Source organism: Thioreductor micantisoli (genome assembly GCF_055392745.1).
In genome coordinates, this window is the sequence record NZ_AP043760.1 from 1,441,786 (window position 1) to 1,499,456 (window position 57,671).

The 57,671-nt window shown below is 29.0% G+C and carries 57 protein-coding genes, 6 tRNA genes, 3 rRNA genes and 1 pseudogene (2 of these 67 only partly in view); 20 read left to right on the top strand and 47 right to left on the bottom strand.

The genetic code is table 11. The features are described from left to right. The 3 genes from ACZ5OA_RS07685 to ACZ5OA_RS07695 form a co-directional block, all read right to left on the bottom strand. Window positions 1-381, bottom strand: partial view of an alanine/ornithine racemase family PLP-dependent enzyme gene (locus tag ACZ5OA_RS07685; protein ID WP_464907282.1) — the start only. Its footprint begins 687 nt before the window's first position; only the first 381 of its 1,068 coding nucleotides appear in the window; the start codon lies at window positions 379-381; the stop codon falls past the left edge of the window. After that, complete coding sequence (locus tag ACZ5OA_RS07690) at window positions 378-1,457, bottom strand: DUF1611 domain-containing protein (protein ID WP_464907283.1); 1,080 nt, start codon at window positions 1,455-1,457, stop codon at window positions 378-380. Before ACZ5OA_RS07690 ends, ACZ5OA_RS07685 begins: the two co-directional genes overlap by 4 nt. A gap of 165 nt (window positions 1,458-1,622) precedes the next feature. After that, the gene (locus tag ACZ5OA_RS07695; protein ID WP_464907284.1) at window positions 1,623-2,819 is read right to left on the bottom strand and encodes a M20/M25/M40 family metallo-hydrolase; all 1,197 of its coding nucleotides are present in this window, start codon (window positions 2,817-2,819) and stop codon (window positions 1,623-1,625) included. Between the two features lie 56 nt (window positions 2,820-2,875). Between ACZ5OA_RS07695 and ACZ5OA_RS07700 the strand changes: the two genes are divergently transcribed. The 5 genes from ACZ5OA_RS07700 (at window position 2,876) to ACZ5OA_RS07720 (ending at window position 6,283) form a co-directional block, all read left to right on the top strand. Continuing rightward, on the top strand, window positions 2,876-3,124 hold the full coding sequence (locus tag ACZ5OA_RS07700) for a hypothetical protein (protein ID WP_464907285.1): 249 nt from the start codon (window positions 2,876-2,878) through the stop codon (window positions 3,122-3,124). Further along, window positions 3,115-3,999 carry a tRNA 5-methoxyuridine(34)/uridine 5-oxyacetic acid(34) synthase CmoB gene (cmoB, locus tag ACZ5OA_RS07705; protein ID WP_464908337.1) on the top strand — a complete coding sequence of 295 codons (885 nt, stop codon included), beginning with the start codon at window positions 3,115-3,117 and terminating at the stop codon, window positions 3,997-3,999. The genes ACZ5OA_RS07700 and cmoB overlap by 10 nt, the downstream gene beginning before the upstream one ends. Window positions 4,000-4,151: 152 nt before the next feature. Then, entirely contained in the window at window positions 4,152-5,030 is an 879-nt protein-coding gene (locus tag ACZ5OA_RS07710; protein WP_464907286.1) for an aspartate carbamoyltransferase catalytic subunit, read from the top strand. Then, a complete protein-coding gene (locus ACZ5OA_RS07715) occupies window positions 5,027-5,929 on the top strand; it encodes an aminodeoxychorismate synthase component I (protein ID WP_464907287.1) in 903 nt (300 codons plus the stop codon). The genes ACZ5OA_RS07710 and ACZ5OA_RS07715 overlap by 4 nt, the downstream gene beginning before the upstream one ends. A 9-nt stretch (window positions 5,930-5,938) precedes the next feature. After that, the gene (locus ACZ5OA_RS07720) at window positions 5,939-6,283 is read left to right on the top strand and encodes an arsenate reductase family protein (protein ID WP_464907288.1); all 345 of its coding nucleotides are present in this window, start codon (window positions 5,939-5,941) and stop codon (window positions 6,281-6,283) included. Between the two features lies 1 nt (window position 6,284). Here the strand turns inward: ACZ5OA_RS07720 and ACZ5OA_RS07725 are convergent, their stop codons facing one another. From ACZ5OA_RS07725 to argB, 6 genes are all read right to left on the bottom strand, one after another. Then, the gene (locus tag ACZ5OA_RS07725; protein ID WP_464907289.1) at window positions 6,285-6,845 is read right to left on the bottom strand and encodes a Cap15 family cyclic dinucleotide receptor domain-containing protein; all 561 of its coding nucleotides are present in this window, start codon (window positions 6,843-6,845) and stop codon (window positions 6,285-6,287) included. After that, entirely contained in the window at window positions 6,842-7,564 is a 723-nt protein-coding gene (locus ACZ5OA_RS07730; protein ID WP_464907290.1) for an adenylate/guanylate cyclase domain-containing protein, read from the bottom strand. Before ACZ5OA_RS07730 ends, ACZ5OA_RS07725 begins: the two co-directional genes overlap by 4 nt. A 47-nt stretch (window positions 7,565-7,611) precedes the next feature. Then, on the bottom strand, window positions 7,612-8,013 hold the full coding sequence (locus ACZ5OA_RS07735) for an arsenate reductase ArsC (RefSeq protein WP_464907291.1): 402 nt from the start codon (window positions 8,011-8,013) through the stop codon (window positions 7,612-7,614). Between the two features lie 9 nt (window positions 8,014-8,022). Beyond that, entirely contained in the window at window positions 8,023-10,035 is a 2,013-nt protein-coding gene (locus ACZ5OA_RS07740; RefSeq protein ID WP_464907292.1) for an ATP-dependent helicase, read from the bottom strand. 74 nt (window positions 10,036-10,109) lie between these two features. Beyond that, complete coding sequence (gene fliW, locus ACZ5OA_RS07745; protein WP_464907293.1) at window positions 10,110-10,490, bottom strand: flagellar assembly protein FliW; 381 nt, start codon at window positions 10,488-10,490, stop codon at window positions 10,110-10,112. A 74-nt stretch (window positions 10,491-10,564) separates the two neighbouring features. Further along, window positions 10,565-11,416 (bottom strand): acetylglutamate kinase, encoded by an 852-nt coding sequence (argB, locus tag ACZ5OA_RS07750; protein ID WP_464907294.1) that lies wholly within the window; start codon window positions 11,414-11,416, stop codon window positions 10,565-10,567. Between the two features lie 47 nt (window positions 11,417-11,463). Here argB and rpiB point away from each other — a divergent pair, with 47 nt between their 5' ends. Both rpiB and ACZ5OA_RS07760 read left to right on the top strand, forming a co-directional pair. Continuing rightward, window positions 11,464-11,892, top strand: a complete 429-nt coding sequence (gene rpiB / locus ACZ5OA_RS07755; protein ID WP_464907295.1) for a ribose 5-phosphate isomerase B — start codon at window positions 11,464-11,466, stop codon at window positions 11,890-11,892. After that, the gene (locus ACZ5OA_RS07760; protein ID WP_464907296.1) at window positions 11,889-12,224 is read left to right on the top strand and encodes a hypothetical protein; all 336 of its coding nucleotides are present in this window, start codon (window positions 11,889-11,891) and stop codon (window positions 12,222-12,224) included. Before rpiB ends, ACZ5OA_RS07760 begins: the two co-directional genes overlap by 4 nt. 1 nt (window position 12,225) lies before the next feature. Here the strand turns inward: ACZ5OA_RS07760 and infC are convergent, their stop codons facing one another. Genes infC through ACZ5OA_RS07775 form a run of 3 tightly spaced genes read right to left on the bottom strand, consistent with a single transcriptional unit; the run spans window position 12,226 to window position 15,324 of the window. Further along, complete coding sequence (infC, locus tag ACZ5OA_RS07765; protein ID WP_464907297.1) at window positions 12,226-12,750, bottom strand: translation initiation factor IF-3; 525 nt, start codon at window positions 12,748-12,750, stop codon at window positions 12,226-12,228. Continuing rightward, complete coding sequence (gene thrS / locus ACZ5OA_RS07770) at window positions 12,747-14,570, bottom strand: threonine--tRNA ligase (protein ID WP_464907298.1); 1,824 nt, start codon at window positions 14,568-14,570, stop codon at window positions 12,747-12,749. The genes infC and thrS overlap by 4 nt, the downstream gene beginning before the upstream one ends. 43 nt (window positions 14,571-14,613) lie before the next feature. After that, window positions 14,614-15,324: a tRNA (5-methylaminomethyl-2-thiouridine)(34)-methyltransferase MnmD gene (locus ACZ5OA_RS07775; protein ID WP_464907299.1), complete on the bottom strand. Its 711-nt coding sequence runs from the start codon at window positions 15,322-15,324 to the stop codon at window positions 14,614-14,616. 266 nt (window positions 15,325-15,590) lie between these two features. On the opposite strand from ACZ5OA_RS07775, the gene serS reads away from it, so the two are divergent. The 8 genes from serS to recJ all read left to right on the top strand — a co-directional run bounded on the left by serS (window position 15,591) and on the right by recJ (window position 23,139). Then, complete coding sequence (gene serS, locus ACZ5OA_RS07780; protein ID WP_464907300.1) at window positions 15,591-16,841, top strand: serine--tRNA ligase; 1,251 nt, start codon at window positions 15,591-15,593, stop codon at window positions 16,839-16,841. Window positions 16,842-16,849: 8 nt separating this feature from the next. Next, window positions 16,850-19,126 carry a tetratricopeptide repeat protein gene (locus ACZ5OA_RS07785; protein WP_464907301.1) on the top strand — a complete coding sequence of 759 codons (2,277 nt, stop codon included), beginning with the start codon at window positions 16,850-16,852 and terminating at the stop codon, window positions 19,124-19,126. Window positions 19,127-19,133: 7 nt separating this feature from the next. Then, a complete protein-coding gene (locus ACZ5OA_RS07790; protein WP_464907302.1) occupies window positions 19,134-20,954 on the top strand; it encodes a motility associated factor glycosyltransferase family protein in 1,821 nt (606 codons plus the stop codon). A gap of 46 nt (window positions 20,955-21,000) precedes the next feature. Further along, a tRNA-Gly gene (locus ACZ5OA_RS07795) sits at window positions 21,001-21,077 on the top strand. Between the two features lie 57 nt (window positions 21,078-21,134). Continuing rightward, window positions 21,135-21,209, top strand: a tRNA-Cys gene (locus ACZ5OA_RS07800). Between the two features lie 82 nt (window positions 21,210-21,291). Further along, window positions 21,292-21,378 (top strand) — tRNA-Leu (locus tag ACZ5OA_RS07805). Window positions 21,379-21,440: 62 nt separating this feature from the next. Then, window positions 21,441-21,528 (top strand) — tRNA-Ser (locus ACZ5OA_RS07810). A gap of 75 nt (window positions 21,529-21,603) precedes the next feature. After that, window positions 21,604-23,139 carry a single-stranded-DNA-specific exonuclease RecJ gene (gene recJ / locus ACZ5OA_RS07815; protein ID WP_464907303.1) on the top strand — a complete coding sequence of 512 codons (1,536 nt, stop codon included), beginning with the start codon at window positions 21,604-21,606 and terminating at the stop codon, window positions 23,137-23,139. A 12-nt stretch (window positions 23,140-23,151) separates the two neighbouring features. Here recJ and ACZ5OA_RS07820 read toward each other — a convergent pair whose 3' ends face one another. The 3 genes from ACZ5OA_RS07820 to ACZ5OA_RS07830 are packed head-to-tail and all read right to left on the bottom strand — an operon-like array spanning window position 23,152 to window position 28,126. Further along, a complete protein-coding gene (locus ACZ5OA_RS07820; RefSeq protein ID WP_464907304.1) occupies window positions 23,152-24,027 on the bottom strand; it encodes an exonuclease domain-containing protein in 876 nt (291 codons plus the stop codon). Beyond that, a complete protein-coding gene (locus ACZ5OA_RS07825) occupies window positions 24,024-25,667 on the bottom strand; it encodes a GGDEF domain-containing protein (RefSeq protein WP_464907305.1) in 1,644 nt (547 codons plus the stop codon). The genes ACZ5OA_RS07820 and ACZ5OA_RS07825 overlap by 4 nt, the downstream gene beginning before the upstream one ends. Next, entirely contained in the window at window positions 25,664-28,126 is a 2,463-nt protein-coding gene (locus ACZ5OA_RS07830; RefSeq protein ID WP_464907306.1) for a [protein-PII] uridylyltransferase family protein, read from the bottom strand. The genes ACZ5OA_RS07825 and ACZ5OA_RS07830 overlap by 4 nt, the downstream gene beginning before the upstream one ends. A gap of 44 nt (window positions 28,127-28,170) precedes the next feature. Between ACZ5OA_RS07830 and mqnE the strand changes: the two genes are divergently transcribed. After that, window positions 28,171-29,235: an aminofutalosine synthase MqnE gene (gene mqnE, locus ACZ5OA_RS07835; RefSeq protein ID WP_464907307.1), complete on the top strand. Its 1,065-nt coding sequence runs from the start codon at window positions 28,171-28,173 to the stop codon at window positions 29,233-29,235. Here mqnE and ACZ5OA_RS07840 read toward each other — a convergent pair. From ACZ5OA_RS07840 to bcp, 3 genes are read right to left on the bottom strand one after another with little or no spacing between them, the layout of a single operon-like run. Beyond that, entirely contained in the window at window positions 29,211-30,086 is an 876-nt protein-coding gene (locus tag ACZ5OA_RS07840) for an RluA family pseudouridine synthase (RefSeq protein WP_464907308.1), read from the bottom strand. The genes mqnE and ACZ5OA_RS07840 overlap by 25 nt on opposite strands. Beyond that, on the bottom strand, window positions 30,086-30,610 hold the full coding sequence (locus ACZ5OA_RS07845; protein ID WP_464907309.1) for a M48 family metallopeptidase: 525 nt from the start codon (window positions 30,608-30,610) through the stop codon (window positions 30,086-30,088). The genes ACZ5OA_RS07840 and ACZ5OA_RS07845 overlap by 1 nt, the downstream gene beginning before the upstream one ends. Beyond that, window positions 30,594-31,067: a thioredoxin-dependent thiol peroxidase gene (bcp, locus tag ACZ5OA_RS07850; RefSeq protein ID WP_464907310.1), complete on the bottom strand. Its 474-nt coding sequence runs from the start codon at window positions 31,065-31,067 to the stop codon at window positions 30,594-30,596. The genes ACZ5OA_RS07845 and bcp overlap by 17 nt, the downstream gene beginning before the upstream one ends. Window positions 31,068-31,141: 74 nt before the next feature. Here bcp and thrC point away from each other — a divergent pair, with 74 nt between their 5' ends. Both thrC and ACZ5OA_RS07860 read left to right on the top strand, forming a co-directional pair. Further along, window positions 31,142-32,587, top strand: a complete 1,446-nt coding sequence (thrC, locus tag ACZ5OA_RS07855; RefSeq protein ID WP_464907311.1) for a threonine synthase — start codon at window positions 31,142-31,144, stop codon at window positions 32,585-32,587. Next, entirely contained in the window at window positions 32,584-33,459 is an 876-nt protein-coding gene (locus ACZ5OA_RS07860) for an AEC family transporter (RefSeq protein ID WP_464907312.1), read from the top strand. Before thrC ends, ACZ5OA_RS07860 begins: the two co-directional genes overlap by 4 nt. A 14-nt stretch (window positions 33,460-33,473) precedes the next feature. Here ACZ5OA_RS07860 and typA read toward each other — a convergent pair whose 3' ends face one another. Next, complete coding sequence (typA, locus tag ACZ5OA_RS07865; RefSeq protein WP_464907313.1) at window positions 33,474-35,282, bottom strand: translational GTPase TypA; 1,809 nt, start codon at window positions 35,280-35,282, stop codon at window positions 33,474-33,476. 76 nt (window positions 35,283-35,358) lie between these two features. Between typA and ACZ5OA_RS07870 the strand changes: the two genes are divergently transcribed. Continuing rightward, the gene (locus ACZ5OA_RS07870) at window positions 35,359-37,365 is read left to right on the top strand and encodes a TIGR03545 family protein (RefSeq protein ID WP_464907314.1); all 2,007 of its coding nucleotides are present in this window, start codon (window positions 35,359-35,361) and stop codon (window positions 37,363-37,365) included. A gap of 17 nt (window positions 37,366-37,382) precedes the next feature. Here ACZ5OA_RS07870 and ACZ5OA_RS07875 read toward each other — a convergent pair whose 3' ends face one another. Further along, window positions 37,383-38,549: an ammonium transporter gene (locus ACZ5OA_RS07875; protein ID WP_464907315.1), complete on the bottom strand. Its 1,167-nt coding sequence runs from the start codon at window positions 38,547-38,549 to the stop codon at window positions 37,383-37,385. Between the two features lie 137 nt (window positions 38,550-38,686). On the opposite strand from ACZ5OA_RS07875, the gene ACZ5OA_RS07880 reads away from it, so the two are divergent. Then, window positions 38,687-39,025: a P-II family nitrogen regulator gene (locus ACZ5OA_RS07880; protein ID WP_464907316.1), complete on the top strand. Its 339-nt coding sequence runs from the start codon at window positions 38,687-38,689 to the stop codon at window positions 39,023-39,025. Here the strand turns inward: ACZ5OA_RS07880 and ACZ5OA_RS07885 are convergent. The 27 genes and pseudogenes from ACZ5OA_RS07885 to ACZ5OA_RS08015 form a co-directional block, all read right to left on the bottom strand. Then, window positions 39,022-39,630, bottom strand: coding sequence for a fumarylacetoacetate hydrolase family protein (locus ACZ5OA_RS07885; protein WP_464907317.1), 609 nt, complete (start codon window positions 39,628-39,630; stop codon window positions 39,022-39,024). The genes ACZ5OA_RS07880 and ACZ5OA_RS07885 overlap by 4 nt on opposite strands. Beyond that, complete coding sequence (locus tag ACZ5OA_RS07890; protein WP_464907318.1) at window positions 39,623-40,783, bottom strand: UDP-N-acetylmuramoyl-L-alanyl-D-glutamate--2,6-diaminopimelate ligase; 1,161 nt, start codon at window positions 40,781-40,783, stop codon at window positions 39,623-39,625. Before ACZ5OA_RS07890 ends, ACZ5OA_RS07885 begins: the two co-directional genes overlap by 8 nt. After that, window positions 40,764-41,039 carry a hypothetical protein gene (locus ACZ5OA_RS07895; RefSeq protein WP_464907319.1) on the bottom strand — a complete coding sequence of 92 codons (276 nt, stop codon included), beginning with the start codon at window positions 41,037-41,039 and terminating at the stop codon, window positions 40,764-40,766. The genes ACZ5OA_RS07890 and ACZ5OA_RS07895 overlap by 20 nt, the downstream gene beginning before the upstream one ends. Before the next feature lies 1 nt (window position 41,040). Beyond that, window positions 41,041-41,337, bottom strand: coding sequence for a NifU family protein (locus ACZ5OA_RS07900; RefSeq protein ID WP_464907320.1), 297 nt, complete (start codon window positions 41,335-41,337; stop codon window positions 41,041-41,043). Between the two features lie 112 nt (window positions 41,338-41,449). Further along, on the bottom strand, window positions 41,450-41,803 hold the full coding sequence (rplQ, locus tag ACZ5OA_RS07905; RefSeq protein ID WP_464907321.1) for a 50S ribosomal protein L17: 354 nt from the start codon (window positions 41,801-41,803) through the stop codon (window positions 41,450-41,452). After that, a complete protein-coding gene (locus ACZ5OA_RS07910; RefSeq protein ID WP_464907322.1) occupies window positions 41,800-42,801 on the bottom strand; it encodes a DNA-directed RNA polymerase subunit alpha in 1,002 nt (333 codons plus the stop codon). Before ACZ5OA_RS07910 ends, rplQ begins: the two co-directional genes overlap by 4 nt. 9 nt (window positions 42,802-42,810) lie before the next feature. Next, the gene (gene rpsD, locus ACZ5OA_RS07915) at window positions 42,811-43,437 is read right to left on the bottom strand and encodes a 30S ribosomal protein S4 (protein ID WP_464907323.1); all 627 of its coding nucleotides are present in this window, start codon (window positions 43,435-43,437) and stop codon (window positions 42,811-42,813) included. A gap of 2 nt (window positions 43,438-43,439) precedes the next feature. After that, complete coding sequence (gene rpsK, locus ACZ5OA_RS07920) at window positions 43,440-43,832, bottom strand: 30S ribosomal protein S11 (RefSeq protein WP_464907324.1); 393 nt, start codon at window positions 43,830-43,832, stop codon at window positions 43,440-43,442. 14 nt (window positions 43,833-43,846) lie between these two features. Further along, window positions 43,847-44,212, bottom strand: coding sequence for a 30S ribosomal protein S13 (gene rpsM / locus ACZ5OA_RS07925; RefSeq protein ID WP_464907325.1), 366 nt, complete (start codon window positions 44,210-44,212; stop codon window positions 43,847-43,849). A gap of 3 nt (window positions 44,213-44,215) precedes the next feature. After that, the gene (rpmJ, locus tag ACZ5OA_RS07930; RefSeq protein WP_024787455.1) at window positions 44,216-44,329 is read right to left on the bottom strand and encodes a 50S ribosomal protein L36; all 114 of its coding nucleotides are present in this window, start codon (window positions 44,327-44,329) and stop codon (window positions 44,216-44,218) included. A 173-nt stretch (window positions 44,330-44,502) separates the two neighbouring features. Further along, window positions 44,503-45,180, bottom strand: a complete 678-nt coding sequence (locus ACZ5OA_RS07935) for an anaerobic ribonucleoside-triphosphate reductase activating protein (RefSeq protein WP_464907326.1) — start codon at window positions 45,178-45,180, stop codon at window positions 44,503-44,505. Next, window positions 45,174-45,341 carry an anaerobic ribonucleoside-triphosphate reductase gene (gene nrdD / locus ACZ5OA_RS07940; RefSeq protein WP_464907327.1) on the bottom strand — a complete coding sequence of 56 codons (168 nt, stop codon included), beginning with the start codon at window positions 45,339-45,341 and terminating at the stop codon, window positions 45,174-45,176. The genes ACZ5OA_RS07935 and nrdD overlap by 7 nt, the downstream gene beginning before the upstream one ends. Window positions 45,342-45,352: 11 nt before the next feature. Next, on the bottom strand, window positions 45,353-47,185 hold the full coding sequence (locus ACZ5OA_RS07945; protein WP_464907328.1) for a ribonucleoside triphosphate reductase: 1,833 nt from the start codon (window positions 47,183-47,185) through the stop codon (window positions 45,353-45,355). A gap of 115 nt (window positions 47,186-47,300) precedes the next feature. Beyond that, entirely contained in the window at window positions 47,301-48,128 is an 828-nt protein-coding gene (modD, locus tag ACZ5OA_RS07950) for a ModD protein (RefSeq protein ID WP_464907329.1), read from the bottom strand. 67 nt (window positions 48,129-48,195) lie between these two features. After that, window positions 48,196-50,277, bottom strand: coding sequence for an elongation factor G (gene fusA, locus ACZ5OA_RS07955; RefSeq protein ID WP_464907330.1), 2,082 nt, complete (start codon window positions 50,275-50,277; stop codon window positions 48,196-48,198). A gap of 98 nt (window positions 50,278-50,375) precedes the next feature. Further along, window positions 50,376-50,849 carry a 30S ribosomal protein S7 gene (gene rpsG, locus ACZ5OA_RS07960; protein WP_464907331.1) on the bottom strand — a complete coding sequence of 158 codons (474 nt, stop codon included), beginning with the start codon at window positions 50,847-50,849 and terminating at the stop codon, window positions 50,376-50,378. 132 nt (window positions 50,850-50,981) lie between these two features. After that, window positions 50,982-51,362: a 30S ribosomal protein S12 gene (gene rpsL / locus ACZ5OA_RS07965; RefSeq protein ID WP_464907332.1), complete on the bottom strand. Its 381-nt coding sequence runs from the start codon at window positions 51,360-51,362 to the stop codon at window positions 50,982-50,984. 83 nt (window positions 51,363-51,445) lie between these two features. Further along, window positions 51,446-51,688: pseudogene (locus ACZ5OA_RS07970) on the bottom strand (site-specific DNA-methyltransferase); the annotation flags it as partial. A 1-nt stretch (window position 51,689) separates the two neighbouring features. Continuing rightward, entirely contained in the window at window positions 51,690-52,004 is a 315-nt protein-coding gene (locus ACZ5OA_RS07975; RefSeq protein ID WP_464907333.1) for a DpnD/PcfM family protein, read from the bottom strand. A gap of 12 nt (window positions 52,005-52,016) precedes the next feature. Continuing rightward, complete coding sequence (locus ACZ5OA_RS07980) at window positions 52,017-52,784, bottom strand: DpnI domain-containing protein (RefSeq protein ID WP_464908338.1); 768 nt, start codon at window positions 52,782-52,784, stop codon at window positions 52,017-52,019. 54 nt (window positions 52,785-52,838) lie between these two features. Then, complete coding sequence (locus ACZ5OA_RS07985) at window positions 52,839-53,021, bottom strand: DNA adenine methylase (RefSeq protein WP_464908339.1); 183 nt, start codon at window positions 53,019-53,021, stop codon at window positions 52,839-52,841. Continuing rightward, on the bottom strand, window positions 52,997-53,218 hold the full coding sequence (locus ACZ5OA_RS07990) for a DNA adenine methylase (RefSeq protein ID WP_464907334.1): 222 nt from the start codon (window positions 53,216-53,218) through the stop codon (window positions 52,997-52,999). Before ACZ5OA_RS07990 ends, ACZ5OA_RS07985 begins: the two co-directional genes overlap by 25 nt. Before the next feature lie 146 nt (window positions 53,219-53,364). Further along, window positions 53,365-53,480 (bottom strand): 5S ribosomal RNA (gene rrf / locus ACZ5OA_RS07995). 68 nt (window positions 53,481-53,548) lie between these two features. Next, window positions 53,549-56,420: ribosomal RNA gene (locus tag ACZ5OA_RS08000) — 23S ribosomal RNA — on the bottom strand. A gap of 99 nt (window positions 56,421-56,519) precedes the next feature. After that, a tRNA-Ala gene (locus ACZ5OA_RS08005) sits at window positions 56,520-56,595 on the bottom strand. 4 nt (window positions 56,596-56,599) lie between these two features. Next, a tRNA-Ile gene (locus ACZ5OA_RS08010) sits at window positions 56,600-56,676 on the bottom strand. Window positions 56,677-56,827: 151 nt separating this feature from the next. Further along, window positions 56,828-57,671, bottom strand: a 16S ribosomal RNA gene (locus ACZ5OA_RS08015); it runs 651 nt beyond the window's last position. Together the 16S, 23S and 5S rRNA genes with 2 tRNA genes alongside form the textbook arrangement of a ribosomal RNA operon.

The following is a 57,671-nucleotide window of genomic DNA, read 5'->3' on the forward strand; positions in this document are numbered from 1 at the left end:
CATTTCTATCATCAAAATAATTTTATGTCGTTTTTTTTGCTTTTTTGCCTCTTTGTCAAGTGCTTCAATAATTGTAAGCTCAGTATTTAAAGAAATATCTGCATACTTTACAACTCTTTTAATATCTGAAAGAAAAGGGGTACGAATAAGACAAAATGTCGCTTTTATACCCGCTTTTTTCATACGAATAATATCATCTATGCGAGAATCCCCTAACTTAGAGATTCCTGCATCAACGAATGTTTGAGCAATATGTTCATCACCCAAACTAACTTTAACGACACCCATTATCTCTACACCTACTTTATTCCATATTTCCTTTACTTTACACGCATTATCATAAATTTTAGCAAGGTCTATTTCAATATAAGGTGTTCTCATCCATTTCCATTTTTTGAAAGAGCTGGAAAATGTTTCTCTATAGCATTAATTATAGAATCAGTTTCTCTTGCCAATACATCTGTTACAACTCTATTATATTTCTTTTTATACTCTTTTATAGTTTTATCAATCATTATATCATCCATATTTTCATGATTAATTGTAATTGCTATTACAGGAGAATTTGTAAACATTTCATTTAATTTAATTGCATTTTCAAGAGTTGGCATAGGAAATTCAGGAAAATCTCCCAATCTTTTACGCATAGGTGCATGCTGGAGAATTACACCATTTGCTTGAGAACCTCTACTAATCGCACAAGAACTTAAATAAGCAGGATGTGTCAAAGCTCCTTGTCCTTCAACTATAAAAATATCAGGTTTTTCATCTTCCCACGCTCTAAGTATTTCGCCCTCTATTGTTCCCGCAGCAAAATGTCCTTGCACAGCATCCATTGGTGCCCCATATTTTGCACCTTGCATAAGTCCAGTTTGACCAGTGGAAATCATAACTGCTTTATATCCAGCTTTTTTTAACGCTTGTGTAATAATAGTAGCGGTAGTTCGCTTACCTATTGCACCATCAGTTCCTAAAACCGCAATTCTTGGTGCTGTTACTTTCAAAATATCACCAGTAAATATACGATGCAAATTTTTACCTTCATATTTTCGAATATCTGTTACTTTTACTCCATATTTTTCTGCTTTTTCCATAAAAGATTTTTCATCAGTCAAAAAATGATGCATTCCACTTACAATATCCATACCATTCGCCATTGCTTTTTCCATCAAAACAATATCACCATCTGAAAAATCACCTGAAAGAGGTGCAATTCCATAAATAAAAACTTTTGGTTTAGTATTAGCTTTTTGTAAAACTTCATCAAAATCTTTATAAATAGGAATGCCATTTGGCTTATTATCAAGAACTTCTCCAGCATCTTTTCCAGCATATCGGCTATCAATAACACCAACAATTTCATAAATATCACTATAACGAACTAATCCGTTAGCAGTTTTACCATCCATATCGGTAAAAAATCCCTCACTATATACAATTGAGGGTAATTTGAGCATATTTTCTCCTTGTGAAAAAATCTTATTAAAACAAATATTGTGTGATAGATGTTTATATTAGGCAATATTCTAACACTTATTTCAAGTGTAGTATTGTAAATATAGTGTTTTTAAAAGAATAATTAAAAATTTGTGTAAATATAGAAGTAAAAATTATTTTTCAATCTATTTCAAAAACTCTTCTATCTCTTTATAAAGTTTATAAATAGAATCTATTTCTACTCTTTCTCTAAGTGAATGAGGTTCGTAAATATTTGGACCAACAGATATCATTTCATCAAAATATTTCCCTAAAACAGCAGTTTCAAGTCCTGCATGAATAACTTTCAAGTTTTTATTACTAATTTTTTGATAAATATCTGCTAATTCACTTTTTACAGGTTTCCACGCTGGATATTCATCTTCTATTTTCACTTCACAATCCACAAAACTAAATAACGATTTTAGTTCCATTTTTAGCTCATCCATAAGTTCTTTTGAATTTGCTCTTGCTGATAAGATTACTTTTTCATTTGTAACTATTGCTAAATTAAGGCTTTTATTTACTACATCAAATTCTTTGTCTATTCCTAAAACCCCATTTGGCAAAGCTTTTAAAAATCTAATCAATTCATTTGAATTTAAAATTATTTTACCTTTATTTTCAATTTTTGGATATTTTAATTTAGATTCAGTAATTACTAACGCTTCGCACTCTCTTGGAATTGAATTTCTTCTCTCTCCACCTTTGATTGAAAGTAAAGTCCAATTATCTTTTAGTTGTTTTACTATTTCTTTTATAGCATTTGGATGATTTTTGTCTATATCTACCCCACTATGCCCTCCAGGAAGATTATCTATTTTGATTTGATAAACTTCTCCAAAATAAGGTTTTTTCTTAGTTTTAATATTGACCTCAACATCAAATCCACCAGCACATCCAATATAAAGATTTTCATCTTCACTATCTAAATTAATAAGTTTTTTTGCTTTTGGTTTTATTTCTAAATTACTAGCCCCAATAAGCCCTATTTCTTCATCATTTGTAAATAAAAATTCTAACTGTTTCTTTTTTGTCATCAAATCCATCATAATGGCAATTCCAATTCCATTATCTGCACCCAAAGTTGAATTTTTCGCTTTTAAAAATCCATCTTCTTCTATAATCTCTATATTTTTATAGTCCCCTATACAAACCATATCATAATGCGCTTGAAAACATACTTTTGGATTCTCACTTGTAGCTAAGATATTTCCATATTTATCTGTTTTTACTTTGTATCCACTTTTTTTAGCAAATTCAACTAAAAACTCTTGCATTTTCTCAGTATTACCACTACATCTTGGTATTTTTGTTATTTGTTTGAAATATTTTAATATCATTTTTTCTCACTTTTTTTAAATTTATAGTAAAATTGTATCAAAAAAAGATACTGACTATGAAAAAAATTTATTTATTTATTTTATTAATATTTTTAACAGGTTGTGCAGACAAAACTGGATTTACTTTGCATTACTATTCTGGTTGTCATGGAGAGTATGATTATTATGGAGTTTATCATGAAGTATGTCCTCACAATTTAATTGACTACAAAACAATTAAAGCAATTCCACAAAAACTAAAAGAACAAGTAGCAAAAGATAAAGAAGTAACAAAGGATGATGGTCAATGCTTGCAATGCAACTAAATGAAATAAGAAAAGAAAAAGAGAGACAATTCACTTTTAAAAACATAGCTCCTCTAAAAAAAATGATAGATAATTTACCTAAATTTAAAGTAAATAGCGTTGAATTTAATAATACTATTGAAATTGATGGAGAGTTTGATGAAGAATTAATTTATCAAACTGCAAGAAATCTAATGCCTTGGAGAAAAGGTCCTTTTAGAATAGGTAAAACTTTTATTGATAGTGAATGGCAAAGTTTCATCAAATATAATCTACTTGAAAAACATATTAATTTAGAAAACAAAATAGTTGCTGATGTTGGATGTAATAACGGATATTATATGTTTAGAATGCTTTCTCAAAATCCCCAAAAAGTAGTGGGTTTTGACCCAATGGTTCTATTTAAATTGCAATTTGACTTTATAAATCATTTCGTAGAAAGTGAAAAGCTACATTATGAACTTCTTGGAGTTGAACATTTACCACTTTATGAACATAAATTTGATACTATCTTTTGCTTGGGAGTTTTATACCATAGGAGTGACCCTGTAACTATGCTAAAACAACTAAAAGCTTCTCTAACTGAAGGTGGCGAAGCAATAATAGATACTTTTATAATCGAAAGTGATGAGGAAATAGCTTTATGTCCAAACAGATATGCAAAAATGAGGAATGTCTATTTCATACCTTCAATTCCTACACTTAAAAATTGGGCTGAGATTGCTAAATTTAAAGAGTTTGAAGTTTTAGAAATAAAACCAACAGACTTAAATGAACAAAGAAAAACTGATTGGATTGAAGGTGAAAGCTTAAATAACTTCCTAAATGAAGATGGCTCAAAAACTATCGAAGGATATCCTCCTCCAATTCGAGCTTATATAAAATTAAAAACTTAACCTTCTTTAACTGATTTACCTAAAAAATAAAATGCTTCTACAAGCCACCAACCTAAAAGTATAAAAGATACCCATAACACTAAACCATTTTCCATAATATCTCCTTTTTTTGTTATAATTTTACTATAAATTTTTCAAAAAGTGAGTAAAAAATGAAGAAACATCTAACAAACACAAAAGATTTGAGTAAAAATGAAATTATTTCTCTATTTAAACGAGCTGAAATTTTTTTAGATGAGCAAAAAAGAAACATTTTAAATGGAAAATTAATTATAAACATATTTTTTGAAAACTCTACAAGAACAAGAAGTAGTTTTGAAATAGCTTCTAAAAGACTTGGAGCTGATGTAGTTAATTTAGATGTAAGTAGAAGTTCAACTAGCAAAGGCGAAACTCTATATGATACAGCTATGAATTTGGATGCTATGGCACCAAATGCTATCGTAGTTCGTCATAAAAATGCAGGAGTACCTAAAATTCTAAGTAAATATACAAATGCCTCAATCGTAAATGCAGGAGATGGCGCTCACCAACATCCAAGTCAAGGATTGTTAGACTTATTCACAATTACAAAACACTTCAATACTTACGATTTAACTGGTAAAACAATTGCTCTTGTAGGAGATATCAAAAATTCAAGAGTAGCAAATTCTGATATTGAACTTCTTTCAAGATTTGGTGCACGTATAATTTTAGTTACACCTCCACATTTCCTACCTAATAAATCATTCAATTATACTCACGATATAAGAGAAGTTATTGACGCGCTTGATGTAATCATATCGCTTAGAACCCAAACAGAAAGACACTCAGACCCTACATATGCCAGCTTAACTGATTATGGACACAACTTTCAAATAACAAAGGAACTCATTGAAGGAAAAGATTTAATTGTAATGCACCCAGGTCCTGTACACAGAAATATAGATTTGAGTGATGAAGTAATGAGTGATAAAAGATGTAAAGTTTTAGAACAAGTTAAAAATGGAGTAGCTATCAGAATGGCTATATTAGAATATTTACTCACATGAAATTTTTTCTAATTGATTTTGAAAAAAATCATTTTATTATAGAAGATATTAAAAATAAAAATATTCTTTTTAAATGTGATAATTTAAAAAATTATACTCCAAAAGAAGTAAAAAAAAAGACTATTTTAGAAAAAACTCCTATAACATTTGACAAATATAAAATAGCTTTTGATAAAGTTATAGAAGAGATTAAAAACGGAAATACATATCTTTTGAATCTCACATTTCCTACACCAATTCAAACAAATCTTAGTTTAGAAGAGATATTTCATAAAACAGATGCTAAATTTAAACTAAAATACAGAGATAATTTCGTCTGTTTTTCACCGGAGAGATTTATAAAAATAGAAAATAACAAAATTTATACCTATCCTATGAAAGGCACAATTGATGCAAATATTAAGGATGCAAAAGAAAAAATTCTAAACAATCAAAAAGAACTTGCTGAACACACAATGGTTGTCGATTTACTTAGAAATGATTTAGGAATGGTAGCTAATAACGTAAAAGTAACAAAATTTAGATATATTGATAAAATATATGCAGGAAAAAAAGAATTACTTCAAGTAAGTAGTGAAATAGTTGCTGATATGCCAAAAAACTGGACAACTTATTGGAGACAAATTTTGATGAAACTTTTACCTGCTGGAAGTATTTCAGGAACTCCTAAAAAAAAGACTCTTGAAATAATTAAAGATGCAGAAAATTATAATAGAGGATTTTATACAGGAATTTTTGGTATTATTGATGAAGAAAATGGATTTTTGGATAGTGGAGTAATTATTAGATATATAGAAAATCAAAATGGAAAATTTGTGTATAAAAGTGGCGGTGGAATTACACTTGATAGCAAGTTAGAAAGTGAATATCAAGAATTAATTGATAAGGTTTATATATAAGGAATAAAAATGATAAAAATGTATGGAATTCCAACTTGTGGAAGTATAAGAAAAGCAAAAAAATATTTTAACGATAATGGAACAGAATTTGAATTTATTGATTTCAAAAAATCACCAGTAGAATGCAAAAAAATAGATGAATGGCTTAAGCAAGTTTCAATAGATAAACTTTTTAATAATCGTGGAACAAAATATAGAACTCTAAAACTAAAAGAACTTAATTTAGATGATGCCGGAAAAAGAGAATGGCTTTGCAAAGAAAATCTACTTATTAAAAGACCAGTAATTGAATATGATGGAAAAGTTATCGTAGCCTTTGATGAAGAAGAATACGATAAGATTTTTAAAAGTTAATTTAACTTTCTTTTTTCCCTTTAAAACTTCCTGATGTACATTTTCTACCATCAATATTACTATTTGTAAAATAGTACCCATCTAAAGTTTTTTCATTTAAAATTGTCACTATTGTTGTTCCATCAAATAAAACACCATTAAAAGAAGCATTCCATACAAAATACAATTTCCAACTATAATTAATTTTGATAAGTTCAGATAATATGGTTGTTGAATTGCCTCTTTCAACTTCAGTTATCACATTTATATTAAGCCAAGTTTGTTCGATTATAATATCTGCTTTTTGTTTTTTTCCATCTTTTGTATTAATAATTATTCCTTCCCATTTACCATTAAGATTTGGTATAGAACCAAAAAATGAGGAAATCCATTTAATTTTCCATAAATAATTATTTACTAAATAAAATGTTAAAGTTGATACTATACTTAATGTTCCTAATAATTTTAAAAGATCTATTGGTTTATTTGGACATCCAAAGCAATACAAATAAATAACAATGAAAATTATACTTATAAAAATAGTTACCCAGCTAAATTTTTTAAGTTTTTCTTCTTTTGTCATTTACAATTTTCCTCTACCCATTCTTCCATATCACTCCGGATAATATTCCCCCCATAACAATCTTCATAAGAAATTTCATTTAATAAATTTTTATTATGATCATTTAAATTATTATACACAACTTCAGATACTAAAAGTCTATAATCATATTTTTTATTTGCTTTTTTACAAAGTTTAGCTGCTTTATTAAGTACATTTCCCATCCAAGCAACTTCATTAAGTCCACTTCCTGAAAATCCTGCTTTTATCAATAATAATCTTCCATAATCCATCCCAATACCAATTTCGATTTTGATAATATTTTTCTTTTTTAATTTACAGTTTAATATATCAATTAATGAACTTATTTTAGCAGCATTATTAAAAACTGAACCTATATCTTTCTCATAAGGTGTCTCATACACTCCACTTACACAATCTCCATCAATATTTATAAATTTACAATTTTTATTCCCATTCATAATAGCAATAACTTCAGAAATAAAACTTCTATATATTTTTGCTAAAGTTGGTCTGTTATGATTTTCAATAAGATTAGAAGAATCACGAATATCCACAAATAAAGCTGTTGCATTTACATAATATCCATTTGTAAAAGTAAGTGTATCAATTGAAGGAAAGCTATCAACTTTTGGAAATGAAGAATCTTGTTCATTTAAAATTTTGTCTATTCTTTCGATACTTTTATGGTAATCATAAAAAATATAATTTGTTTGCATTTATTTTCCTAATATTTTATTCAAAATTATTATATCTAAATTAACCTTCAATATTTAAAAAACTCTTCTATTTTAGAAAGAAGCTTTTCTTCTATTTCTTTATAAGTTTTTTCAAATTCTTCATATTCTTTTCCATCTGGGTCCTCAAATCCTACGTGAATTTTTGGAATTGTTTTTGGAAAAATAGGACAAGTCTCTTTTGCATTATCACAAACAGTTACTACTAAATCAAAATCCTCATCAATAACCTCATCTAAATGTTTAGAATAATACTCGTCCTTCCATATTTTATTTTCTCTCAAAATTTTTTTAGCATTTGGATTTACCTTTCCTGAAGGATTAACTCCAGCACTTTTAGCTTCAATCCCATCAAGTTTTGCATTAACTAATGCCTCACCTATAATACTTCTACAACTATTTCCCGTACACATAATTAAAACTTTTTTCATTTTATTCCTTTAAATCTTAAACCCTGCTTCATTCAAAAATTGACTTGGTTCAAATTCTAATTTTTTAATCAAATCTCTTTTTGCCATAGATAAATATAAAATATCTTTTGCTCTTGTAACGGCTACATAAAAAAGTCTTCTCTCTTCCTCTACTCCACCAGCACTGCTTGCAAGTTTTGTATTTGGAAATCTTCCTTGCATCAAATCCACAATATAAACTTCTTTAAATTCAAGACCTTTACTTGCGTGAACGCTTAATAGATTAACACCCTCTCCTTCTGTAAATTCACTACTTCCAAGCACCATTGCATTTAAAAATCTATCTAATGAATTGTAATTTTTTAGTAAATTTCTAAGAAGTTTTACTCTATTTAAAATTTTAGTTTTTACTTGTTCAAATTTATCTTTATCCACTTTTCCAGTTTTGTCTTTTGCACGATAAATTGCAAGATTATCTACAATATGTATAAATATTTTACTATTTAAAGTCTCTTCAAAAATTGAACTTGGATTTTTGAAATTAGAAATATGTTTAAGATATTTATAAAAGTTATATAGAAATTCTCCACCCTCTTTTGTAAGTTTTGGATGTTTTAAAATTGGATTTTTGAGAAAATTTTCTTCAAAGCCCAACTCTTTAAATTTCAAAACACTTCCTAAAATCATAAAGTCATCAAAAAGCCCTAATTGAACTGATTTTTTATTTTTAGTAAATACTTTTTGAGTAGTATCTGGATTCATAAACCCTTTTTTAGCATCTGAATGACCCAAAATTTTCAATGCTTCATAAATTTCATTTGCAATAGCACTTCCCACACCTTTGGCATATTCAAATATGTGAATAAAACTCATTATATCCTTTGGATTATATAAAAATGTAAGGATATCAAGTGTTACTTTGACCTCTTTTGTATCAAAAAACCCAACTCCACCTTTTCTTTTGCTTGGAATATTTAATTCTCTTAGATAAATTTCTATTCCGTCGGCACTTGAGTTGTTTCTAAACAAAACTGCTATTTCATCTTTTTTAGTTGAAGACATTGAAATCTTATTCGCAATATCTTTATATTGTTTGATAGTATCTTCATAAACTAACAGTTTTGGATTAATTCCGCTTGAACCACGGAAAACCTCAAGTTGTTTAGGATAAATTCTCGGATTATATTTGATAACTCTATTTGCCAAATTCAAAATTTCAGAATAACTTCTATAATTTTTTGTAAGTGTAAAAACATTCGCATCAGGATATCTGTTGTCAAAGCTAGAAATAATAGAAATATCAGCCCCATTAAAAGCATAAATAGACTGGTCATAATCTCCTACACAAAAAAGGCTTCCATTCTCAACTGCCTTTATAAACTCATTTTGAAGAGGATTAGTATCTTGATATTCATCTACTAAAACTTCTTTGAAATTATTTTCACATCCATTTTTAAGCTCATCTATCATCATAATAAGTAGTGAATTAAAATCCACTAAATTATAATCCTTTTTCATCTGCTCATACTCTTCAAAAATGCCTTCATAAATCATACAAAAATCCTCTTGTGCTGGATTTTTAACACTCATCCATTCTGTGAAATCTGAAGCATTTGCATTCAAAAAAAGTGAATAAATATCAAACAAATAGCTACTTTGATATGGGTCGCCTTCAATCTGATGAAAACTTCTTTTATCATAAATTGATTTAAAAAGAATTTTTAAGTCTCTTGTGGATTTTAAAGTAATATTTTTATTTAATTTTTTAAGCCATCTGTAACTTACCGCGTGAAAAGTTCCAGCTTCTATTTTATTTGCATCTTTAAAAAAGTTACTAACACGAGTTTTCATCTCCAAAGAAGCTTTATTTGTAAAAGTAAGTAGTAAAATCTCTTCTGGTTTTATTCCAGATTCAAGTAAATAAGCTATTCTTCCAACAATTGTAGAGGTTTTTCCTGTTCCGGCTGATGCTATAATAAGATTATAGCCCATATCTGCAGTTGCTGATTTTAATTGATTTTCATTTAAAGAAGTAAGAGGCAAATATTTCCTTTTTTGGGGCAATTATACCAATTTATTCAAAAAAATTCTAATAATAGACTATTTTTTTCATTTTACTATTTATTGTTTCTATTTTCTAAACACTCACCTATTGTAAAATAATCTTCATCATCTAATATAAATTGAGCCATAGTAGCATTATCTTTATTAAATATAAGAGGTGCTTTAAAATTAATAATAGATTTAGTAATTGGATTATACAATACAACAATATTATAAACTAAAATGTTTGAATCTTCTTTTATATCAAGTAATATTTGAACATCTTTTGGAATATCAAAAGAATATTCTCTCATAGTATATGGATTAATTAATGTAAAATTTGGAATAGTTTTGGTTTCTTCTTCAAGAGTAGCAAAAAGTTTATCAACTTCTTCTAATTTTACTTTTGATACATTTTCAAATCCTAAAATCGGTTTTTTTACTTCAAAAATCATTTTTCACACCTTTTTTAGAATTATTAAGCAAATACTATTCCATCATATTTACATTATCAATTATAAATTATCAATTATTTTTTAATTTCTGTTCCTATACCTTCACTTGTAAGAAGTTCAAGCAAAATAGAATGTTCTATTCTTCCATCAATTATATGGGCTTTCTCTACTCCTCTATCAACTGCGTAAAGTGCAGCTTCAACTTTCGGAATCATTCCGCCTGCAATTGTTCCATTTTCAATAAATTCCTTTACTTCTTCTTTTTTTAATGAATGAAGTAAATTTTTACCTTTATCTAATACACCTTGTGTATCCGTAAGAAATAGAATCCTTCTTGCATTTATTGCGGCTGCAACTTCACAAGCCGCCGTATCTGCATTTATATTAAATCCTGGATGATTTGCCCCTTCTCCACTTGCAATTGGAGCAATTACTGGTACAAATTTTTCAGAAATTAGATTATTTACAACCCCTGCTTTTACTTCTGTAATTTCTCCAGTAAATCCAAATTCTCCATTATCTTTGGCTTTCGCCTTTAAAAATTCTCCATCTTTTCCACTAATTCCTATAGCTTTTGCACCATGAAAATTTAGCATATTCACAATCTCTTTATTTATATCACCACTTAAAACCATTTCAGCTATTTTAATAGCATCTTCATTTGTAACCCTCACTCCATTTTTAAATTCTGTTTTTATATTTAATTTTCCTAAAAGCTCTGTTATTTTTTTACCACCACCATGAATAATAACTGGTTTTATTCCAACCATATACATCATCAAAATATCAATTGCAAATGATTCTTTTAGTTCAGGATTTATTTGAGCACTACCACCATATTTAATTACTATAGTTTCTCCAGTAAATTTTTTTATAAATGGTAATGAATCTAATAAAGTTTTAACCTTATCCATTTTTTTTTTCAAAAGAGCATCCTTTTTTTGTTATAATTGTATCAAAAAAAGGCATAACGATGAAATATTTTATCGGAACTGATCATGCTGGAATAAATATAAAACCATTCGTGATTGAATTACTTGAAAAAAAAGGTTATGAAGTAGAAGATTTAGGTTGCTATTCAAACGATAGAGTTGATTATCCTGATTATGCACACAAAGTTGCCAAGGCTGTTTTAGCAAACTCAGGAAGCAAAGGAATTTTAATTTGTGGAAGTGGAATTGGTATGAGTGTAACTGCAAATAAACATGCAGGAATCAGAGCAGCACTTTGTCAAGAACACTATACTGCAAAAATGGCAAGATTACATAATGATGCAAATGTTTTATGTTTTGGTGAAAGGATTGTAGGAAAAGGAATGATTGAAGATTTACTTGAAGCCTGGTGCGAAACTGAATTTGAAGGTGGAAGACATATTCAAAGAGTGGAAAAAATAAATATATGAATTTTTTAAATTGGATAGTTTTAACAACTTTTTTATTAATTATAGGAACTTTACTTTTTAAAATGTATTATTATAAAAATTTATATGAAAAAGAAGCTGAATATAAAACAATATTAAAAGCAACACTTGAAGAAGCTGAAATATTAATCAAAAAATACCAAATTCAACTCCAAAGATCTCTTGGAAACTTAGATATTTTAAATGATGAAATGAATAAACTTAAAAATGATATAAAAGCAGTTAAAGCTAGAAACTCTCAATATAAAATCGAAAATGAACAGTTGAAGAGAAAAATCCAAGAGCTTGACAATAAAATCGAAGCTCTTTTATAAATTAATTTTTCTTTTTAGGATATACAAGCATATTGATGTGATTACCCTCTAATTTAGGATTTGCATCTCTATCAGCATAATCTTTTACCATATCCCAAACTCTATTGATTACTTCAAATCCAGCTTGTGGAGTAGGAATTTCTCTACCTCTTAGAAAGATTCTAAATTTGACATGTTTTCCTTTACTTAAAAATTCAAGAGCATGTTTTACTTTATAATCAACATCGTGTTGGTCAATTTTTGATGTAAATTTAATCTCTTTTACATCTATTTTAGCTTGTTTTTTTCTCGCTTCTTTTTGTTTCTTTTCTTGTTGGTATTTGTATTTACCATAATCCATAATTTTAGTAACAGGCGGTTTAGCATTTGCTGCTACCACTACCAAATCCAATCCTGCATTGTATGCTTTTTCAAGTGCATCACTAGTAGAAATAATTCCAAGCTCACCTTCAGGTGCAACACATCTAACATCTCTACTCAATCTTAATACATCATCATTCATTATTACTTTATCTTTTTTACTCATAATCTAACCTCATTTTCTTCCTTAATTTTTGTTATAAATTCATCTCTAGGGATGTCATATTTTTCTTTTCTTCTTCTATCTCTTATTGCAAGTGAATTATTTGTCATCTCTTCAACACCCACGATAATTACATATGGAACTCTTTGTTTTTCAGCATTTCTAATTCTTTTATTTAATGAATCATTGCTGTCATAAACTTCTGTTTTAATATCGTCAAAAAGCAATTCTTTTTGAAGCTTTTTACAATATTCTACATTATTTTCACTAATTGGAACTATTATAGCTTTTATTGGTGCTATAAATACAGGGAATTCTCCCGCATAATGTTCTGTTAAAATAGCTGTAAATCTTTCGAAACTTCCTAAAATTGCTCTATGAAGCATTACAGGTCTTTGTTTTTCATTATTTTCATCAACATAGTGAATATCAAATCTCTCAGGTAAATTAAAGTCAACTTGAATAGTTCCACATTGCCATTTTCTACCAATTGCATCTGTAATTTTGATATCAATTTTTGGACCATAAAAAGCACCACCACCTTCGTCTTCTCCATAATCTTTACCTAAATTATTAAGAGCATTTCTAAGTGAAACAGTTGCTATTTCCCAAATTTTATCATCACCAATTGCTTTATCTGGTTTTGTAGAAATTTCCATTTCATAATCAAATCCAAAAGTTTTCATAATTTTATCTACAAAATCTAAAACTTCAATCACTTGTTCTTCGATTTGAGAAGGCATACAGAAAATATGAGCATCATCTTGTGTAAATTCTCTAACTCTTAGAAGTCCGTGTAAAACTCCACTTTTTTCATGTCTATGAACTGTTCCAAATTCAAAAAATTTAAGTGGAAGTTCTTTGTAACTTCTAACTTTATGGTCAAATATTTTTACATGACTTAAACAATTCATTGGTTTAATACCATATTCTGCATTATTGTCATCTTCGATAGTTGTAAAATACATATTTTCTTTATAGTTTTGATAATGACCTGAGATTTTCCACATATCACTTTTTAAAATTTCAGGACCTTTAACTGGTTCATATTCTCTTACTAAATGAGCTTTAAATAGAAGTTTTTCTAAATTTGCTCTTAAAGTTGCACCTTTTGGCAACCATATTGGTAGCCCTGGTCCCACTTTTTCATCGAAAAACCATAAATCCATCTCATTTCCAAGTTTTCTATGGTCTCTTTTTTCTGCTTCTTTTAGCATATCAAGATGCTTTTTAAGTGATTCTTTATCAGCAAATGCAGTTCCATAAATTCTTGTAAGCATTTCTCTATCACTATCTCCACCGAGATATGCACCTGCAACTCTTTGAAGTTTAAAAGCCTTAATTAATCCTTGATGTGGTAAATGTGGCCCTCTACATAAATCTTCGAAATCACCTTGTTTATAAATAGAAACAGTTTCATCAGGAATTCTTTTCATAACTTCAAGTTTTAAATCATCATTTTTAAATTTTTCTAAAGCCTCAGCTTTTGAAATTTCATATCTTTCAATTGGAGTTTTTTTCTTAGCAATTTGTTGCATTTTTTTCTCAACTTGTCTTAAGTTTTTATCACTAAAATCTCCATTGATTCTCATATCATAATAAAATCCACCTTCAACTACTGGTCCTACAAAAAATTTAGTCCCAGGAAAAAGTTCTTGCATAGCTTGTGCCATAAGATGTGCAGTTGAATGTCTTAAAACTTCTAATGCATCTTCACTATTCCCATAATAAATAGGCTCACCACCTTCAATATTTTCAGTCTCGGCAGTTTGTAAGTCAATTAATTGACCATTTTTTTTCAGTGCAATTTGAATTTGCTCCACTTCCATCCTTTTTTTAGTTGTATTTTACCATAAATTTATAAAATTATAAATTTTTATCTTCGTAATAAAAAGGATTTTTCACTCTTGTTAATTTTTCATCAAATTTCGCACTTGGGAAATTCAGTTTTTCTTTGCTTGCAAGTGTTCCTTTTCGAATATTGTCATAAGGATGAGTATAAAGGTTATATCCTAAATTGTGCATTGCAAAACGAATGGCTGTTGAAACTGTATAAGTAGTTATGATAGTAGGCTTTAGTTTTTCAATATCCTTAAAATATTCAATTGTCCAAAGCTCACGATTTACTTTTGGAGAAAAAGCATCTTGAAAAACAATATCAACCTCATCTAAAGTTTTAATATATTCTCTTGCATCACCGATGAAAACTTCCACTTCTACCCACTCATCTTTATAATATAGATTTTCTGAGATAAAATTAATTATATGTTTTATTTTTTCAAACTCTTTTGGATAATTAAAATTTTTAAGACTTTTAACTAACTCTCCATCAAATTCAGGAGAATAAATCTTTAGTTTAGAATTAATTGGTCTATTTAAAATTGCTACAAAAGTGTTATATCCAAGTCCAAAACAAATATCCAAAATTTTTATCTCTTTTTTATCAACAACACTAAAAGCTGGATAAATATGTTTATATAAAGTTTCTGTAACTGCACCCTCAGTTGAATGATAACATTCATTATATTTATCATTTTTTAGGGTTATTGTTCCATCATCTGTAATAACTTCTCTCAAATATTTCCTTTTTTGATATAATTTTATCATAAAATTAAGTGGGTATTTAATACTATAAAATAGAGGTACTGACTAAATAAACAAAACAACTACAAATTTTAACGAAAAAAAAGCGTTAAAAAAAGTGTGCTTCAAACCCGAAGGGCGCTTGCGTTGACACTTTTTAGCTTTTTGTAGTGGCAAAAATTTGTTTTATTGTTGAGTGTTTTAGGTCAGTGCCTAAAAATAGAAACTAAATAATAGCCCTCAAAAAAAGGACATATTTTATGATTGATTTAAAATTACTTGAAAACAGTTATGAAGAAACAAAAGAAAAATTACTAAAAAAAGGGGTAAATGAAGATTTACTAGAAACAGCAAAATCACTGTTTGAAAAACAAAAACCATTAAAACAACAAATTGAACCATTACAAGCCCAAAGAAATAGCCTTTCAAAAGAGATTGGTAAATTTATGAAAAACAAAGAAATAGATAAAGCAAATGAAGTAAAAAAAGAAGTTGAAGAAATAAAAAATAAAATGCTTAAATTAGAAAAAGAATTAAATAAAATAAATGAGGAATTAAGTCTAAAAGCCTTATCTATTCCAAATATTCCAGATAATGATGTTCCAGTTGGTAAGGACGAAAATGATAATGTGGAACTTAAAAAAGTTTTAACTCCTAGAAAATTTGATTTTGAGCCTAAACCTCACGATGAATTAGGCGTCAATCTTGATTGGCTTGATTTTGAAAAGGGAGTGAAACTTGCCAAAAGTAGATTTACAGTATTCAAAAAAGATGCAGCAAGACTTGAGCGAGCTTTGATTAATTATATGTTAGATTTCAATAGGCAAAGAGGTTATGAAGAAGCTTATGTACCTTTTATGGTAAATAGAGAAACAATGACAGCTACAGGGCAACTTCCAAAATTTGAAGAAGATTTATTCAAAATTGAAGGAGAAGAACTATTTTTAATCCCAACTGCTGAAGTGCCACTTACAAATCTATTCAGAGATGAAATTATTAAAGATTTAAATGAGCCAATTAAAATGACGGCTTATACTCCTTGTTTTAGAAAAGAAGCAGGAAGTTATGGAAGAGATACAAAAGGAATAATCAGACAACATCAATTTGATAAAGTTGAATTAGTATGTATCACAAAACCAGAAGATAGTGATAAAATATTTGAAGAAATGGTCCAAACTGCAAGTGATTTATTAACTTCACTAAATTTACCTCATAGATTACTTAATTTATGCACAGGTGACTTGGGATTTAGCGCGGCTAAAACTATTGACCTTGAAGTATGGATTCCTTCACAAAATCAATATAGAGAAATAAGCTCAGTTTCAAATGTAAGAGAATTTCAAGCAAGAAGAGCAAAAATAAGATATAAAGATGGTAAAAAAAATAGATTAGCAAACACTCTAAATGGAAGTAGTTTAGCAGTAGGTAGAACACTAGTTGCTATTATGGAAAATTTCCAAACAAAAGATGGACAAATAGAAATTCCAGAAGTTTTACATAAATATTTATAAGGTAAAAAATGGCTGAAGAAGAAAAACAAGAAAATGAAGATGTAATTGTTATCGAAGAAGATAAAAAAAAAGAAACTATAGAAAATAATGAAAAACCCAATAATGAAGACGAAAAAAAGAAAAAAAAGAAACTTTTTTTAATTCTAATCGCTGTTTTAATAACTATTATTATTTTTTTACTTGTTTTACTTCTTGTAGTAGTTCTCAAAAAGAAAAAAGAAAATAACAATATTCCTAAAAATGAAATAGAAAAAATCACAAAAAAACTAAAACAAAAACATATTCAAAAAACCACAATTGACGAATTTGTAAAAAAAGCAAATATACTTTTTGCAAAAGGACAACATCAAAAAGCTCTAAATTTATTAAATAAACTATCTGTTTTTTCTGAATCCTTGTCAAACTACAATCTTGGAGTAATCCAAATAAAAGAAAAAAATTATAAAAAAGCTATTGAATATTTTAATAATGCTATTGCTAATAAAGATAACAGATGTATAGCTGCTATTAATGCTGCATATTGTTCATTAAAATTAAAAGATAAAAAACGATTTGTTTACTATTCACATCTTGCTGAATTATATTTACCTCAAACAACTAATTTAAAAGGATATCCATATTATTATGCATTAGTTCATTATTATTTGGGTGAAGAATTTGAAGCGTTGGCTGGACTTGACAAATCAAAATCATATCCTAAAATAACAAACAGATTAAAGACAGCTATTTATAGTCTTTATGATGATCCTTATCACGCTATTGATTCTACAAAAGATGATTTTATTTTAGGTATTTCATATGCAAGAATTAGAGAATATGCTCTAGCTAAACCTCATTTACAAAAAGCAACTTTCACCTATCCATTAAAAGCAGGTGTAGCTTTGGCTTTGGTAGAATTAAAGCTAAAAGAGTATAAAAGTGCTGCTAATCATTTAAAAACTGCTGAAAAACAAGATAATGTAATTTACCCTATAAAAGTGAGTTTAAAACCAGAAATATTCGATATACAAATAGCTCAACAAAAATTCAAAAACGAACCATTTAGTAAAAATGATTGGATAAATATAATTTTTTATTACGCTCCTTATAAAGTATTTAATATTTCTCAAACTATCCAATTTTTACAAAAAGGAAGTTTTGGAATTGCACTTGATGATATAAGTGGCGCTAATAAATATTTAACAAAATCATCAACAATATCAAATCTAAATTTAAAAATGAGTGAAGGAATAAAAGAGGCTCTTAGTTACCATATTGTAATAGCAAATAAAATTTTTGCTAAACTCGCTAAAAAACATAAATATCACTCTATTTTACAATATGATTTAGCCTTAACTTATGCAAATTTAAAAAACTATTCAAAAGCATATTTACACTTTTTAAGAGCTTATCATTTAGATAGTCATAACTATTTAGCTGGTATATTTACAATAATTACAGGAGAAAAAATAGGTATAAAACAAAAATATTTAAATATTATTAGCTCACAACTAAATGCAGATATAAACTTTTCAAATCCCAAAAATAAAAAATATTCAGCTTTAATGAGTTTTATAATAAACAATTATTCTAACTCTTTAAGCTTTGTTCAGAGTAATCCTAAAAATACAAAATTTAATCTTGCAATTGAGCTTGCAACGCTGTATGAATTAGATGAAAAAAACTATTTTATCCAAAAAGCTACTACCCTTAAAACAGTGGCACCAAAAGATGTGATAGCTAATTTAATCTATTTTTATGCAACACATAAAGTAAATAAAATCAAAGAATTTGCCCTTGACTTTCAACAAGTATTTATCAATTCTTTAAATAATTGGGATTTAAACAGTGTTTATTATGGTCCTTTAATTGCTGGTGAAATGTATATAAAATTTGCTAAACTTTCTGGTCAATTAGCAAAACTTAGAGATAAACTACAAAATGAAGTATTATCTACAAACAGTGATCTAACTCCCCTTCTTAAAAATTTAGCATTTATTGAACTTTTTAGTGGTAACACGGAAGAAAGTTATTCACTATTTAATGATTTGATAGATAACAAACATCAAGATGATTCTAAAACACTTTTTTATGGAGCTGTTGCTTCAATAGCTGCTAATCATCATGCAAATGCCATAGCATTATTAACTCTAGCAAAAGCAAAAAATAAAAAAAATTATGAAGCAAGGTATGGACTTGGACTTTTATATCATGAAGCACGAAATCTTCGAGGTGCCACTATCCAATATTTAAAAATTCCAACAGATTTTAAAAGTAAATTTTTTGATTTTGAATTAAAGCCATAGGAATAAAATGGATAAATTATTTTCTAAAAATTTAAAATATTTTTATAATGAAATTCCGGAATATTACCAATTAATTAAAAACATAAAAACAAGAAAATTTAAAATAATAAATAATAACGGATTGAATATTTTAGATACAAATACGAATACATATTTTTATCCTGTTGAAAATAATAAACATTTAATGCAAGAAGTAAGTGAATTATATGCAAATAATCCTATGAAGAATGACTTATGGACAAAATATTTTTTAACAAAAGAGTTATATGAATATGATGAAAAAATTTTACCTATAACATCTTCAATTGTAAACAAAATCATAAATATTTCTAAAAATTCAAAAAACTTTACAGATGGATATTATTATGATAAAAAGTTTTTATACACAACTTCTATTTTTGGTTTAGGTTGTGGCCTTCATATAGAATATTTAATCGAAAAATATGATTTTCAATCACTTTTTATTTATGAGCCAGAGCCAGAACTTTTTGCAATAAGCTGTTATTTTGTGGATTGGCAAAAAGCTTTTGAAAAACTTGGAAATAATTTATATCTATTTATAAAAGGAAATATTGATACAAAAATTTTAAAAAGATTTTATGATTCAAAAGTAGTTACAAGTAACTTTTTGAGATTAGAATTCACTACTTATAATTCAGAAAAAATAGAAAATGCTAAAAAAGAGTTTTATTTAGCAAATATTTCAAACAAAAGAGGATGGGGAAGTTTTGAGGATGAAAGTGTAGGATTCAAAAATCATTTACAAAATATAAATAAAGACATCTCAATACTTACACAAACCACTAAAATAGATGCACCCGTTTGTGTAATTGCAAATGGAGCAAGTTTAGAAAATGATATTAAGTGGATAAAAGAAAATCAAAATAATTTAATACTTATTTCAGTTGGAACTGCTATTCGTCCTTTGCTTAAAGCTGGAATTCATAGTGATTTTCATATAGAAATAGAAAGAATGCCTATGCTTGTTGATATTTTAAGGCCTAGTTTGGAAAAATATAAAGGTTATTTTGTAGGGGCATCTGTCGTTGATACTGAACATTTTAAAATAGCAAAAAAGCCTTTAATGTTTGTGCGTGATGCATCTTCCACAACTGGTGTAAGTAATTTTTTCTTAAATTTTTGCTCTCCAATGGTAGGAAATACGGGGTTTAGCTTTTCGTGCCATTTTAGTGATGAAATTTATATGTGTGGATTTGATGTTGGATTTCTTAAAAACAAAAGAGTTCATGCAAGTGGGTCATATTATGATGATAAAGATGATACAAAAGAAGGCTCTCCTGTCAAAGGAAATTTTGGAGATGAGGTTATGAGTGATGATTTACTTAATCTGTCTCGTCAAAATTTAGAAATGACTATTTCACTCCTTAAACCTAAAAAAGTATATAATTTAAGTGATGGTGCTTTTATAAATGGTGCCATACCTAAACACTCAAATGAAATTCAACTAAAACCTATAAATAAAGAAAAATTTATAAATGAAATAGTAGAAAATTTTAAAATAGATACGATAAAAATTCTCAATTACTCAGGATTTTTAGAACTTTATAAAAATAAAATAATAGAATTATTAGATAAAAAAATTAATAATAAAAAGGAATTAACTGAAGTAATTGATTTAGTCAATGATTACACCTTAGCTTTTTTAAGATATGAACCTGCAGTTGGGACTCTCATGAAAGGTAGTATTTGGCATATTTTAAATACTATTTATATAACTCTTCATAAAACTTCGCTGAAAGTTTATCCTAAAATGGTAAAAATTTTAAAAAAAGAAATAAAAAAATATAAAGTTCCTAAAACTACTTGACATCATAAGTAATTTTTTATATAATTTCAAACTAATTTAGTTAGACGCGGGAATAGCTCAGTTGGCTAGAGCGTCAGCCTTCCAAGCTGAGGGTCGCCGGTTCGAGTCCGGTTTCCCGCTCCATTTTTAAATTTCCCAAAACATTTTTATGTTTTAATTTAAAGTGAACACTAAATTATTGGCGGCATAGCCAAGTGGCTAAGGCAGGAGCCTGCAAAGCTCTGATCCCCAGTTCGAATCTGGGTGCCGCCTCCAAAAAAAATTTAAAGAATTTTTAAATTTAAGCTTATTTTAAGATATATTTTATTATACTTTCACTCCCAAAACAACACATCCTGCCTGGATGGTGGAATTGGTAGACACAAGGGACTTAAAATCCCTCGGTAGCAATACCGTGCCGGTTCAAGTCCGGCTCTAGGCACCATTACAATCAAAATAAAATTTAATTTAAATTTTTTTTGAAGATGTAATTACTAAAATTTTGTTGGAGAGATGGCAGAGTGGACGAATGCGGCGGCCTTGAAAGCCGTTGAGGGTTACACCTCCCAGGGTTCGAATCCCTGTTTCTCCGCCACTTATTTACAAATACAAAATCCCATCTAAAATTAAATACTAATTTTTGTTATAATTACGAAAAAGGTTATCTTTTATGCTTACAAAAGAAAAAATCAAGCAATTATTATCACAAAAAATTACTGAATTATCCCCAAAAGATATTTATCATTTTTCACTTCTAAAAAATATAGATAAAGCTACACAAAGAATAGTGAAAGCAATTAACAATAATGAAAAAATAGTAGTTGCAGGTGATTATGATGTAGATGGAGTTACCTCATCTACAATAATAAATCAATTTTTTAAAAAAATAAATTATCCTGTTGAGATAATAATACCAGATAGATTCAAAGATGGCTATGGACTTACAGCAAAATTAATGGATAGAATTAATTGTGATGTTTTAATAACTGTTGATAATGGAATTACTAGTTATGAAGCAGGAATCATTTGCAAAGAAAGAAATATTGATTTAATTATTACAGACCACCATACTCCAACCTACCCTCTTCCTGAAAGTTATACGATAATTGACCCAAAACAAAAAGATGAGACATTTCCTTTTATTGACATTTGTGGTGCAGAAGTAGCTTGGTATTTATGTGCTTCATTAAACAACGCTTTAAATTCTAAAATAGATATGAAAGAATTTCTAGATTATTTAGTTTTAGCAATTATTGCAGATGTTATGCCTCTAAATGATATAAACAGAGTTTTAGTAAAAATGGGACTTTCACGTTTGTCAAAATCTCAAAAGCCTTTTGCTTTAGTTTTAAAAGAAGCACTAAATAAAACAAACTTTAATAGTGAAGATATAGGTTTTAATATAGCACCAAGAATTAATAGTGCTGGAAGAATGAAACATGCCAAATTAGCTTTTGATTTTTTAAATAGTGAAAACATCATCCTTGCTAGAAAACTTTATGATGAATTAAATGAAACAAACGATTATAGAAAAGAGATTGAAAAAGATATAAGTGAAATTTGTATAAACAATAATCAAAATGAAAATTTTATAATTGCAAATGGTAATTTTCACGAAGGAGTAGTCGGAATAGTTGCAAGCAGACTAGTTCATCACTACAAACTTCCTGCTATTGTTTTTTGTGAAAAAGGAGATATTTTAAAAGGAAGTGGGAGAAGTTTAGGAGATGTAGATTTATATAAATTAATTAGTAATTGCAAAGAGCTATTAGAAGGATTTGGAGGACATAAACTCGCTTGTGGATTATCAATCAAAAAAGAAAATTTAGAAAAATTCACAACTAAAATAAACTTACTTACTTCAAAAATTCCAAAAGAAAACTTTTTTTTAGATGAATTTATTTTAGGAGAAATACCACTTGGTGAATGTGATTTTGAATTATTAAATATTTTAAAACAGTTTGAACCATATGGAGAAGCAAATCCAAAACCAAAATTTAAAGCAAAAGTTAAAATAGAAAATATTAGAAATTTAAAAGATAATCATTATAAATTAATTGTATCTCAAAATGAAATTTATAAAGATGCTATAATTTTTAAATATGATGGAGAATTTGATGATGAAATGGAAATTATTTTTACACTTAATGAAAACAGTTGGAATGGAAACACAAACATCCAACTAATGATAGAAAGATTTGAATAATATAAATTATACTTAATCTGCCATCGTCTTTTCTATCTCTTCTTTAAGTCCCTTACTCATTCCCATATTATGATAAGCCCATCTTAAATAATTAATATCACCTTGATTAGCTACTTCTTTGGGTGTTAATCCTTTATATTTTCCTACTTCAAATTTATAAACTGGTGTTACTTCTTGCATATAATAATTAATTGAATATCTAATATCAAACTCTAACTCTTTTTCTTGATTGTTTAATAAATATTCAACATAACCCATATCTTTTTGAATAACATCTTCAATTTTTTCAAATTTATATTTTCCAAAATAAAATTTTTCATATAAAATTGGCTCTTTTGTAAGTTTAATAAGTTCTTCAATTGTGTGATCTTGAAGTAAGTAATCAAGTAAAAGTTTTAAAACCACTACATCACCCAAAGCATTGTGTGCAGTAATTTCAATGTTATATTTATCTGCTAATTCTTTTTCTTTTTTATATAATCCAAGTGAATATCTATTGATTTGCAACGCATGACGACCCTCTGGCCATAAATGTTTAACACATCTAAAAGTATCAATTATTTGCATCTTATTTTCAAAATCTTCTTTAAAAAGCATTTCAATATCAAATTTTGCATTATGAATTACCACTATATTATCAGGGATATTTAACTCATTAAGTCTATTCCAAGACTTTGTATTATGGATTGTTTCTGCATTTTCTAACATTTCAGGTGTTATATGATGTACAGCCATAGCTTCGTAACTTATAGGAAGTGGAGGCTTGCATAAAGTATCCTCTATTTCTTCTATTTCATTATTTTCATCTGTTACCAAAAAACTGAGTTGAATTATTCTATCTTCTTCTTTTGTTCCTGTTGTCTCTGTATCAAGTATTATAAATTTCATTTATCTCCTTTATAATCTGCATCTTCAAGTAATTTTGGAGTAAATATATCTACCTTATTTCTTCCAGTATTCTTAGCCTCATAAAGTGCTAAATCTGAACATTTTATTGCTTCCCAAATTTTATTAGTATGTGTAGGAAATACCGAAACTCCAATGGAAACTGTTTTTGTTAAAATTTTTCCATTTACAGAAATTTTTGTATTTGCAAAAGTTTCTCTAATTTTTTCTGCAACTTTTACAATTTCTTCTTCTTTTTTTATATTTTGTAAAACAATTATAAACTCTTCTCCCCCAAATCTTACAACAAAATCACTCTCTCTCACAGAATTTATCATAGTTTTTGCCAATTCTTTTAATACTGCATCTCCAGCATCATGACCATAAGTATCATTTACTTTCTTGAAATAATCAACATCAACCATCAAAATACCCAGTAATGATTTTTCTCTAATTGTAGATGCTGCTATTTTATCCAGTATCTCTTCTAAATATCTTCTATTATAAAGTCCTGTCATTTGATCAGTTAATGAACTTTCTTTCATTAAATTAAGTGTATATTTTGCTTCTACAATTGAAGCTGCTTCATTTAAATAACTTTCAATATATGAAATTTCATTTTTATAAATTTCCCAATCTTCTTTTGAGAAGTTTATATTTACAATCCCTGTAAATGTCCCACCAGTACTAAATGGAATACATATATATTCGCACTCTTCACAAAAATTTTCTTGACAAATATGTGGAAATTTAAAAGAATTAACTTCATTGGCAGTTCTATATGCTCTACACATTTTAGGAAGATGGGCTTCACAACAATTGTTACCTTTTTGATAAATAGTTTCAATTTTTTGCTTTTCATTTAAAACTGCATATACCTTAAAATTATCCAACTTAAATTTATTTTCTAAAATATCAATGATTCTATTATAAATTTCAGCCGTATTTGAATCTTCTTCAATAATTTTTTTAAATCTATTTATATCTCCTAATACTTGCATATTTTTTTCAACATCCATTATTCTATTACCACTTACTGGAGCATTAGGGATTAAAATCCTTAAATTATCTTCTGTTAACTTAAAATTTTTATCTATTTGAGAAATAAATTGATTATAACTTTCTACTATATTTTTTACATCATTATTAAGTTTTGTAACTATTTTTTTGGAAAAATCACCATTTTTAGCCTTTTTAAAACTTTGTCCAAACTCTTCAAAAATATTCAAATAAGGAGTTATTAGCCAATTTAGAAGTAAATTTGAAAATATAATAAATAAAATATTTATAATAACTGTTTCTAAAATAACTTGATATTTTTCATTATCAAATTCAGCTAAAGATTTAAATTCTATTTTTAACATTTTGTCATTATTTAAATTTACACGTACACTATTTTTACTTCTTTTTATATTATTATTTTTATCTACTATTTCTATATCTTTAATATTTGGCATATTTTTAATCAACTCAAGTGCTTCATTTTTATCTTTTGAATACAAATAAATATCTCTGACTGTATCAGCTGAATGCTCAATAGCAAGTTCTGTAATAGTTGAAAATCTATATGCAGTAAAAGCAGTAAAAATAATCCCACCAACCGTAATAACTAAAAATATAAAAAACAATATTCTTTTTTTCATTTGAATTCTCCTAAAATTGTATCTATTTTTTTACAAAATCCTGATGATTTATTAATAATAAAAATATCCCTTACAATATTTTTTTGAACAGATATTTTTACATCTTCCACATCTATTTTATATTTATCTAATACTTTCATTATATATGCAATTATACCTTTTTTATCCTTAGTTTTAAGTTTTAAAGCTATATAATTTTTGGAATGACTACAATCCACAATAAATTCTTCTTTTTTTAATACAGGTTTTACAAATTTTATCTTTTTATCTGTTTTAAAACTCTCTTCAATAGTTTCATATATCAAAAATTTATCATTTTCATCTATATTTTCTTCATATTCTATTTTAAAATATTTTACATTATCAATTTTATAAATAGCAATATGTCTTAAAGGCAAATATGCAAATTTTGCAAGCAAATAACCTAAATTAAGATTTATATCTTTTTTTACTATTTCTACGCTTAATGGAGTTGTATTATGAATTAAATAATTATATTTTTCACACTCTAACATCTTTTTTGAAATATTCACTATTTTATCTACATCATTTCTTAAAAACATTTGAATTGAAGGAGAATTTAAAACTTTTTTTTGCCAAACTTTAGGAAAAGCTAAAAATTTTTCATTTTTTAAAAGTTGTTTTTCTTTTCTATGCCTTTTATTTGATTGCAAAATAAGCTCTTTATTTTCTAAAACTTCAAGAGTATTATTATAAAGTGTTTTTAAAAGATTTGCTTTAAAATCATTAAATATATTTCCTACTGCATCCATATCCGCATAAGTTAGAATATAAAGCATATCTAAAAACTCTTTTGTTTGAACTGTATTTGCAAAATTTAATAAAATTTTATCATTATCGATATCCTCTCTTTGAGAAATATTAGACATAGTTGTATGATACTTTACAAGCTTTTTTGCTAATTCTATTTCTTCATTATCAAAAGATAAGTTTTTCATAAAATTAGCTACCAATTTAGCTCCTACTAAATGATGATCTTCTTTCCTTCCTTTTCCCAAATCATGAAAAAGTGCCACAATTTTTAAAATTTGTTTCTCTTTATCATTTAGATTATAAAATAGCTCTTTTATATTTTGATATCTAATATTTTCTAGATTATATAAAGTTTTAATAGAATGAATGTCAACTGGATATTGATGATAGCCATCAAATTGGGCCAAATTTTCTATTTGTTTAAATGGTGGAATTATAATTGAGAGTTTATCTGCTTTATAAAGAGCTTTAATAATTGGATATAAATTTTCTTTTTTGAATATTTCTTTTAATTGTTTATTTGTAATATCTACTTTTTGATGATAAAAAAGATTTACCAAACTTACATCATAAGTTTTAAAGTCATTATCTAAAAACACTTTAAAGCTATCTCTCATAAAATCATTATTATGCCAATTAATATAAATTTTATCATCACAAACATAATATCCTTTATAAATTCTATTTACTTTAGTAATAGTTTTGGGATTAAACAAAAATGGTTTTAATATTTTTTTTATATTTATTGAAGTAAATCTATTTATAGTCCATAATGATTTTAGCAAATCTCTAACAAAAATTCGCTCTGCTTTCAATCTTGGAGAATCTTTATATCCAAGCTCTATTGCTATATCTCTTTGATAATCAATTAAAACTACATCTTTATGTAATTTTGTAATCATATGTAAATGAGCCCTCACTCTAAAAATAAATTCTAGTGCATTTCTATACTCTTTATATTCATTTTCTGAAAATAAAACATCAATCAATTCTGCACTATTTTTTATTCCATAAATAACATTAGCTATCCAATAAAGAGTGTTTGCATCTCGCATACCTCCAAAACCTTGTTTAATATTTGGCTCCATTGAAAGATGATATTTTTTATGATATTCCTGCATTTTTTTATATCTTGCTAATACAAACTCTTTTTGGTTATCCAATCTGATTTTTTTTAATTCGTTTTCAAGCTCAACCCATAAATATTTACTTCCAAAAATATAGCGACTTTCTAAAATAGCAGTTTTAATCATAATATCTGTTTTACTAACCTCTAAAAGCTCATCTACTTTATGAACTCTATGCCCTATTTCCAATCCCAAATCCCAAAGCATTGTTACAAAAGTTTCAATAATAGGGGTTAAATTATATCCTTTTATTTCTTTATAAACTATCATAATATCAATATCAGAATATAATGATAACTGCCCTCGTCCAAAACTACCAAGAGCTGTCAAAACTATTGGTAAAGAATTGATATTCGGTCTATAAAATCCAAATTTTTTTTGTAATACAAATTTAAATACAATGGTTATAAATTCATCCATTTTTTTTGTATATTTTATAAAAAACTGCCTACCACTTGCTTCTAAATCAATATTATCTCTATATTTTTTAATTTCATTTCTTAACTCTTTTATAATTTCAAATTCATTTTTATTTGAATATATAATTTCTTCTAACATTTTTACCCTTTTTTGCTATAATCCATTTAAAAAAGGATTATTAATTGAAAAATATTATATCAAAAATAGAAAAAAAAGAAAGAATTAACTTTGATGAAGCTTTAAAATTATATGATTTAGATTTGGCAACACTTGGAGAATTAGCAAACAATATTCGAGAAGTTAGATTTGGTAAAAAAACTTATTTTAATATAAACAGACATATAAATCCTACAAATATTTGTAAAGATGTTTGTAAATTTTGTGCCTTTAGTGCAAATAGAAAAAATCCTAATCCTTATACAATGAGTATTGATGAAATTGTTCAAACTGCAATAAAAGCCCACGAAAAAGGAGCAAAAGAAATTCATATAGTTTCGGCTCACAATCCTAATGCAGGACTTGAATGGTACCTTGGAATGTTTAAAGAGATTAAAAAAGCCCTTCCTGATATTCACATAAAAGCCTTAACAGCTGCTGAAATTAATTTTTTAAGTGAAACTTATAATTTAAGTTATGAAGAAGTAATCGATAAAATGATAGAAAATGGTGTTGATTCAATGCCTGGTGGTGGTGCAGAAATTTTTGATGAAGCCGTAAGAAAAAAAATTTGTGGAGGAAAAGTTAGCAGTGAAAATTGGTTAAAAATCCACGAAATTTGGCATAAAAAAGGCAAAAAAAGTAATGCTACAATGCTTTTTGGACATATAGAAAGCAAAAAAGCTAGAATCGATCATATGATGAGATTAAGAGAGCTTCAAGATAAAACGGGTGGATTTAATGCTTTTATTCCTTTAGTTTACCAAAAAGAAAATAATTACTTAAAAGTAGATAATTTTCCAACTGGAAACGAAATACTCAAAACTTATGCTATTTCAAGAATTGTTTTAGATAATTTCCCTCACTTAAAAGCATACTGGGTAACTTCTACAGTCAATTTAGCTTTAATTGCTCAAGAATATGGGGCTGATGATTTAGATGGAACTATTCAAAAAGAATCAATTAATTCAGCAGCTGGTGCAAAAAGTGCAAATGGACTAGAATTAGATGAATTTATTCATTTTATAAAAGATAGCGGATTTATCCCAGTTGAGAGAGATTCTCTTTATAATGAATTGAAAGTTTGGTGAGAATAAATATCATATTTTCGATTATTATAGTTAAAATTAATTCTATTAGAATGGAGCATTAGTCTATTTGCTCCTGTGAATTTAATCCTATCTTCTTGACTTAATTCACCTTTTAGATATTTATCTGCTATTTTGCTTTCAACTCCATAAAGAGGATCACCTACAATTCTATGTCCAATAGAATATAAATGAACTCTTATTTGATGTTGTCTTCCTGTGAGAGGTTTAGCAATTACAAGTGTATTATCTCCTATAGTTTTAATTGGTATAATTATAGTTTTTGAGTTTTTACCTTCTTTATCTATTAAAACTTTCATTTTGATATCTAAATCACTATTGGTAAGAATCGGCTTATTTATAGTAAGTTCTCTTGTGATTTTACCTTCTACTAAAGCTAAATAATATTTTTGAATTTTTTTATCCTCAAACATTGTTTTGATAATCTTTTCACTCCATTTATTTTTGCTCGCTATCACTAATCCACTTGTTTCTTTATCAAGTCTATGGGCTAAATTTGCATCTTTTCCATATAAAAAACGAACATCATCAAGTAAAGTTTGAGAATGAGCAAATCCTTTGGGGTAAATCGCTATTCCACTTGGTTTATCAAAAATTGCAAAATCTTCTATTTCAAAAATCGGTTTAATTCCACGAGGTTCAGGCTTAAAATAAATAATATCTAAAACTCCACTATAATTTTGATTATAATATTTAAGTCTCTCACCATTAAGTCCTACTCGACCTCTATTTACCGTCTTTTTAGCTTCTCTTTCGTTTATATTAAAAGTTTTAGTCAAAAACTTAAGTAACTTTTCATCTTCTATTTTAAATTTTTCTTTTACAAAACCCACTATAAATACTCCCTAAAATTTGGCATTATACTCTCTATAAACTTATAAAATTCTTTTGAATGATTTGGATGAATAAGATGTGCTAATTCGTGCAAGACAACATATTCTATAAATTTTATCTCTTTTTTCATAAGTTCTATATTTAAATTAATATAGCCTTTTTGATAATTACAACTACCCCATCTTGTTTTCATTTGCTTTATTCTAATTTTTGTAACAGGTTTATTTACATAAACTATATATTTATCAATTAATTCTCCAAATAAAACCTCAGCTTTTTTATAATAAAATGAATATAAATCTTCTTTTAATTCACTTTTATCATAAAAGTTACCTAAATATAAAAACTTATCTTCTGGAATTTTTTTACATTTAGATAATTTTTTATCTATCCATTTTTGTTTTGTTTTTACAAAGCTTAAAATATACTCTTCTTTCATTTTCAGTGGAGAAGTAATTATTACCTCACCCTCAGAAGTTATTCTAAGTGTGAGATTTCGTACATTTTTACGAATTATTTTCATCTTGAAGTTCTTTTAACTTATCTTTCACTTTTTCAACATGACCTTTTACTCTAACGTTTCTCCACTGGGCAACTACTTTAGCATCTGGACTTATTATAAAAGTGCTTCTAATCACACCTTCATATTCTCTTCCATAATTTTTTTTGAGCCCCCAAGCATTATAAGCTTTTAAAACAGTTTTATCTTCATCACTTAAAAGTGTAATTTTTAATTCTTTTTTTGTTATAAAATTTATATGTTTTTTGGGACTATCTGGACTAACTCCCAAAATCACAGCATCAAGTTTTTCAAATTCTTCAAGCTCATTTGTAAAATCACAAGCCTCAGTCGTACATCCTGGAGTATTGTCTTTTGGATAAAAATATAATACCACCCATTTTCCACTTAAATCTCTTAGACAAATTTCTGTTTCATCTTGATTTGGTAAGCAAAACTCTGGCGCTTTTTCGTTTAGCATATTCATCCTTTTTATTTTATTATATCAAAATATGCTATAATTTTAACAAAAATCAACCTCCTTAAAGGATAATTATGAAATTTATAGGAACAAGAGGAACTGAAGAAAAAAAAAGTTTTAGCCAAGCTATTTTAAACCCTGCTGCACCAAAAGGTGGATTATATTCTCCTGAGAATTTACCTTCAATTGATAAAGAATTTATTACAAAATATAAAGATTATAAAAGTTTAGCTAAAGCTGTGCTTAAAAAATTTGAAATTGATATAAGTGATGAAAGTTTGGATAAAGCTCTTAAATTATATGATAAATTTGATACAAAAGATGTAGTACCAGTAGAAAAAGTAGAAAATGACCTTTTTATAGCTGAACTTTGGCATGGACCTACAAGAGCATTTAAAGATATGGCTCTTCAACCATTTGGTTCAATTTTAAGTGATTTAGCAAAAGAAAAAAATGAAAATTACCTTATTTTAGCTGCTACAAGTGGAGATACAGGTCCAGCTACACTTGAAACATTGTCAAATAAAGATAATATAAAAGTCACTTGTATGTATCCAGAAAATGGAACAAGTGATGTGCAAAGACTTCAAATGGTAACAATTGATGCTAAAAATGAAAAAGTTATTGGAGTAAAAGGAAATTTTGATGATACTCAAAATACTTTAAAAAAACTTCTAAATAGTGATACTTTCAAAAACACTTTAAAAGAAAAAGATATTAAACTTTCAGCTGCAAATTCAGTAAACTTTGGAAGAATAATTTTTCAAACAATCTATCATATTTGGGGTTATGCAAAATTAATTCACAACAATGAAATAAGTTTTGGAGAGAAAATTGATATTATCGTTCCAAGTGGAAACTTTGGAAATGCACTTGGTGGATATTATGCTAAAAAAATGGGACTTCCAATCGATAAAATTGTAATCGCATCAAATATAAATAATGTTCTAACCGAATGGGTAAATAATGGAATTTATGATTTAACTACAAAACATCTCATCAAAACTTCTTCACCTGCAATGGATATTTTAAAATCTTCAAATGTAGAAAGAATATTATTTGATAAATTTGGAGCCCAAAGAACTGCTGAACTTATGGAAAGTTTAGAAAGAAATGGAAAATATTCTTTAACTGCTGATGAAGTTGCAAAAATAAAAGAAGACTTTATCGCTACAAGTTGTTCAGATGCAGAAGGATTTGAATATATTAAAGAGTATGCTAAAAAGGGTTATATTATGGATACTCATACAGCAACTTCAATCAAAGCATACAAAACTCTAAATTCAAAAAACAAACAAGTGGCTTATTCAACAGCTGAATGGACTAAATTTGCTCCAAGTTTATATCGAGCATTAATTGAAGATAAACAAGTTCACGATAAATCAGCACTTGAAGTAATCTCTAAAAAATATAATGTTTCTATTCCGGATATGGTAAAAGAACTATTTTTAAAAGAGATAACTCAAAAAACAGTTGTTTCAAAAGATGAAATCGAAAAAGAGATTATTAACTTTTTATGATAACTGTCATTGGAATTTACTTATTTATTGTAATAGGTTTTATAGCAAAAAAAAAGTTCCCCGAAATTCACGAAAAAAGCTTCGTGATAATGTCTGTATATTTTTTACAGCCATTTCTAACCCTTTGGGGACTTATGCTAAAGCCAATAAATTTATCTACTGCAAATGCACCTCTAAGTTATTTAGCTATAATATTTATATCATTTATTTTTACATTTTCTTTAGCAAAACTCTTTTTCAAAGGTAAAAATCAAAATGTTGTAACTATAACTGCACTTGTAGGAAATACTGGGAATTTAGGAATACCTCTAAGCCTTGCACTTTGGGGAAATGATGGTGCTTTTTGGGCAACAATTATAAATATTAGCAATATTCTTTTTATCTACTCATTTGCTATTTTTTTCTATGCTGGAAAATTCAACATTGAAAATGCAAAAAAGATTTTCAAAATCCCAATTATTTGGGTTGGAATTATTGCAGTTATTTTAAATACAAATCAAATTATGTTTAACAGTGATATTATGAAAATATTGCAAATGGGGGCTTTTAGCTCAATGGTAATTCAACTTATAATTTTTGGAATCTACACTGCAAATATTAAAATCCACAAAATTGATAAAAAATTATCACTTGCAATTGTTTTTGAAAAATTTATTATTTTGCCAATTGTTGGATATGTATTCTTACAATTTTTAGAATTAAATCCACTATTAAGTAAAGTTATTCTTTTGGAAGTTATGGTACCAGTTGCAGTTAGTAATGTGAATTTAGCAGCTCTTTTTAATACCGAGCCAGAAAAAGTGGCCTGGTTTGTAATTCTTACAAGTATTCTATTTATTCCATACTTTTTAATAGTGGAAAAATTTATATAGAAAAAGAAAAAATATTATTTTTTCTTAGGAGTTTTTCTTTTTCTTTCACCTGGATTAAGTATTTTTTTTCTAATTCTAATATGTAATGGTGTAATTTCAAGTAATTCATCATCTTCAATCCATTCAAGTGCTTTTTCAAGATTCATGTCCGCTGGTGGAACAAGTTTAATAGCTTCATCGGCTCCACTACTTCGAACATTTGATTGTGCTTTTCCTTTGATAGGATTTACATCTAAATCATTTGGTCTTGCATGTTCACCAACAATCATACCAACATAAAGTTTGTCTTGTGGTTTGATAAACATTCTTCCTCTTTCTTGAAGGTTGAATATTGCAAATCCAGCTGCAGCTCCATTTTCCATAGAAACTAATGCTCCTGGAACTCTCGTATGATGTGTTCCGTTAAAAGGTCTATATTCTAAGAAAGATGAATTGATAATACCTTCACCTTTTGTATCTGTTAGAAATTCACCTCTATATCCGATAAGTCCTCTTGCAGGGATTTCAAATTCAATTCTTGTATATCCATCAGACATAGGAGCCATTGATTTCATCTCAGCTTTTCTTTTACCAAGTTTTTCAATAACTGCCCCACTATAATTATCTGGAACATCAACTACAACAAATTCAAATGGTTCTAATTTAACTCCATCTTCTACTTTTACGATAACTTCTGGTCTTGAAAGACTAAATTCGAAACCTTCTCTTCTCATATTTTCAGCTAAAATTGTAATTTGAAGTTCACCTCTTCCTGAAACTCTAAATTTACCTTCTCCTGCATCTTCTGCTTTCATAGCAATATTTGTTTCAGCTTCTTTAAGAAGTCTTTCTCTAATTTTATTACCAGTTACATGTTTTCCTTCAGTTCCAGCAAGTGGTGAATCATTTACACTCATCATTACACTTAAAGTTGGTTCTTCAATATGAAGTGGATCAAGTGCTTCAATATGATTAGGATCACATAATGTATCTCCGATATCAATTGTTCCAAATCCTGCAACTGCTACAATATCACCTGCTTCTGCTTCATCAATTTCAATTCTTTCTAAACCTCTAAAACCAATAAGTTTGGTAACTCTTCCATTTGCTGTTTCACCATTAGCTTTTACAAGTGTTAAATTATCACCTCTTTTGATTTTTCCATTAAAAATTCTTGAAATACCAATTCTCCCAATAAATGGATCAGTGTCAAGTGTAAATACTTGAAGTTGTGTTGGATTATCAACACTTCCTTTTGGTTCTGGAACTTCACTAAGAATAGTTTCAAAAAGCGGAGTTAAATCTTTATTTTCATCTTCAAGATTAAGTTTTGCATAACCGTCTCTTGCAGCTGCGTAAACTACAGGGAATTCAAGTTGGTCTTCGTTTGCACCCATTGCATCAAAAAGGTCAAAAACTTCATCAACAACTCTATCTGGTTCAGATCCTGGTTTATCTATTTTATTCACAACTACAATTGGTCTATGACCAAGTTCTAATGCTTTTTTCACAACGAATTTAGTTTGTGGCATTACACCTTCTTGAGCATCTACAAGTAATAAAACAGAATCAACCATTTTAAGAACCCTTTCAACTTCTCCACCGAAATCGGCATGTCCAGGAGTATCAATAATATTAATTTTATAATCTTTATAATGAATAGCTGTATTTTTAGAAAGAATTGTAATTCCTCTTTCTTTTTCGATATCATTAGTATCCATAGCTCTTTCATCAACATGTTGATTTTCTCTAAATGTCCCTGATTGTTGTAATAGACCATCAACTAATGTAGTTTTTCCGTGGTCAACATGAGCGATAACTGCAATATTTTTAATTTTTTGCATTAAATTCCTTTAGTAATATTTTTTTGCAATTATACCATAATAAAATGATATAATTATGATAAAAAAGGATATTAAAATGCATTTTCTTATAAAATTCTTAAAAAGCCTAAATAGCGCCCAATCTTCAAAAGCACTTAGCCTAGCATTAGCTTTAGGAATTATTACTGGATTTTTACCCTCTTTTAATGTAATTAATATTCTAATATTATTAATAGTATTTAGCTTTAGAATTCCAATAGGATTATACTTTGCAAGCAGTACTGTTTTTGCAATAGTTGGATATTTTCTAGATCCTATATTCCATTATACAGGCCTTTATTTATTGCAAAATTCAAGTTTAGCTTCTTTTTGGACTGCTTTATACAATACACCATTTTTGAGATGGAGTGGATTTAACAATTCTATTATTTTAGGAAGTTTTATATGGGGTATTGTTTTAGCACCTATTTTTTATATCATTTTAAATAAATTTAGTGATAAATATAGAGAAGTTATTTTCCCAAAATTACAAAAAAGTAAGCTTACAAGTTGGATTGTACCAGATGAAATTAAAAAGAATGGAATTTTTAGACTTTCTGGACTTATCGGATTTGCAGTTATTTTTGGTGGTATGGCTTTTTTAATAATTACATTTTTAGATCCAATTCTAAAATCAACTTTGCAATATTCACTCTCAAAAGCACTTAAAAAACCAGTAACAATAGAAAGTTTAAATACTTCTATTTCAAAAGCTTCTTTAAATATCACTAATATAAAAGTGGGAAATATTAAAACTGATAAAATATATCTTAATCTAAATTGGAACTATTTGGTATGGAAAAAATTTGATATTCAAAACTTAATAATTAAAAATATTCATACAGATAAAACATTAGTTGCCTTAATTAATTCTAAATCATCAACAAATAATAATTCTCATTTTAGTATGCCTTCAATTAAAATCCCAAAAGCCAAAGATTTACTAGCAAAACAACAACTAAAAACTGAAATAGCCATTAATAAATTGAAAAAAGATTATAAAAATTCACAAAAGTTAATTGATAATATTAAAAATCTAAAAAATGATAATAAAATTTCTGATTTAAAAACTGAAATTGAAGAAATTAGAACTCTTGCAAAGAAAATTAAAACACCTAATGATATTCAAACTATTTTAGCAAAAATAGATAAAGTAAAAAAAGAAATAAATTCTCTTAAAACAGATATCAAAGAATATAAAAAAGAATTAATTCAAACTAAAACTTTATTAAGTAATGATTTAAAAGCTGTAAAAGTTGCATCAAAAAAAGATTATAAAAATTTATCAAGCAAATATAATATGCTAAAAAATGGAAAATATACAGAATTTACTGAATCTATTTTAACTCCAAAACTTGCAAAATATTTAAAAACAGCTGATGAAATTTATACAAAAATTAAACCTTATTTACCTAAAAAAGCAGAAGAAGCAAAATATGTAAGAGGAAAAGGGATTAATGTTAAATTTAAAGACAAAATAAAATATCCTTCATTTGTAATTGAAAAAACAGATATTTCATTTAAAACAAGTGATTCTAATTGGCAATTAATTTCTAATAACATTACAAATAATCAAACTTTACTAAATAAACATACAACAGCTAAAATCATAGGAGTAAGTAAATATTTCACAAATTTACAATCAAATATAAATTATTATAAAATAGCCACAATTGATTCTACTATTCTAAATTTAAAAACTGGAATTAAAATAATGCCACTTGTTAAAAAAGTTACATTAAATGGAAATATTAGTGGTACTTTACAAAAACCTATCATAAAACTAAAATCAAATTTAGATAAAATCTTATCAAATTATTTAAAAGCTAGAATAAATAAAAAAATTAATAAACAAAAAATAAAATTAAACTCTTTGTTAAATAAAAAATTACACAATGAGCTAAAAGGCATCGATCTAAAAGATATAAATTTAGCAAATATGGATTTAAATAATTACAATGAAACATTAAATTCTTTCAAAGATAAATTACAAAAATATGGTAAAAAAGAGTTAGAAAAGAAAATTATGGGAAATGGATTAAATAAATTAAAATCTTTCTTTTAAAAGCAAGCAAAAAGAGTTTAAAAAGATTTATTAAACTCTGGATATGCTTCTATCCCACATTCAGCTGAATCAAGACCTTGAATCTCATTTTCTTCATTTGCTCTAAATGGGGAAATTTTATTAATAACAAAAATAGTTATATAACTTAAAGAAAACGCAATAAATCCTACAATTAAAACTCCTTTTAATTGTGACATAAATGAAGCCGTACCAAAAATAGCCGCTGCCAATGTTCCCCAAATTCCATTTACTAAATGAACACTCAAAGCCCCTACTGGATCATCAATTCTTAATTTATCAAAAAATGGAACTGCGTAAAAAACTAAAATACCACCAATTACTCCAACTAAAATAGGTGCATAAATATTCATAATATCTGCTCCTGCTGTAATTGCTACAAGTCCACCTAAAGCTCCATTTAAAACCATTGTAATATCAAATTTTTTATAGCTTATATAACTTAAAAGCATCACAATAAGTCCTCCTGCAAGTCCAGCTGTATTTGTATTCATTATAGTTAACGCAACTGTCTCTACATCTTCTTTTGTAGCAATACTTCCAACACTTCCACCATTAAATCCAAACCATCCAATCCAAAGTAAAAATCCACCTAAAACAACCAAAGGAATATTACTTGCAGGAATAACTTTAACTTTTCCATTTTTATATCTTCCTTTTCTTGAACCTATAACTAAAATGGCTGCTAATAAAGCCCAACCACCAGTTGAGTGAATTATAGTTGAACCTGCTAAATCATGCATACTTGAAATATCAAACATTGTTCCAGCAAAAAAGTTATTTCCCCAAGTTAAATTTACTGCTATTGGATAAATAATCCCCGCCATCATTACCGTAAAAAATATCAGTGGAACTAATCTTGTTCTTTCACTAACACCTCCACTCATAATATTCACTGTTTTACCAACAAAGGCCATTTGAAACAAAAATGCTGCCCAAGCTGACATAGAAGCACTACCAAAAGCTCCAAAAGCTATATGATATCCAACTAACAAAAACATCATACTTGCAACTAAATAAATCATTGCATTCGTAGTCAAAACTGCTGTTACATTTTTAGTCCTAACAAGCCCTGCTTCAAGCATAGCAAAGCCTGGCACCATCAAAATAATTAATACAAATGCAAAAAGTGCAAAAAATGTATTTAAAATATATGCCTCGTCCATAAATTCTCCTTAAAAATTTTTTATATTATAATATAATAATATAAATTTTAAATATATAAAATTGCTTAAATTTTAAACAGTTAAAAATTATGATAAATTAAAAATTATGATAAAATTACAATAAAAAAGGATACAAAATGAAAAAAATAGAAGCTATTATAAAACCTTTTAAACTTGATGATGTAAAAGAAGCTCTAATAGAAGCAGATGTTTCAAGAATTACAATTAGTGAAGTTAAAGGTCACGGAAGACAACAAGGACATAGTGAACTCTATAGAGGTAATGAATATATAGTAGAATATTTACCTAAAATTAAAATAGAAGTAGTTGTAAATGAAGAATTTGTAGAAAAAGCAGTTGATGCAATTATAAAAGGTGCAAGAACTGGAAAAATCGGTGATGGTAAAATTTTCGTTTCACCTATTGAAGATATTATTAGAATCAGAACAGGAGAAAGAGGAACAGACGCTGTTTAATTTGCCTCCCACTCTTTATTAATAACTAATTTATTATCAATGAAAAGTTCAATTTTGATTCTATCTTCTAATTTATAATTAGTCACTCCTTTTGGAGTTCCTGTCATTATAATATCTCCATCTTCTAAACTCATAAATGATAAAATTTCATCTAAAATTTGTTGTGGTTTATAAATCATAAGTTCATAAGTTGCGTGTTGTTGTAAATTATCATTTAAATATAACTTCATTTCAATTGATTCAATATCTCCATTCAATCTAACAAACTCACTAAAAACAGCACTTCCATCAAATGCTTTTGCTCTTTCCCAAGAAAGACCTTTACTTTTTAAATAATTTTGAATATCAGCTTTTGTAAGATCTAGTCCTACTCCAATACCTGATAATTGCTTATTTTTTACTAAAAAACAAATTTCACCTTCAAATCTTGTCTCTTTAGAAAAAAATTTCAATTTATCACTTATAGAAGAGTTTACTTTACAAAAAAGCACCATATTTTCTGGAACTTCATTATTAAGCTCTTTTATATGCTCTACATAATTTCTTCCAACACATACTACTTTTGAAGGAATAATTTCTTTATCTTCATATTTTATTTTATTCACTTTTTTCTCCTTTTAATTGTAAAACAACCTCTCTATCGCTAAAAGGTATTTTCTTATCACAAAACTTCATATATTTTTCATCACCTTTTCCTAAAATCATAACATATTCATCTTTTTGTAAATTAATTGCTTTTTTAATAGCTTCTTTTCTATCTTCAATTATTTCAAATGGAGTGTTTTTGATACCTTTTGCTATCTCTTTTATAATATCTTGTGGATTTTCACATCGTGGATTATCGTTTGTCAAAATTATATAATCCGCATATTTATCGGCGACTTCTCCCATTATTTTTCTTTTAGTTTTATCTCTGTCTCCACCTGCTCCAAACACTACTATTTTTTTGAAATTAATTGCACTCAAAACTTTTTGCATTCCATCCGGAGTATGTGCAAAATCGACAATTATTTTTGGTGCAACTTCTTCCATTCTACCAGCAAGTCCACTAAAATTTTCAGCAATTTTAATAATTTTATTTAAATCAATATTCGTAAGTTTATGAACACCTAAAACTGCTGCTTCAAAATTTTCTTTATTAAATTCACCTATCAATTTTGAATTTGCTTTTAAATTTTGAGGATAAAAAAAGGAATTATTTTCATTTATATTTAAGTTATATTTTTTATTAATTATTTTAATAGAATTATCTTGAAAAAATAACTCTTTTGCTTTTTTATATTCTTGCATTGTTTTATGATAATCCAAATGGTCTTGACTTAAATTTGTAAATATTTTTAACTTAAAATTAATTCCATCTATTCTATTTTGAATAATTGCGTGTGAAGAAGCTTCCATTACAAAAAAGTCAGGTTTATATTTGTAAACTCTATCAATTGTTGTAATTATAGGTGGAGTCGTAAGTGTTTTTTCTTCTTTTAATTTCCCATTTAAATAAAAACCTTCTGTCCCTTGAACCCCTACACTAAAACCTAAATTTTTAAGAATATATCCTATTAAAAATGCAGTAGTAGTTTTACCATTTGTTCCAGTAATTCCTATAAATTTAGTTTTTGTATTTTGTAGAAGTTTATCTGGTGTTATATAATTTTGATTAGTATAATATTTTTTATTTTGAGTGGTAAGTAAAAAAAGATCTCCCTTTTTATACTCATTTGTAGAATCTGTAATAGTTTCATTATTTAATGCTATTTTCATTTTTAAATTCGCTAAAATCAAGTGGTCCTAATGTATCATAAAGATTTTCTACATAATCAAGAGCCATATCTTCATAACCATATTCCATTAGTTTATTGATAAACTCAACTAATTCCTCTTGATTAACAAACATAACTCTTGTAGTAAATAAGATATTCTCTAACGTCTCTTTTTTATCCAAAAGATGTTTAACATCTTCAAATAATACACCTTCAAATTCATTAATATTTTCTACTTTAGTTTCTATGATATCCAAATTAAATTCCTGCATATTTCATAAGCTCATCAAGTTTATCTTCATATCCATGAGGAACATTCATAACAACTAATTCTGGATGAATTTTTTCTCTTAGTGCTTTTTCTACACCATATTTAAGAGTAGCCCCTGCACTGCTACAACCTACACATCCACCTTGAAGTTGTACAAATACAGTTGGTTTGTCAACATCAATAAGTTTTATATCCCCTCCATCCATTTGTAGCATTGGTCTAACTTCTTCTATAACCTTTGCAACAGCTTCTTTTAACTCTTCATTATTAAATGGTATAGCCATTATGTCTCCTTGAATTATAATTAATTGTTTTAGTTAAATATATTATAGCAAAATTTTATGAATTTATACTGAATATTGAAAGTTTTAGGGAAGTTCCCAAAAAGGGAAGGAATTAATCTACTAGTGAGATTTGTGCAAGTTCTGCAGCATCACCTCTTCTGTTTCTAGTTCTTTTAATTGAAGTATATCCACCATTTCTTTCAAGATATTTAGGAGCCACTTCATTAATAAGTTTTTTTGTTGCTTCTTTATTTCTAAGTTTAGCAAAAATAAATCTGTGAGTATTAAAATCAACATTTCTACTTTTTGTGATTAATTTTTCAACAAATCTTCTTAATTCTTTTGCTTTTTCTACTGTAGTTTCGATAGAACCATGTTCAATTAAAGCAATTGCAAGATTTTGCAAAAGTGCTTTTCTATGAGAAGAAGTTCTACTTAACTTTCTATATCCGTGTCTATGTCTCATACCTCATCCTTTAATTTCTCAATCTCTTTTTGTAATAAATTTTTTACATTTTCAGGTAATGGTTCATTTACATTAAATCCAATTGAATCTAATTTTTCAGTAATTTCATCTAATGATTTTTTACCAAGATTTTTGATTTTAGCAATTTCATTACTACCCATTAACACTAATTCACCAATAAATTTAATACCTGCTTTTTCAAGACAATTATAGCTTCTACTTCTTAAATTCATACTATCAATAGAAGTTGTTAAAACTTTATAATTATCATCAAGATTTTCTTCAAATTCTACTTCTTGAATTACATCAAATTTTTCAGTAAAAATTGCAAACTGACTAAATAATTTATTTACAGCATCTTTTAATGCATCATCAGGAGCAATTTGCCCATCAGTTTCAATTGTAAATATAATCTTTTCAAAATCAGTTTCATCTTCTACCAAAATATTTTCTATTTCATAAATAGCATTTTTGATTGGTGAGAAAAATGCATCAAGTGCAATATAATCATTAGAAATATCATTTCTAATATTTTCACTTGGGACAAATCCCATACCTTTTTTAATAATTAATGAAAAACTGAGTGTAATATCTTCATTAAGTGTTGCAATATAAGCTTCAGGTGTTACAACTTCTATTTCATCATTATTTAAATCTTTTCCATAAATTTCTTTAGGTCCAACAAAAGTATAGTTTACTTCTACTTCATCTTTTGAAGAGTCTTTAATTCTAAATCTAACATTTTTTAAATTAATAATAAATGTTGCAACATCTTCAAATACACCCTTAATTGAATCAAATTCATGGCTAACCCCATCAATTTTAATTGCAACTGGTGCAAATCCAACTGTACTTGCAAGTAAAACTCTTCTAATTGGATGAGCAAGAGTAATTCCATATCCTCTTTCAAAAGGATATATGGCTACTTTTGCTTTATTCCCATCAACTTCTACATCTAGTTTATTAGGAATTAATAATTTTGTTTTTATTTTATTCATTTTTTACCCTTATTTAGAGTATAGTTCAACAATTAATCTTTCTTCTACTGGAATTTCTACTTCTGCTCTTTCTGGAACTCTTGTAAAAATACCAAAGAATTTATCTTTGTCTACATCTACCCATTCAGCGATACCTGTTTGGTTTGTAAGCTCAATAGCTCTTTTAACTTGAACATTGTTTTTAGATTTTTCTCTAATTTCAATTTTTTGTCCTGCTTTTACTCTGAATGAAGGAATATCAACTCTTTTTCCATCAACTAAAACATGACCATGAGTTACTAATTGTCTTGCAAATCTTCTAGTTGTTGCAAATCCCATTCTGTAAACTACATTGTCCAATCTTGTTTCAAGTAATGAAATTAAATTTTCTCCTGTATTCCCTTCTTGTCTATTAGCATCTGTGAAAAGTCTTCTAAATTGTTTTTCACTAAGACCATACATAAATTTAGCTTTTTGTTTTTCATTTAATTGAAGCCCATATTCAGACACTTTTTTTCTTCTTTGACCATGTTGTCCTGGTCCATAAGGTCTTTTTTCAAGTGCTGATTTACCTGCTAATCTTCTTTCACCTTTTAAATTAAGGCTTACTCCGAATCTTCTTTCTATTTTTTCTACTGGTCCTCTATATCTAGCCATTGTTAAACCCTTCTTCTTTTTGGAGGTCTACATCCATTATGTGGTAATGGAGTAATATCTTTCATCCATAAAACTTTAATTCCTTCTGTTGAACCAACAGTTTTAACAGCAGTATCTCTACCACCACCTGGACCTTGAATTTTAATTCCAACTTCTTTTAATCCATGATCTTTTGCTTTAGCCATAGCATCTTCCACGGCTTGTTGTGCTGCAAATGGAGTTGATTTTTTACTTCCTCTAAATCCTAATGCTCCTGCACTACTCCAAGCAACAACATTTCCCATCATATCAGTAATAGTAATTACTGTGTTGTTAAAACTAGCAGCGACATATACAACACCACTACCTATATTTTTTTTAACTACTCTTTTTTTAGTAACTTTTCTTTTTGCCATTATCTAACCTTTATTTAAGCTTTCGCACCAATAGTTTTTTTCTTACCTTTTCTAGTTCTTGCATTAGTTTTAGATTTTTGACCTCTAACTGGAAGCCCTTTTCTATGTCTTAAACCTCTGTAACAACCTAAATCCATAAGTTCTTTAATGTTCATTTGAACTTGTTTTCTTAAATCACCTTCAACTATATAATTAGTTTGAATTTCTTTGTTTATTGCTGCAATTTCATCTTCAGTTAGTTCATGAACTCTTTTTTCTGGATTAACTCCTGTAACAGCCATAATATTTTTTGCAAATTTTGGACCGATTCCGAATACATATCTTAATCCAAATTCAACTTTTTTATTTTTTGGTAAATCTACCCCTGCAATTCTTGCCATATATTATCCTTGTCTTTGTTTATGTCTTGGGTTTTCGCAGATTACTCTTACGACACCTTTTCTTTTAACTATTTTACATTTTGGACAAATTTTTTTAACTGACGCTCTAACTTTCATCTTGTCTCCTTGAAATTTAACCCCACTACCTAGGCTTTTTGAATTGGGCCAACTTTTTAAAAAATACTATTACTTTTTAAAAAATTCTTCGTGCAGTTTTTGGGGAGTGAATTATATCAAATTATTTATAAAAAATCAATAGAATATGAAAGAAGGAAAAATATTTAGAAATATTAAAAATTTCTAAGCTCTATGGGAATTTTTGTTGAAAGTCTAGTTATATCTAATTTTTTGCTTTGCCTTCCTATATTTCCAAGTGTTTTTTTATCACTTTCAAAAAAGTTTTGTAGATAATATATCCCTTTATAATTCATTGATTCTAAAATATCTATAATCTTATTTATATCATTTTCATCTAATAAATCAGTATGAACAGTAGTTCTAACTTCAAAATCAATTTCTGATTTAATTAAAAATATAAGTGTTTCTTCAAATTTATCCCAATTATTATTTTTTGTAATAAATTCAAATTTTTCTTTTGGTGCTTTAAAATCTAAAGCAACATAATCAACTAAATTATTTTTTACCAATGCTTTTACAATATCAACATTGATTCCATTTGTATCAAGTTTAATTTCAAATCCTAATTTTTTTACTTTACTTGCAAAAGAAACTAAATTTTTATATAAAGTAGGTTCTCCTCCTGTAAAAGTAACTCCATCAAGTAAACCAATTCTTGTTTTCAAAAAATCAATAATTTCTTCTTCTTCTATTTGCTTTTTTCCAAATACAACATCCTCATTATAACAATAAGGACATCTCATATTACAGCCACTAAACCATAAAATAGCACAAAGCTTTCCAGGAAAATCCAAAGAAGAAAATTTCTGAATAGAATATATACCTAGCATTCTTTAAATTGTTTTCTTTCTCTATGTTCTGCTTTTTTACCAATATTAAAACTTTCTACTGGTCTATGATACCCCATAACTCTTGTATAAACAATACATTTTTGTCTTTCATCTTTAACTTTTTCTAAAATTTCTTTTTTTGATAATACTTTTACATTCATTTTATCTCCTTTTAATGTTTGTTTTCAATTTTTTCAAGTAATTCATCATCACAATATGGGCAAAATTCATGTTCTCCTGCAATATATCCATGTTTTGGACACACACTAAATACAGGTGTAATTGAAATATAAGGTAATCTAAAATTACTAATTGATTTCTTTACTAATCTTTTTGCTGCTTCTGGTGAACTTAACTTTTCACTCATATATAGATGTAAAACTGTCCCTCCTGTATATAAAATCTGCAAATCATCTTGCAAACTTAAAGCTTCAAAAGGATCATCTGTATAATTTGCAGCTAATTGAGACGAATTTGTATAGTATGGTGCATCATCAAATCCAGCTTGAATGATATCAGAAAATCTTTTTTTATCTTCTTTAGCAAATCTATATGTAGTTCCTTCTGCTGGAGTTGCTTCAAGATTATACAAATTACCCGTTTCTTCTTGAAACTCTGTAAGTTTTTGTCTCATGAAATCAAATATTTCTTTTGCAAAAAGTATACCTTTTTTAGTAGAAACATCATATTCATCATTTGTAAAATTCCTAATCATCTCATTTACACCATTTACACCAATAGTAGAAAAATGATTATTAAATCCAGGTAAATATCTTTGAGTATATGGGTACAAACCTCTATCATACATTTCTTGAACAAATTTTCTTTTTTTCTCAAGTGTTGATTTAGCTAAATCCATTAAATATTCAATTCTATCAAATAAAGCTTTTTTATTACCTTTAAATAAATAACCAATTCTTGCCATATTAAGTGTTACAACACCTATACTACCAGTCATTTCTGCACTTCCAAAAAGACCTCCTCCTCTTTTTAAAAGTTCTCTTAGATCAAGTTGTAAACGACAACACATACTTCTAACTGCGCCTGGCTCATAAGCTTTTGGATTTCTTACTTTATTTCCATTTTCATCTTTCATATATTGACTTCCTATGAAATTTTGGAAATAACTACTTCCTATTCTTTGAGTATTCTCCCATAAAGCTTGTGCAGCTTCACTATCCCAGTCAAATTCTTCTGTAATATTTACTGTTGGAATAGGAAAAGTAAATGGTTGACTTATTGCATCACCTTTTGTCATAACTTTATAATAAGCTTTTATAATGATTTGCATTTCTTCCTCAAAATCTTTATAAGTTGCATCTGTCAAAGCTTTTATTTTAGGATTTCTTTTTTGAAGTTTTTTTAGGAGTTCTTTATCTTCTATTCCTTCAAAAATATGTTTGTTATTTCTCATAGGAATTTGATCTTTTAAATCATCTGGAACAGTAAAATCAATAGTAATATTTGTAAAAGGACTTTGTCCCCAACGAGCTGGAACATTTAGATTATAAATAAAACTTCTAATTGCTCTTTTTACATCTTTATATTCTAATTTATCTTTAAAAACATAAGGTGCAAGATATGTATCAAAACTACTAAATGCCTGTGCACCTGCCCATTCACTTTGTAAGATTCCTAAAAAGTTCGCCATTTGACCTAATGCGCTTCTTAAATGATTAGGCGCTTCACTTTCAACTCTTCCTCTTACTCCATTAAATCCTTCATTCAATAAATTTCTTAAACTCCATCCTGCACAATATCCACTAAGACAATCTAAATCATGTATATGATAATCACCTTTTCTATGAGTATCGCCTTCTTCTTTAGAATAAATTTTATCAAGCCAAAAATTTGCTATAACTTTACCAGCTGTATTATTTATAAGTCCTGCATGAGAATACCCTGTATTAGAATTTGCTTTTATTCTCCAGTCTTCTTTAGATATATATTCTTCAATTGTACTATTACAATCTATATAAGTCGTTTTATTTTTTAAATCTTTCATTTGGATCCCTATTAGCAAATTTTTAGATAATTTTATAAATTATTTATTTATATTAAGAAATATAATTGTAACACAAAGAATGGAAATTGTCTATAAATTTTCAAAAATTTTAACTTTAAAAAGAATCTATAACAACTTTGACATCCGCGCCTTTTGCAAAATAAGGGGCTGTTGTAACTATTGAATCAGTTCCAGTTTTAACATATTCTTCTATATTATTAATATTTATTCCCCCTGCACTAATAACTTTAATATCCTTATTATGAGCAAGTTCAACAATTTTTTTAGTAGTTTCAATATCTACTTTATCAAGTTGAATTATATCTACTTTAACATTTATTAATTTTTTAGCCATTTCAATATTATCAGCTTCCACTACCCATTTTTTTTCAATAGATTTTTGTTTAATTTTTGAAAAATTTTTGAAAAATTTATCCCATCCTCCAAATAATTTTATATAATTATCAAAAATTAAAATTGTTTCACTAGTAGTAATTCTATGTGGGAAACCTCCTCCATCAATAACAGCATTTAAAGCAATTTTTTTTGTAAAAGGAATTATTTTTCTAGTAGTAAAAATTTCAATATCAGAATTATAAACTTTTGCTTTTTTAACCATTTTATAAGTATATGTAGACACAGATAAAGCATATTCATAAATATTTTGAGCTACTTTCCATAAAGTTAAAAGATTTTCTCCTTCAGCTTCAAAAATTTTACTACCAGCATTTATAAAATTTGAATCTTTTTCTTTAAAATTTATATTTAAATTTAATTCATTTGCTAATATTTCAACAATTCTATTACCACTAACTATTGCGTCTTTTCTAGTATAGAAAGAAATTTTACCTTTACTTTCAATATTTAAAAGTTTTGAAGTTAAATCAAAATAAGGTACATCTTCACTAATTAATCTTGCAACATCTTCTTTAGTATAATACATTTTATCCCCTTTTTATTTTATATATATGCAGTATAAAACATACATATAAAATAAAAAGAAAAGGGAATTACCCGTTTCTTTCTGCCATAATTTCAGTAGCAATATTTTTTGGAACTTCTTCATAATGATCAAATTCCATAGCATAAGTACCTCTACCTTGAGTAGAACTTCTAAGGTCAGTTGAATAACCAAACATTTCACTTAATGGAACAAATGAATTAATAACTTTTAATCCATGTCTATCTTCCATAGAATTAATTTGACCTCTTCTTCTATTAAGATCACCAATAACATCTCCCATATAATCTTCTGGAACTTCAACTTCAACTTTCATCATTGGTTCAAGAATTATTGGATTAGCTTTTTTAACCGCTTCTTTAAATGCCATAGAACCAGCAAGTTTAAATGCCATTTCACTTGAATCAACATCATGGTAAGATCCATCATATAATTCAATTTTAAAGTTTTCAACTGGATATCCTGCTAAAACCCCACCTTGTGCAGCTTCTTGAATACCTTTATCAACTGCTGGAATATATTCTCTTGGAATAGATCCACCTTTGATTTGATCAACAAATTCATACTCTTTCCCTGGTTCTTGAGGAATAAGTCTGATAAATACATGTCCATATTGACCTCTACCACCTGATTGTTTAGCATATTTATACTCTTGATCAACAGCTTTTTTAATTGATTCTCTATATGCAACTTGTGGTTGACCAACATTACAATCAACATTAAATTCTCTTTTCATTCTATCTACAAGAATATCAAGGTGTAATTCACCCATTCCTGAGATAATTGTTTGTCCACTTTCTTCATCAGTTGCAACTCTAAAACTTGGATCTTCTTCTGCTAGTTTTTGTAAAGCTATTGCCATTTTTTCTTGGTCAGCTTTTGTTTTTGGTTCAACTGCAACTGAAATAACTGGTTCTGGGAATTCCATTCTTTCTAAGATAACTGGTCTATCTGGATCACAAATAGTATCACCTGTCAATGTATCTTTAAGACCAACAACTGCACCAATTTCACCAGCATAGAATTCATCTACATCTTCTCTATTATTTGAATGCATTCTCAATAGTCTTCCAATTCTTTCTTTTTTATTTTTAGTAGAATTGATAATATGTGTTCCTTTTTTAGCAATTCCAGAATAGAATCTAACAAATGTAATTTTACCAACAAATGGGTCAGTCATAATTTTGAACGCTAATCCACTCATAGGATCATTATCATCAGCATGAACTTCAATTTCTTCTCCAGTTTTAGGATCTTCACCTTTGATAGCTTCAACTTCTGTTGGCGCTGGTAAATAATTAACAACCGCGTCAAGTAATGGTTGAACACCTTTATTTTTGAATGCCGTACCACAAGTCATAGGAATCATTGTAATAGCTAATGTTGCAGCTTTGATTCCTTTATTGATATCTTCTTCAGTTAATTCTTCACCTGCGAAATATTTTTCCATTAATTCTTCATCGCTTTCAGCAACTGCTTCAATTAATTTTTCTCTATATTCTTTTGCTTTTTCTTGTAAATCATCAGGGATTTCAACTTCTTCATAAGAAGAACCCATAGCAGCTTCATCTTCCCAAACAAGTGCTTTCATTTTTACTAAATCAACAACACCTTTAAAGTTTTCTTCTGCACCTATTGGTAATTGAATAGGAACTGCATTTGCTTTTAATCTTTCATTGATTTGTTTTTCAACTTCATAAAAATCTGCACCAGTTCTATCCATTTTATTAACAAATACCATTCTTGGAACTCTATATTTATTTGCTTGTCTCCATACTGTTTCTGATTGTGGTTGAACCCCACCAACAGCACAAAATACTGCAACAGCACCATCAAGTACTCTCATACTTCTTTCAACTTCAATAGTAAAGTCAACATGTCCTGGTGTATCAATAATATTAATTTGGTGATTATTCCAATAACATGTAGTTGCAGCAGAAGTAATTGTAATACCTCTCTCTTTTTCTTGTTCCATCCAGTCCATAGTTGCGGCACCTTCATGAACTTCACCAATTTTGTGACTTACACCTGTATAAAAAAGAATTCTTTCAGTTGTTGTTGTTTTTCCGGCATCAATGTGAGCGGCAATACCAATATTTCTAACTCTATTTAGAGGAGTTTTTCTTGCCATTATTTATCCTTTGTAATTTATTTGTGAAATTTTACTAAAATTTAGTAGTTTTTTGTAGTTTTTATAAAATATTTGTCCCAAAAGGGAAGAAAGAGGAATTACCATCTATAATGAGCAAATGCTTTATTAGCTTCAGCCATTCTGTGAGTATCTTCTTTTTTCTTAAATGCTGCACCTTTTTCTCCAGCTGCATCTCTAAGTTCATTAGCTACTCTATCAGCCATATTTCTTTCATTTCTCTTTCTTGCTGCATCAACAATCCATCTAATTGCTAGTGTTTGTTGTCTTACAGGTCTTACTTCTACAGGAACTTGATAGTTTGCACCACCAACTCTTCTACTTCTTACTTCAAGTAAAGGTTTTACATTTTCGATAGCTTTTTCGAAAAGTTGAATACCATTTGTTCCTTCTTCTGCTTTTGCATCAAGTTTTTCTATTGCTGAATAAAATATTTTTTCTGCAACAGTTTTTTTACCATCTAACATAACTTGATTAATAAATTTAGTTACCACTTTTGAATTAAAAATTGGATCCGGCATTACCGGTCTCTGTGGGGCACTTCTTCTTCTCATTTTAAATTCTCCTTGTTTGTCTTCTGTGTTTTATGTGTCATATACATACACCACATACTCTACCAAATTTGATAGCCAAACAATTAAGCCTCTGCTCAATCATTTAGTTTGTATATAGTTAGTATAAATTAATTATTTTCCTGCTTCGCTTTTTTTAGTTCCGTATTTACTTCTTGATACACTTCTACCTTTAACACCAGCAGTATCTAATGCACCTCTAACGATGTGATATTTAACCCCAGGTAAATCTTTTACTCTTCCCCCTCTAACTAATACGATAGAATGTTCTTGTAAATTATGACCTTCACCAGGAATATAACTGATTACTTCAAATCCGCTTGTTAATCTAACTTTCGCAACTTTTCTTAACGCTGAGTTTGGTTTTTTTGGAGTAGTCGTATAAACTCTCGTACAAACCCCTCTTCTTTGAGGACACTCAACAAGTGCTGGAGATTTAGATTTTTTAACTATTTTTTTTCTACCTTTTCTAACTAATTGATTGATTGTAGGCATCTCTTTCCTTTATTGAAATTTTTAGCAGGTTATTATACTTAATTTTTACTTAAAAAGGGCTTAAAGATAAGACACTAATTTTACTACTTCTTAAATATAAATAAATGCTCATGCATTATTAACAAAAAGTTATAATCTTTACTTTTATTTACTCAAAATCCTGTAGCTTTACAGTTATGTTGATGTTTAATAATATCTTCTTTTAGAAGAAAACCAACTTTTAGAAATCTTTCCATAACTTTAAAGGCTAATGGTTGATACATTTTATTCCTTCTTGTATCTCCTATCAATATGGCACAATATTTATCTTTCTTTAAAACTCTATATTTATTCTATATACTTTTGTAATTCAAGTAAAGTTAAATAAATATGTTCATTTGGTTTATCAGATTCTTCATAGTGTTTTTTTTCATCTATTATTAAATATTGAATTATTTCATTAATTAATAAATCTTTTTTACTTTTAAAACCATTTACTTTTTCTTCAATAATTACATTACCACTAAAATCAGTATAATCTAAAACTATATTTTCTTTTCTATACATACCCTCTACAATCACTAATGCATCTTCTAATGAAGATGCATTAGTGATTGTTATAATTCTTGATAAAATTTCTGTAATTCTTATATCTATTTCCATTGTAAACCTCATTTATTTTAATTTATATTTCCCACGACTTACAAATTTTAAATAATTTTTATCTCTTAAAACTTGTAATTGTTGCCTTATTTTAGCTTGAATATTATTATTTTCAGGATGTTTCAATTTTAAATATTTTTCAAATTTATAAATATCACTTAGGGTAAAATCATTTTTATTAAGTTTATCTATACATTTAATAATATCAAGTAGCCAACCTTTTGACTCCAAATTAGTAGATTGTTTTAAAAAACTTGTTTTATTCCAATCATCTAATATTTTATTCTTACTCTCTTTTTCCCCATTTCTTATATAAAATATTTTACCACTTTCTGGAATAGTATCAAGTAATATATAACAACCAACCCAACCAGCTCTTTTTGCTGTTAAAGATAAGGGTTTTCTTTTTTCTATAATTGCAGGTATAAAAAAATGTTTTGGAATCACGATGAAATTAGTTACATCAAGACTATTTTTGTCATAGTTTAAAAAAAAAAAGTTTGGATTTGAATCACTTTGTAGTCTTTCTATCATTGTTGAATATGCACCATCAACAATTTTTTTACCCATATTACCTTTTTTACTTTTTAGCTCATAGTCTTCTTTGCATCTAGAACAATAAAAATCAGCAACAGGCTTATTATTTTCATATTCACTTATATTATTTCCGCAACTTGGACAGTAAATATATTCATTCACCCAATGTTCCGTTAATACTCTAATCTTTTGTGAATTGCTATTATAATTATTAGCAATTACAGAATAAAGATTTAAATTCATCATATTATATCCTTAGATACTATCCCATTAAAATATTTTTATTTATTTAGAAGATTAAAGTACATTAAAACAAATTTTATTAAGATATATAAATCTTGTAGCTTTATTAATAGTTGTTAAATCTTTAAAATTTTCTTTACGACGATCCATTTCTCTTATTTGATAATAGAATTCTTTGCTATGTTCTTTTTTAAATTTTTCAAAATTATTTATTAATTCATAAAATTTGAAAGATATATTTTTTTATTTTTTAATAAACCTTTTGAATATAATTCAAAGAATACTGCCACACCATCTAGAAATGGCTCGTGATAATTTGCAAATTTTTTAGGAAATTTATCTAATAGTTGAGTTAATAAACCTCTTTTTCCACCTACCCATTTTATAAAAGGTTGATATTGTTTTTTGTAAATCATATTTACTTTTGCATTCATAGATTATTTAACCCTTATTAGTTATTATATTAAGTTAAATTATAGCATAATATAAAAATCAATATTAAAGTATAAAAAAGAAATAAGAGGAGTTTGTATTATATTATGTTAAGTAAAACATCTATTAAAAAAGAGTCATTATAATTGTTTAGCAGGGGCTTACTTTTCCACCTCCGTAGGAGGCAGTATCATCAGCGCAGAAAGGCTTAACTACTTGGTTCGAAATGGAACAAGGTGTAACCCTAACGCTATACCCACTAAACAAATATAATGACTCTTGAGTCAAATTGTTTAATTGTATATAAATTAGTTGATAAAAGTCTTGTCTGAATTAAAAAGTCAAACGGTCTATTAGTATTGGTCAGCTAAATGCATTACTGCAATTACACATCCAACCTATCAAGCATGTAGTCTTCATGCGACCTTCAGGGAAAGTTAATCTTGGAGTTGGCTTCGTGCTTAGATGCTTTCAGCTCTTATCACATCCGAATATAGCTACCCAGCGATGCCCTTGGCAGGACAACTGGTACACCAGAGATTCGTCCATCCCGGTCCTCTCGTACTAGGGACAGCTCTCCTCAACTTTCCTACGCCCACGGCAGATAGGGACCGAACTGTCTCACGACGTTCTGAACCCAGCTCGCGTACCGCTTTAAATGGCGAACAGCCATACCCTTGGGACCTGCTCCAGCCCCAGGATGCGATGAGCCGACATCGAGGTGCCAAACCTCCCCGTCGATATGAGCTCTTGGGGGAGATCAGCCTGTTATCCCCGGGGTACCTTTTATCCTTTGAGCGATGGTCCTTCCACACAGAACCACCGGATCACTAAGACCGACTTTCGTCTCTGCTCGAAATGTCTCTCTCGCAGTCAGGCTGGCTTATGCCTTTATACTCTACAACCGATTTCCATCCGGTTTGAGCCAACCTTTGTAAGCCTCCGTTACTCTTTAGGAGGCGACCGCCCCAGTCAAACTACCCACCAGACAATGTCCTCCTTGCTGTAAACAAGCGAGTTAGCAACCAAAATACCTAAGGGTGGTATCTCAAGGGTAGCTCAGATAGAACTGGCGTCCTACCTTCAAAGCCTCCCACCTATCCTGCACATAGATATCCCGATTGCAATGTCAAGCTGTAGTAAAGGTCCACGGGGTCTTTCCGTCTTGCCGCGGGTAGGAGGAATTTTCACCTCCACTACAATTTCACTGGATCCCTGGTCGAGACAGCTCCCAACTCGTTACGCCATTCATGCAGGTCGGTATTTAACCGACAAGGAATTTCGCTACCTTAGGACCGTTATAGTTACGGCCGCCGTTTACTGGGGCTTCAGTTCACTGCTTCGCTTGCGCTAACAGATCCCTTTAACCTTCCAGCACCGGGCAGGCGTCACACCCTATACATCCTCTTGCGAGTTAGCAGAGTGCTGTGTTTTTGCTAAACAGTCGGCAGGGACTTTTCACTGCGACCCACTACTCTCATAGTGGGCACACCTTATACCGAAGATACGGTGCTAGTTTGCAGAGTTCCTTAACCAGGGTTCTTCCACGCGTCTTAGAATACTCATCTCACCCACCTGTGTCGGTTTACGGTACGGGCCACTAATAATTCAAACGGTTTAGAGACTTTTCTTGGCACGACGGCATCATACTCACTTTCGCTCCTCCGAAGAAGATTGAAAGCCTATCAGGTATCGTTGTATTGTATAGCGGATTTGCCTACTATACCAACTACTCCCTTCGGTTACCTATTCCATCAGATAACAGTACTTAGCCCTATGCGTCCTCCCATCACCTCATTATTAGTGGGTACTGGAATATTAACCAGTTTTCCATCGATTACGCCTTTCGGCCTCACCTTAGGTCCCGACTAACCCTACACTGACGAGCATAGTGTAGGAATCCTTGGGTTTTCGACGAAGGAGATTCTCACTCCTTTTATCGCTACTCATGCCTGCATGCTCACTTCTTGCCGCTCCACTACTCCTTACCGGTATAGCTTCATCGCTGACAAGAACGCTCTCCTACCACTCCTGACCAGCAGGAATCTACAATTTCGGTGGATAACTTTAGCCCCGTTATATTTTCGGCGCTTTTCCGCTCGACCAGTGAGCTGTTACGCTTTCTTTAAAGGATGGCTGCTTCTAAGCCAACCTCCTGGTTGTCTAAGCAGAAAAACCTCCTTTTCCACTTAGTTATCACTTTGGGACCTTAATTGGTAGTCTGGGTTGTTCCCCTCTTGACATAGGATTTTATCACCCTACGCCTCACTGCCAAGATTCCACCATAAGTATTCGAAGTTTGACAGGGTTTGGTACAACTGTAGGTCGCCCTAGCCCTATCAGAGCTCTACCCCTTATGGCTACGTCTTGACGCTGCACCTAAATGCATTTCGGAGAGAACCAGCTATCACTGAGTTTGATTGGCCTTTCACCCCTATCCACAAGTCATCCGAAAGTTTTTCAACACTTACCGGTTCGGTCCTCCACGGGCTTTTACACCCGCTTCAACCTGCTCATGGATAGATCACTCAGCTTCGGGTCTACAGCATCTGACTAATCGCCCTATTCAGACTCGCTTTCGCTTCGGCTTCGCATTCGCTTAACCTCGCCAGACACCATAACTCGCAGGCTCATTATGCAAAAGGCAGTCCATCACCGTTGATAAACAATACGGCTCTGAATGATTGTAGGCATATGGTTTCAGGTTCTATTTCACTCCCCTCACTGGGGTTCTTTTCACCTTTCCCTCACGGTACTGGTTCACTATCGGTCTAACAGTAGTATTTAGCCTTGGAGGGTGGTCCCCCCATGTTCAGTCAGAATTTCACGTGTTCCGACTTACTCACTAGGATATTATTTAGTCTCACATTTCATATTTCACTTACAGGACTATCACCTTTTATAGTTTAGCTTCCCAGCTAATTCAGTTATATAATATGCTACATAATATCGGGCTAATCCGATTTCGCTCGCCGCTACTTTCGGAATCTCGTTTGATTTCTCTTCCTCTGGCTACTGAGATGTTTCACTTCACCAGGTTAACTCCCTTGCGGGTGACTAATGTCTCCATTAGCCGGGTTTCCCCATTCGGACATCTACGTATCAAAGCTCTTTGGCAGCTCCACGTAGCTTTTCGCAGCCTAACACGTCCTTCATCGCCTCTGTTAGCCTAGGCATTCACCATACGCCCTTTATAACTTCTTAATTCTTTATTTGACAAGACTTTTAACAACTAATTTTCAATTAACTTTTTAAGAGTTTTTCGCTCTTAAATTAAATAACCGCAGTTATCTAATTTAAAAGTGGTGGAGAATAGCGGGATCGAACCGCTGACCTCCTGCGTGCAAGGCAGGCGCTCTCCCAGCTGAGCTAATTCCCCACTCTGGTGGGACTACCAGGACTTGAACCTGGGACCTCACCCTTATCAGGGGTGCACTCTAACCAGCTGAGCTATAGTCCCAAATGTACCCATGATAAGCTTTAAGCTTAAAACATATAATTAAGTAACAAACTATTTTCCTTTGAGTGTCAAAGTTTTATTTATTGTCGATTTGAATAGTTTTCTCTATATCTCGAAAGAAGAGAAATAAATCTCTTCTTCTTTCCTCTAGAAAGGAGGTGATCCAACCGCAGGTTCTCCTACGGTTACCTTGTTACGACTTCACCCCAGTTGCTGAGCCCACCGTAGAGGGTAGCCAATTTGGCATCCCCGCTTTGGGTGAACTCAACTCCCATGGTGTGACGGGCGGTGAGTACAAGACCCGGGAACGTATTCACCGTGGCATGGCTGATCCACGATTACTAGCGATTCCAACTTCATGTAGTCGAGTTGCAGACTACAATCCGAACTGGGATTAGGTTTAGAGATTTGCTCCACCTCGCGGTATTGCGTCTCTTTATCCTAACCATTGTAGCACGTGTGTCGCCCTAGGCATAAGGGCCATGATGACTTGACGTCGTCCCCACCTTCCTCCTGGTTACCCAGGCAGTCTTGTTAGAGTGCTCAGCCGAACTGTTAGCAACTAACAACAGGGGTTGCGCTCGTTGCGGGACTTAACCCAACATCTCACGACACGAGCTGACGACAGCCGTGCAGCACCTGTCACCAAGTTCCTGCAAGCAGGCACTCTCTCATCTCTGAAAGATTCTTGGGATGTCAAGCCTAGGTAAGGTTCTTCGCGTATCTTCGAATTAAACCACATGCTCCACCGCTTGTTCGGGTCCCCGTCTATTCCTTTGAGTTTTAATCTTGCGACCGTACTCCCCAGGCGGGACACTTATCGCGTTAGCTGCGTCACTGCTTTATAGCAACGACTAGTGTCCATCGTTTAGGGCGTGGACTACCAGGGTATCTAATCCTGTTTGCTCCCCACGCTTTCGCGCATCAGCGTCAATATTGTTCCAGTAAGTCGCCTTCGCTTTCGGTATTCCTCCTGATCTCTACGGATTTCACCC

Excerpts from the sequence above, each read along its gene's own strand:
- ACZ5OA_RS07830 (WP_464907306.1), bottom strand. The coding sequence starts at position 28,126 with ATGTTAGAAGAAATTATATATTCAAATAAAAATGAATTTGAAATTATA.
- ACZ5OA_RS07735 (WP_464907291.1), bottom strand. The coding sequence starts at position 8,013 with ATGAAAAAAGTTTTAATTATGTGTACGGGAAATAGTTGTAGAAGTATT.
- ACZ5OA_RS07715 (WP_464907287.1), top strand. The coding sequence starts at position 5,027 with ATGAAATTTTTTCTAATTGATTTTGAAAAAAATCATTTTATTATAGAA.
- ACZ5OA_RS07910 (WP_464907322.1), bottom strand. The coding sequence starts at position 42,801 with ATGAATAAAATAAAAACAAAATTATTAATTCCTAATAAACTAGATGTA.
- ACZ5OA_RS07860 (WP_464907312.1), top strand. The coding sequence starts at position 32,584 with ATGATAACTGTCATTGGAATTTACTTATTTATTGTAATAGGTTTTATA.
- ACZ5OA_RS07785 (WP_464907301.1), top strand. The coding sequence starts at position 16,850 with ATGGCTGAAGAAGAAAAACAAGAAAATGAAGATGTAATTGTTATCGAA.
- nrdD (WP_464907327.1), bottom strand. The coding sequence starts at position 45,341 with ATGAATGTAAAAGTATTATCAAAAAAAGAAATTTTAGAAAAAGTTAAA.
- rpsG (WP_464907331.1), bottom strand. The coding sequence starts at position 50,849 with ATGAGAAGAAGAAGTGCCCCACAGAGACCGGTAATGCCGGATCCAATT.
- ACZ5OA_RS07980 (WP_464908338.1), bottom strand. The coding sequence starts at position 52,784 with ATGAATTTAAATCTTTATTCTGTAATTGCTAATAATTATAATAGCAAT.
- cmoB (WP_464908337.1), top strand. The coding sequence starts at position 3,115 with ATGCAACTAAATGAAATAAGAAAAGAAAAAGAGAGACAATTCACTTTT.
- recJ (WP_464907303.1), top strand. The coding sequence starts at position 21,604 with ATGCTTACAAAAGAAAAAATCAAGCAATTATTATCACAAAAAATTACT.
- ACZ5OA_RS07690 (WP_464907283.1), bottom strand. The coding sequence starts at position 1,457 with ATGCTCAAATTACCCTCAATTGTATATAGTGAGGGATTTTTTACCGAT.
- ACZ5OA_RS07900 (WP_464907320.1), bottom strand. The coding sequence starts at position 41,337 with ATGGCTATACCATTTAATAATGAAGAGTTAAAAGAAGCTGTTGCAAAG.
- rpsD (WP_464907323.1), bottom strand. The coding sequence starts at position 43,437 with ATGGCTAGATATAGAGGACCAGTAGAAAAAATAGAAAGAAGATTCGGA.
- thrC (WP_464907311.1), top strand. The coding sequence starts at position 31,142 with ATGAAATTTATAGGAACAAGAGGAACTGAAGAAAAAAAAAGTTTTAGC.
- ACZ5OA_RS07975 (WP_464907333.1), bottom strand. The coding sequence starts at position 52,004 with ATGGAAATAGATATAAGAATTACAGAAATTTTATCAAGAATTATAACA.
- rpsK (WP_464907324.1), bottom strand. The coding sequence starts at position 43,832 with ATGGCAAAAAGAAAAGTTACTAAAAAAAGAGTAGTTAAAAAAAATATA.
- serS (WP_464907300.1), top strand. The coding sequence starts at position 15,591 with ATGATTGATTTAAAATTACTTGAAAACAGTTATGAAGAAACAAAAGAA.
- fliW (WP_464907293.1), bottom strand. The coding sequence starts at position 10,490 with ATGATTTTTGAAGTAAAAAAACCGATTTTAGGATTTGAAAATGTATCA.
- rpiB (WP_464907295.1), top strand. The coding sequence starts at position 11,464 with ATGAAATATTTTATCGGAACTGATCATGCTGGAATAAATATAAAACCA.
- ACZ5OA_RS07945 (WP_464907328.1), bottom strand. The coding sequence starts at position 47,185 with ATGAAAGATTTAAAAAATAAAACGACTTATATAGATTGTAATAGTACA.
- ACZ5OA_RS07845 (WP_464907309.1), bottom strand. The coding sequence starts at position 30,610 with ATGAAAATAATTCGTAAAAATGTACGAAATCTCACACTTAGAATAACT.
- ACZ5OA_RS07695 (WP_464907284.1), bottom strand. The coding sequence starts at position 2,819 with ATGATATTAAAATATTTCAAACAAATAACAAAAATACCAAGATGTAGT.
- ACZ5OA_RS07875 (WP_464907315.1), bottom strand. The coding sequence starts at position 38,549 with ATGGACGAGGCATATATTTTAAATACATTTTTTGCACTTTTTGCATTT.
- ACZ5OA_RS07880 (WP_464907316.1), top strand. The coding sequence starts at position 38,687 with ATGAAAAAAATAGAAGCTATTATAAAACCTTTTAAACTTGATGATGTA.
- ACZ5OA_RS07730 (WP_464907290.1), bottom strand. The coding sequence starts at position 7,564 with ATGCAAACAAATTATATTTTTTATGATTACCATAAAAGTATCGAAAGA.
- rpsM (WP_464907325.1), bottom strand. The coding sequence starts at position 44,212 with ATGGCAAGAATTGCAGGGGTAGATTTACCAAAAAATAAAAAAGTTGAA.
- ACZ5OA_RS07820 (WP_464907304.1), bottom strand. The coding sequence starts at position 24,027 with ATGAAATTTATAATACTTGATACAGAGACAACAGGAACAAAAGAAGAA.
- typA (WP_464907313.1), bottom strand. The coding sequence starts at position 35,282 with ATGCAAAAAATTAAAAATATTGCAGTTATCGCTCATGTTGACCACGGA.
- ACZ5OA_RS07760 (WP_464907296.1), top strand. The coding sequence starts at position 11,889 with ATGAATTTTTTAAATTGGATAGTTTTAACAACTTTTTTATTAATTATA.
- modD (WP_464907329.1), bottom strand. The coding sequence starts at position 48,128 with ATGTATTATACTAAAGAAGATGTTGCAAGATTAATTAGTGAAGATGTA.
- rpsL (WP_464907332.1), bottom strand. The coding sequence starts at position 51,362 with ATGCCTACAATCAATCAATTAGTTAGAAAAGGTAGAAAAAAAATAGTT.
- ACZ5OA_RS07790 (WP_464907302.1), top strand. The coding sequence starts at position 19,134 with ATGGATAAATTATTTTCTAAAAATTTAAAATATTTTTATAATGAAATT.
- ACZ5OA_RS07720 (WP_464907288.1), top strand. The coding sequence starts at position 5,939 with ATGATAAAAATGTATGGAATTCCAACTTGTGGAAGTATAAGAAAAGCA.
- rpmJ (WP_024787455.1), bottom strand. The coding sequence starts at position 44,329 with ATGAAAGTTAGAGCGTCAGTTAAAAAAATTTGTCCAAAATGTAAAATA.
- ACZ5OA_RS07700 (WP_464907285.1), top strand. The coding sequence starts at position 2,876 with ATGAAAAAAATTTATTTATTTATTTTATTAATATTTTTAACAGGTTGT.
- ACZ5OA_RS07990 (WP_464907334.1), bottom strand. The coding sequence starts at position 53,218 with ATGAATGCAAAAGTAAATATGATTTACAAAAAACAATATCAACCTTTT.
- rplQ (WP_464907321.1), bottom strand. The coding sequence starts at position 41,803 with ATGAGACATAGACACGGATATAGAAAGTTAAGTAGAACTTCTTCTCAT.
- bcp (WP_464907310.1), bottom strand. The coding sequence starts at position 31,067 with ATGCTAAACGAAAAAGCGCCAGAGTTTTGCTTACCAAATCAAGATGAA.
- infC (WP_464907297.1), bottom strand. The coding sequence starts at position 12,750 with ATGAGTAAAAAAGATAAAGTAATAATGAATGATGATGTATTAAGATTG.
- ACZ5OA_RS07935 (WP_464907326.1), bottom strand. The coding sequence starts at position 45,180 with ATGCTAGGTATATATTCTATTCAGAAATTTTCTTCTTTGGATTTTCCT.
- fusA (WP_464907330.1), bottom strand. The coding sequence starts at position 50,277 with ATGGCAAGAAAAACTCCTCTAAATAGAGTTAGAAATATTGGTATTGCC.
- ACZ5OA_RS07825 (WP_464907305.1), bottom strand. The coding sequence starts at position 25,667 with ATGAAAAAAAGAATATTGTTTTTTATATTTTTAGTTATTACGGTTGGT.
- ACZ5OA_RS07710 (WP_464907286.1), top strand. The coding sequence starts at position 4,152 with ATGAAGAAACATCTAACAAACACAAAAGATTTGAGTAAAAATGAAATT.
- ACZ5OA_RS07725 (WP_464907289.1), bottom strand. The coding sequence starts at position 6,845 with ATGACAAAAGAAGAAAAACTTAAAAAATTTAGCTGGGTAACTATTTTT.
- ACZ5OA_RS07890 (WP_464907318.1), bottom strand. The coding sequence starts at position 40,783 with ATGAAAATAGCATTAAATAATGAAACTATTACAGATTCTACAAATGAG.
- ACZ5OA_RS07870 (WP_464907314.1), top strand. The coding sequence starts at position 35,359 with ATGCATTTTCTTATAAAATTCTTAAAAAGCCTAAATAGCGCCCAATCT.